Annotated in this window: 54 protein-coding genes and 1 riboswitch (1 of these 55 only partly in view); of the genes, 20 read left to right on the top strand and 34 right to left on the bottom strand. The window is 67.1% G+C overall.

The features are described from left to right. Positions 1–47: 47 nt before the first annotated feature. Positions 48–560: an ArsR/SmtB family transcription factor gene (locus tag IEY07_RS04500; RefSeq protein ID WP_229669713.1), complete on the bottom strand. Its 513-nt coding sequence runs from the start codon at positions 558–560 to the stop codon at positions 48–50. A gap of 46 nt (positions 561–606) precedes the next feature. On the opposite strand from IEY07_RS04500, the gene IEY07_RS04495 reads away from it, so the two are divergent. Then, positions 607–1,461 carry a S41 family peptidase gene (locus IEY07_RS04495; protein WP_229669712.1) on the top strand — a complete coding sequence of 285 codons (855 nt, stop codon included), beginning with the start codon at positions 607–609 and terminating at the stop codon, positions 1,459–1,461. 22 nt (positions 1,462–1,483) lie between these two features. Here the strand turns inward: IEY07_RS04495 and IEY07_RS04490 are convergent, their stop codons facing one another. From IEY07_RS04490 to IEY07_RS04480, 3 genes are read right to left on the bottom strand one after another with little or no spacing between them, the layout of a single operon-like run. Then, positions 1,484–2,290 carry a putative protein N(5)-glutamine methyltransferase gene (locus tag IEY07_RS04490; protein WP_188893985.1) on the bottom strand — a complete coding sequence of 269 codons (807 nt, stop codon included), beginning with the start codon at positions 2,288–2,290 and terminating at the stop codon, positions 1,484–1,486. Continuing rightward, on the bottom strand, positions 2,283–2,648 hold the full coding sequence (locus IEY07_RS04485) for a transcriptional regulator (RefSeq protein ID WP_188893984.1): 366 nt from the start codon (positions 2,646–2,648) through the stop codon (positions 2,283–2,285). The genes IEY07_RS04490 and IEY07_RS04485 overlap by 8 nt, the downstream gene beginning before the upstream one ends. Then, complete coding sequence (locus IEY07_RS04480) at positions 2,641–3,021, bottom strand: hypothetical protein (protein WP_188893983.1); 381 nt, start codon at positions 3,019–3,021, stop codon at positions 2,641–2,643. The genes IEY07_RS04485 and IEY07_RS04480 overlap by 8 nt, the downstream gene beginning before the upstream one ends. An 86-nt stretch (positions 3,022–3,107) precedes the next feature. Here IEY07_RS04480 and IEY07_RS04475 point away from each other — a divergent pair, with 86 nt between their 5' ends. Beyond that, a complete protein-coding gene (locus IEY07_RS04475) occupies positions 3,108–3,305 on the top strand; it encodes a hypothetical protein (protein ID WP_188893982.1) in 198 nt (65 codons plus the stop codon). A 58-nt stretch (positions 3,306–3,363) separates the two neighbouring features. Beyond that, a complete protein-coding gene (locus IEY07_RS04470; RefSeq protein ID WP_229669711.1) occupies positions 3,364–4,743 on the top strand; it encodes an LssY C-terminal domain-containing protein in 1,380 nt (459 codons plus the stop codon). An 85-nt stretch (positions 4,744–4,828) separates the two neighbouring features. Here the strand turns inward: IEY07_RS04470 and mraY are convergent, their stop codons facing one another. Continuing rightward, on the bottom strand, positions 4,829–5,920 hold the full coding sequence (mraY, locus tag IEY07_RS04465; protein WP_188893981.1) for a phospho-N-acetylmuramoyl-pentapeptide-transferase: 1,092 nt from the start codon (positions 5,918–5,920) through the stop codon (positions 4,829–4,831). A 201-nt stretch (positions 5,921–6,121) separates the two neighbouring features. Here mraY and IEY07_RS04460 point away from each other — a divergent pair, with 201 nt between their 5' ends. Beyond that, positions 6,122–6,637, top strand: coding sequence for a cupin domain-containing protein (locus tag IEY07_RS04460; RefSeq protein ID WP_229669710.1), 516 nt, complete (start codon positions 6,122–6,124; stop codon positions 6,635–6,637). A gap of 16 nt (positions 6,638–6,653) precedes the next feature. Here IEY07_RS04460 and IEY07_RS04455 read toward each other — a convergent pair whose 3' ends face one another. Further along, positions 6,654–7,430: a phosphotransferase family protein gene (locus IEY07_RS04455; protein WP_188893980.1), complete on the bottom strand. Its 777-nt coding sequence runs from the start codon at positions 7,428–7,430 to the stop codon at positions 6,654–6,656. 54 nt (positions 7,431–7,484) lie between these two features. On the opposite strand from IEY07_RS04455, the gene IEY07_RS04450 reads away from it, so the two are divergent. Genes IEY07_RS04450 through IEY07_RS04440 form a run of 3 tightly spaced genes read left to right on the top strand, consistent with a single transcriptional unit; the run spans position 7,485 to position 9,016 of the window. Next, complete coding sequence (locus IEY07_RS04450; protein WP_188893979.1) at positions 7,485–7,886, top strand: hypothetical protein; 402 nt, start codon at positions 7,485–7,487, stop codon at positions 7,884–7,886. Between the two features lie 9 nt (positions 7,887–7,895). Further along, positions 7,896–8,423, top strand: a complete 528-nt coding sequence (locus IEY07_RS04445; RefSeq protein ID WP_188893978.1) for a P-loop nucleotide/nucleoside kinase family protein — start codon at positions 7,896–7,898, stop codon at positions 8,421–8,423. 5 nt (positions 8,424–8,428) lie between these two features. Beyond that, complete coding sequence (locus IEY07_RS04440) at positions 8,429–9,016, top strand: alpha/beta hydrolase (protein WP_188893977.1); 588 nt, start codon at positions 8,429–8,431, stop codon at positions 9,014–9,016. A gap of 131 nt (positions 9,017–9,147) precedes the next feature. Here IEY07_RS04440 and IEY07_RS04435 read toward each other — a convergent pair whose 3' ends face one another. After that, positions 9,148–9,768, bottom strand: coding sequence for an L-threonylcarbamoyladenylate synthase (locus tag IEY07_RS04435; protein ID WP_188893976.1), 621 nt, complete (start codon positions 9,766–9,768; stop codon positions 9,148–9,150). Positions 9,769–9,777: 9 nt separating this feature from the next. Beyond that, entirely contained in the window at positions 9,778–10,581 is an 804-nt protein-coding gene (locus IEY07_RS04430; RefSeq protein WP_188893975.1) for an SDR family NAD(P)-dependent oxidoreductase, read from the bottom strand. Between the two features lie 201 nt (positions 10,582–10,782). On the opposite strand from IEY07_RS04430, the gene metG reads away from it, so the two are divergent. The 3 genes from metG to IEY07_RS04415 are packed head-to-tail and all read left to right on the top strand — an operon-like array spanning position 10,783 to position 14,063. Continuing rightward, a complete protein-coding gene (metG, locus tag IEY07_RS04425) occupies positions 10,783–12,342 on the top strand; it encodes a methionine--tRNA ligase (protein WP_188893974.1) in 1,560 nt (519 codons plus the stop codon). 31 nt (positions 12,343–12,373) lie between these two features. Further along, the gene (gene soxR / locus IEY07_RS04420; RefSeq protein WP_188893973.1) at positions 12,374–12,841 is read left to right on the top strand and encodes a redox-sensitive transcriptional activator SoxR; all 468 of its coding nucleotides are present in this window, start codon (positions 12,374–12,376) and stop codon (positions 12,839–12,841) included. 31 nt (positions 12,842–12,872) lie between these two features. After that, positions 12,873–14,063: a pyrophosphate--fructose-6-phosphate 1-phosphotransferase gene (locus IEY07_RS04415; RefSeq protein ID WP_188893972.1), complete on the top strand. Its 1,191-nt coding sequence runs from the start codon at positions 12,873–12,875 to the stop codon at positions 14,061–14,063. A gap of 7 nt (positions 14,064–14,070) precedes the next feature. Here IEY07_RS04415 and IEY07_RS04410 read toward each other — a convergent pair whose 3' ends face one another. Next, positions 14,071–15,225, bottom strand: a complete 1,155-nt coding sequence (locus tag IEY07_RS04410; RefSeq protein ID WP_188893971.1) for a YhjD/YihY/BrkB family envelope integrity protein — start codon at positions 15,223–15,225, stop codon at positions 14,071–14,073. A 4-nt stretch (positions 15,226–15,229) separates the two neighbouring features. Then, complete coding sequence (locus IEY07_RS04405; protein ID WP_229669709.1) at positions 15,230–16,294, bottom strand: ArsB/NhaD family transporter; 1,065 nt, start codon at positions 16,292–16,294, stop codon at positions 15,230–15,232. A gap of 13 nt (positions 16,295–16,307) precedes the next feature. Here IEY07_RS04405 and IEY07_RS04400 point away from each other — a divergent pair, with 13 nt between their 5' ends. From IEY07_RS04400 to IEY07_RS04370, 7 genes are all read left to right on the top strand, one after another. Beyond that, on the top strand, positions 16,308–16,706 hold the full coding sequence (locus IEY07_RS04400; protein ID WP_229669708.1) for a 4a-hydroxytetrahydrobiopterin dehydratase: 399 nt from the start codon (positions 16,308–16,310) through the stop codon (positions 16,704–16,706). A gap of 232 nt (positions 16,707–16,938) precedes the next feature. Continuing rightward, entirely contained in the window at positions 16,939–19,086 is a 2,148-nt protein-coding gene (locus tag IEY07_RS04395; protein ID WP_188893969.1) for an ABC transporter substrate-binding protein, read from the top strand. Positions 19,087–19,123: 37 nt separating this feature from the next. Further along, positions 19,124–20,110, top strand: coding sequence for an ABC transporter permease (locus IEY07_RS04390; RefSeq protein WP_188893968.1), 987 nt, complete (start codon positions 19,124–19,126; stop codon positions 20,108–20,110). 10 nt (positions 20,111–20,120) lie between these two features. Continuing rightward, the gene (locus IEY07_RS04385; RefSeq protein ID WP_229669707.1) at positions 20,121–21,254 is read left to right on the top strand and encodes an ABC transporter permease; all 1,134 of its coding nucleotides are present in this window, start codon (positions 20,121–20,123) and stop codon (positions 21,252–21,254) included. A gap of 64 nt (positions 21,255–21,318) precedes the next feature. Next, a complete protein-coding gene (locus IEY07_RS04380) occupies positions 21,319–22,500 on the top strand; it encodes an ABC transporter ATP-binding protein (RefSeq protein WP_188893967.1) in 1,182 nt (393 codons plus the stop codon). A gap of 14 nt (positions 22,501–22,514) precedes the next feature. Then, positions 22,515–23,672: an ABC transporter ATP-binding protein gene (locus IEY07_RS04375; RefSeq protein ID WP_188893966.1), complete on the top strand. Its 1,158-nt coding sequence runs from the start codon at positions 22,515–22,517 to the stop codon at positions 23,670–23,672. Beyond that, positions 23,669–24,214: a hypothetical protein gene (locus tag IEY07_RS04370; RefSeq protein WP_188893965.1), complete on the top strand. Its 546-nt coding sequence runs from the start codon at positions 23,669–23,671 to the stop codon at positions 24,212–24,214. Before IEY07_RS04375 ends, IEY07_RS04370 begins: the two co-directional genes overlap by 4 nt. Positions 24,215–24,232: 18 nt before the next feature. Here the strand turns inward: IEY07_RS04370 and gcvP are convergent, their stop codons facing one another. Both gcvP and IEY07_RS04360 read right to left on the bottom strand, forming a co-directional pair. Next, complete coding sequence (gcvP, locus tag IEY07_RS04365; protein ID WP_188893964.1) at positions 24,233–27,133, bottom strand: aminomethyl-transferring glycine dehydrogenase; 2,901 nt, start codon at positions 27,131–27,133, stop codon at positions 24,233–24,235. 95 nt (positions 27,134–27,228) lie between these two features. Beyond that, positions 27,229–27,320: riboswitch (glycine riboswitch) on the bottom strand. Positions 27,321–27,390: 70 nt separating this feature from the next. Continuing rightward, a complete protein-coding gene (locus IEY07_RS04360; RefSeq protein WP_188894414.1) occupies positions 27,391–27,954 on the bottom strand; it encodes a MerR family transcriptional regulator in 564 nt (187 codons plus the stop codon). A 554-nt stretch (positions 27,955–28,508) separates the two neighbouring features. On the opposite strand from IEY07_RS04360, the gene IEY07_RS04355 reads away from it, so the two are divergent. Then, positions 28,509–29,297, top strand: a complete 789-nt coding sequence (locus tag IEY07_RS04355) for a putative endonuclease domain-containing protein (RefSeq protein ID WP_188893963.1) — start codon at positions 28,509–28,511, stop codon at positions 29,295–29,297. Between the two features lie 115 nt (positions 29,298–29,412). On the opposite strand, the gene IEY07_RS04350 is transcribed toward IEY07_RS04355, so the two are convergent. The 18 genes from IEY07_RS04350 to IEY07_RS04265 all read right to left on the bottom strand — a co-directional run bounded on the left by IEY07_RS04350 (position 29,413) and on the right by IEY07_RS04265 (position 46,545). Next, the gene (locus IEY07_RS04350; protein WP_188893962.1) at positions 29,413–29,925 is read right to left on the bottom strand and encodes a bifunctional nuclease family protein; all 513 of its coding nucleotides are present in this window, start codon (positions 29,923–29,925) and stop codon (positions 29,413–29,415) included. 93 nt (positions 29,926–30,018) lie between these two features. Beyond that, a complete protein-coding gene (gene ftsR / locus IEY07_RS04345) occupies positions 30,019–30,858 on the bottom strand; it encodes a transcriptional regulator FtsR (RefSeq protein ID WP_188893961.1) in 840 nt (279 codons plus the stop codon). A 100-nt stretch (positions 30,859–30,958) separates the two neighbouring features. Next, positions 30,959–31,453, bottom strand: coding sequence for an FHA domain-containing protein (locus IEY07_RS04340; protein ID WP_188893960.1), 495 nt, complete (start codon positions 31,451–31,453; stop codon positions 30,959–30,961). Positions 31,454–31,477: 24 nt separating this feature from the next. Beyond that, positions 31,478–31,864 carry a glycine cleavage system protein GcvH gene (gene gcvH / locus IEY07_RS04335; RefSeq protein WP_188893959.1) on the bottom strand — a complete coding sequence of 129 codons (387 nt, stop codon included), beginning with the start codon at positions 31,862–31,864 and terminating at the stop codon, positions 31,478–31,480. A 43-nt stretch (positions 31,865–31,907) separates the two neighbouring features. Beyond that, complete coding sequence (locus IEY07_RS04330) at positions 31,908–32,744, bottom strand: DUF881 domain-containing protein (RefSeq protein WP_188893958.1); 837 nt, start codon at positions 32,742–32,744, stop codon at positions 31,908–31,910. Continuing rightward, on the bottom strand, positions 32,737–33,069 hold the full coding sequence (locus tag IEY07_RS04325) for a small basic family protein (RefSeq protein WP_188893957.1): 333 nt from the start codon (positions 33,067–33,069) through the stop codon (positions 32,737–32,739). Before IEY07_RS04325 ends, IEY07_RS04330 begins: the two co-directional genes overlap by 8 nt. Further along, the gene (locus IEY07_RS04320) at positions 33,066–33,902 is read right to left on the bottom strand and encodes a DUF881 domain-containing protein (RefSeq protein ID WP_188893956.1); all 837 of its coding nucleotides are present in this window, start codon (positions 33,900–33,902) and stop codon (positions 33,066–33,068) included. Before IEY07_RS04320 ends, IEY07_RS04325 begins: the two co-directional genes overlap by 4 nt. A gap of 10 nt (positions 33,903–33,912) precedes the next feature. Beyond that, positions 33,913–35,220, bottom strand: a complete 1,308-nt coding sequence (locus IEY07_RS04315; RefSeq protein ID WP_188893955.1) for a glycosyltransferase family 4 protein — start codon at positions 35,218–35,220, stop codon at positions 33,913–33,915. Next, complete coding sequence (locus IEY07_RS04310) at positions 35,217–36,137, bottom strand: phosphatidylinositol mannoside acyltransferase (protein WP_188893954.1); 921 nt, start codon at positions 36,135–36,137, stop codon at positions 35,217–35,219. The genes IEY07_RS04315 and IEY07_RS04310 overlap by 4 nt, the downstream gene beginning before the upstream one ends. Beyond that, positions 36,124–36,777 carry a phosphatidylinositol phosphate synthase gene (gene pgsA / locus IEY07_RS04305; RefSeq protein ID WP_188893953.1) on the bottom strand — a complete coding sequence of 218 codons (654 nt, stop codon included), beginning with the start codon at positions 36,775–36,777 and terminating at the stop codon, positions 36,124–36,126. Before pgsA ends, IEY07_RS04310 begins: the two co-directional genes overlap by 14 nt. Before the next feature lie 2 nt (positions 36,778–36,779). Next, positions 36,780–37,370 (bottom strand): HIT family protein, encoded by a 591-nt coding sequence (locus IEY07_RS04300; RefSeq protein ID WP_188893952.1) that lies wholly within the window; start codon positions 37,368–37,370, stop codon positions 36,780–36,782. Between the two features lie 36 nt (positions 37,371–37,406). Further along, positions 37,407–38,150, bottom strand: coding sequence for a phosphonatase-like hydrolase (locus IEY07_RS04295; protein ID WP_188893951.1), 744 nt, complete (start codon positions 38,148–38,150; stop codon positions 37,407–37,409). A gap of 107 nt (positions 38,151–38,257) precedes the next feature. Further along, on the bottom strand, positions 38,258–40,273 hold the full coding sequence (gene thrS / locus IEY07_RS04290; RefSeq protein ID WP_373288803.1) for a threonine--tRNA ligase: 2,016 nt from the start codon (positions 40,271–40,273) through the stop codon (positions 38,258–38,260). Positions 40,274–40,388: 115 nt separating this feature from the next. Further along, entirely contained in the window at positions 40,389–41,567 is a 1,179-nt protein-coding gene (locus IEY07_RS04285) for a glycosyltransferase family 4 protein (RefSeq protein ID WP_188893950.1), read from the bottom strand. A gap of 8 nt (positions 41,568–41,575) precedes the next feature. Next, positions 41,576–42,832, bottom strand: coding sequence for a nucleotide sugar dehydrogenase (locus IEY07_RS04280; RefSeq protein WP_188893949.1), 1,257 nt, complete (start codon positions 42,830–42,832; stop codon positions 41,576–41,578). Between the two features lie 229 nt (positions 42,833–43,061). Beyond that, positions 43,062–43,592: a hypothetical protein gene (locus IEY07_RS04275; protein WP_188893948.1), complete on the bottom strand. Its 531-nt coding sequence runs from the start codon at positions 43,590–43,592 to the stop codon at positions 43,062–43,064. Further along, positions 43,589–45,784, bottom strand: coding sequence for a glycosyltransferase (locus IEY07_RS04270; RefSeq protein WP_188893947.1), 2,196 nt, complete (start codon positions 45,782–45,784; stop codon positions 43,589–43,591). Before IEY07_RS04270 ends, IEY07_RS04275 begins: the two co-directional genes overlap by 4 nt. Then, on the bottom strand, positions 45,781–46,545 hold the full coding sequence (locus IEY07_RS04265; protein WP_188893946.1) for a class I SAM-dependent methyltransferase: 765 nt from the start codon (positions 46,543–46,545) through the stop codon (positions 45,781–45,783). Before IEY07_RS04265 ends, IEY07_RS04270 begins: the two co-directional genes overlap by 4 nt. A gap of 288 nt (positions 46,546–46,833) precedes the next feature. Here IEY07_RS04265 and IEY07_RS04260 point away from each other — a divergent pair, with 288 nt between their 5' ends. After that, positions 46,834–47,727: a class I SAM-dependent methyltransferase gene (locus tag IEY07_RS04260; protein WP_188893945.1), complete on the top strand. Its 894-nt coding sequence runs from the start codon at positions 46,834–46,836 to the stop codon at positions 47,725–47,727. A gap of 79 nt (positions 47,728–47,806) precedes the next feature. Then, the gene (locus IEY07_RS04255) at positions 47,807–49,621 is read left to right on the top strand and encodes a glycosyltransferase (protein ID WP_188893944.1); all 1,815 of its coding nucleotides are present in this window, start codon (positions 47,807–47,809) and stop codon (positions 49,619–49,621) included. Between the two features lie 24 nt (positions 49,622–49,645). Here the strand turns inward: IEY07_RS04255 and IEY07_RS04250 are convergent, their stop codons facing one another. From IEY07_RS04250 to glf, 4 genes are all read right to left on the bottom strand, one after another. After that, positions 49,646–50,392 carry a hypothetical protein gene (locus IEY07_RS04250; RefSeq protein ID WP_188893943.1) on the bottom strand — a complete coding sequence of 249 codons (747 nt, stop codon included), beginning with the start codon at positions 50,390–50,392 and terminating at the stop codon, positions 49,646–49,648. Between the two features lie 10 nt (positions 50,393–50,402). Beyond that, on the bottom strand, positions 50,403–51,692 hold the full coding sequence (locus IEY07_RS04245) for a glycosyltransferase family protein (RefSeq protein WP_188893942.1): 1,290 nt from the start codon (positions 51,690–51,692) through the stop codon (positions 50,403–50,405). A gap of 10 nt (positions 51,693–51,702) precedes the next feature. Next, positions 51,703–56,466 carry a glycosyltransferase family 2 protein gene (locus IEY07_RS04240; RefSeq protein WP_188893941.1) on the bottom strand — a complete coding sequence of 1,588 codons (4,764 nt, stop codon included), beginning with the start codon at positions 56,464–56,466 and terminating at the stop codon, positions 51,703–51,705. Positions 56,467–56,546: 80 nt separating this feature from the next. Next, a protein-coding gene (gene glf / locus IEY07_RS04235; RefSeq protein WP_188893940.1) for a UDP-galactopyranose mutase crosses the window boundary here: on the bottom strand, positions 56,547–57,513 show its 3' portion. Its footprint extends 188 nt past the window's final position; 967 of the gene's 1,155 nt are visible here — the last part of the coding sequence; the start codon falls outside the window, past its right edge — the gene reads right to left on this strand; it ends in the stop codon at positions 56,547–56,549.

Below are 57,513 nucleotides of genomic sequence, written 5' to 3'. Positions count from 1 at the left end.
GACATGGTCTGGCGTACCGCCCGGCCCGGAATCGGGCCTTGTCGATCCTACGGCTCAGTCGGCGGCGGTAGCACATCGCGGTGACGGTAGACGCCGACCAGCACGCCGTAGCGCTCCTCGCGTTCGGGTGCCGGCGCCAGATGGTGCACCACGCTGTCCAGATGATCGGCCAGTGCGATGGCCTGGCGGGCAGTGAGCCGCAGCACCCGGTGGTTGAGCCGTGCTGATGCGTCGGCCAGGATCTGCGCCGTCAGGTTGTCGAGCATGGCCCGTGCCGGCTCGTCGCCGGTGACATCGAGTCGGGAGTGGGCACGCAGGTAGTACTGCTCGGTGCCACCGCGGACCGTACGCGTCGGGCCTTTGCGCACCAGGCCGGCGTCGACCAGGACGCCGAGGTGGTGAGCGACGTTGCCCTTGTTGATCGCCAACCGGTTGGTCAGTTGGCTGATCGTCGCCTGACCGTCTCCGAGGGCGGCCAGCAACCGGTGCCGGGTCGGGTGGCTCAGGGCGCGCATCGACGCCGGGTCGGACGTGTCGATCAGTGGAGGGATCTCGGTCACGAAATCAAGCGTCAAGAGCAGTCGTCGCTTTGTCAAGATCGCTGGTGTGCTGGTCGGCATGTCCGACCAACTCGTGCAGCTCCGCAAGCTGATCAATGACAACTACGTCTGTCCCGACGCCGCGAACACCATCACCGAGGGGCTCGTCGAGCTGATGATCCCGGACGATCCCGCCCGAGCCGCGGTGATCCTGACCGACCACCTGCAGCGGATCAATCACGACCGCCATCTGCGCGTACGCCGCCGCCCGCCCGGGGCGACGGTCCAGGACGACGATCTCGACGGTCGCTATGTCGTCCAGGCTCGGGAGAATGCCGGCGGGGTCCGGGCAGTCACCCGGCTGGACGCCGAGACCGGTCTGCTGACGATTGCGCCGTACCTGTCGCCGGTGCACCTCGCCGAGCCGTACCTCGTGGCCGCCTTCGGGCTGCTGACCGGTGTCACCCGGTTGATCATCGATCTGAGGGCCGGTCTGGGCGGCACACCCGAGACAGTCGCCTTCGTCTGCGGCTATCTGCTGGGCGACGAACCCGTGTACCTGCAGGACGTCGTCGACCGCGATGGACGGGCGCGGCAGTTCTGGAGCGTGCCGGCCGCGAATCGTCTCGCCGATGACGCCCGGATCGTGGTGCTGACCAGTTCGCGCACCTTCTCCGGCTGTGAGGAGCTTGCCTACAACCTGCAGGCACTGGGCCGGGCCACGATCATCGGCGAGACCACCGGTGGCGGCGCTCACCCGTGCGAGGTGTTCGGGCTCACCGACGACCTCGAGGTGACGATCCCGGTCGCCCGGTCCCGGAACGCCGTCACCGGCAACAACTGGGAGCAGGTCGGTGTGGTGCCCGATATCGCCTGCCCGGCGGAGCGTGCGCTCGAGGTGGCACGGCAGACAGACCGCTGATTTCGTGCTTGCCGATGCAGTTTCACGCCTCTGTCGGGACGGATCCGCGATCCGCAACGACGTTCTTCGCGTTCCTGCCGAACACGACCGTCCCGTCGATGTCGTCGTCGGTGATCACCGAGGGGGCCAGACCTGCCGCAGCCAGCAGCACGAGATCGGTCTCGACCTGCTCGCGCCCGGTCTCGATCAGCAGCGCGCCGCCCGAGGCCAGCCAGGAGGGCGCCTCGGCGATGATCCTGCGATGCACGTCGAGGCCGTCCGGACCGCCGTCCAGGGTGACCGGATCCTCGTGATCACGCGCCTCCGTCGGCATGAAGGCGATCTCCGCGGTCGGCACGTAGGGCGCGTTCGCGGTGATCACCCGGACCCGCCCGCGAAGATCATCGGGCAGCGGGCAGAAGAGGTCACCTTCGAGCACTCCCGCCCGGTCGCCGAGGTTGCGGCGGGCGCAGTCGGCGGCGATCGGATCAAGCTCGGTCGCGTACGCCTGGAGGCCGCCGACCCGCGCACAAACCGCTGCCGCGACCGCGCCGATCCCACTGCACAGATCGACCACGATGTCGCCGGGTGAGCAGCGGCGTACGGCCTCGGCGACCAGCAGGCCGGTCCGCGTCCGCGGCACGAAGACCCCCGGCGCGACCGCCAGCCGCAGGCCGCAGAACCCGGCCCAGCCGAGGATCTGTTCCAGCGGCTCCCCCGCCACCCGCCGGCGGATCGCCCGTTCGAGATCATCCGGACCGGCAGTCTCCTTGATCAACAACGCCGCCTCGTCCTCGGCGAAGACGCATCCGGCGGACCGCAACCGCGCGACCACACGGTCCTCAGCCATCGGCGGCCCGCGCAGCGTCGATGATCAACTGGAGTGCTCGGACGTGGGCCTCGAAGGCCTCCCGACCGGCCGCGGTCGCCGAGTACCAGCGGGTCCTCCGTTTGCCGGTGTAGGTCTCGCGCGCCGCCACGTACCCGACCGCACTCAGCACGGCCAGATGCGTGGCGAGATTCCCGTCGCTGAGGTTCAGTGCCTTGGCCAGTGCGGTGAACCGGATCGACCCGTCGCCCGGAAGCCCGTGCAGCGCGGCCTGGATGCGCAGCCGATTCGGATCGGACAGTGCCGCATCGAACGGCGTCCGCAACTGCTCGCCGATCGCCTCGTCCAGACCGGACCGGTCGACGCTCCGCTCAGACATGGCCGCCGCCGCGGAAGACCCGCTGGAGACCGAGCGCAAGGAGCGGAACACCTGCGGTGACGCCGAACCAGAGCGGCGGAGTCGTCGTGCCCAACGCCGCCTGTACACCGGCCATGACGATGCCGAAGCCCGAGACCACGGCGTAGACGATGTCCTTGGTGGCGATGGCGTACAGGCACATCGCCAGGCCGCCCAGGAACAGCACCCCGTGCTCGAACGATGCCGGTCCGGCCGCGGTGACCCCGAAGATCCAGGTGATTCCCCAGCCCACCATCGGAAAGCCGGTGGCGTTCGTGCGACTCGCGAGCCGGGTCCGCAAGGTCAGCTCACGGACCTCGCGCAGCGAGGTCTCCGCCTGCTCCTTCTGAGACACCCCGTGAGCGTAACAGCGACACACTGACCCCGAACCATATACTTCGTGGCGCAGAGTATCTTCGCCCCAAGCGAAGGGCGCGACCGATGGGCAAGAATTTCGCCAGCGGACTGACCGCTGGACCGACCGCCGCGGTGATCTGGACCTCGATCTGCCTGCTGGTCGGACTGGAGGCCCGGACCACCGGGCTGTGGGCATTGGTATTCCTGGTCGTCGGCACGATCGGGACGACGATCATCGCGGCCGTGATCTCCAGGAGCAAGGAAGCCGTCCAGCGCAGCTGATCCGCCCGGGTCCTGCCGGAAGGGCCACGAAACCGCACCGGCCCCGTACGATTCCGGCGTGGCTACACGGACGGATCCGCGGGGAATCACCCGCCGGCGGCCGGGACGGATGAAGATCCGGATCCCGGAGGCCGGGCCGCTGGACCAATTCTTCTTCATCATCGCCGGGGTCGCGGTGATCGGCATGACCATCTTCCTGCTGCGCGAAGGCTTCCGGTGGAGTTGGTCGAATTGGCTGTTCTTCATCCTCTTTTGGGGCATGGCGGCCTATCTGACGCTGCCCCGGCTGCACCGCATCCTGTCCGATATCTACGTGCCCAACTACTTCATCGGCCGGACCCGGACCAGTGACGGTCTGCTGGGTGATCCGATCAATCTCGCCACGATCGGTGAGGAGGCCCAGCTGCACCAGGTGATGCGCAAGGCCGGCTGGACCCTGGCCGACGAACTCACCCTCAAATCGGCCTGGCGGATCATCGTGTCCACGCTCGGTCGGGACAGCTATCCCGAGGCTCCGGTGTCGCCGCTGCTGCTGTTCGGCCGGCAGCAGGATTTCGCCTACCAGCAGGAGGTCAACGGCAGTCCGGGCAAACGCCACCACATCCGGTTCTGGAAGTGCCCGGACGACTGGCTGCTGCCCGGCGGGCACCGGGTGGACTGGCTGGCGGCGGCGACGTACGACCGGGCGGTCGGGTTGAGTCTCTTCACGCTGCAGATCACGCACAAGATCGATGCCGATATCGACGTCGAACGCGATCATGTGACCCGGACGCTGTCCGAGGCCGTGCCCGGGACCACGATCGAGATGCTGCGGGACTTCACCACCGGTTACCACTCGCGCAACGGCGGCGGCGACTCGATCCACACCGACGGCGACCTGCCGGTCCTCGACTTCCCGGAGGACGACGAGACGCCGATCGAGAGCGAACACCACCAGGAGCGGACGTTGAGCCGGCTGAGCCTGTCCAACGCGCTGGCCGAAACCCGCGAGTCACAGCGCCGCCCGCTGTCGATCCTGGGCAGCGCCGCGCTGGTGCTCGGCAGCGCGGCCGTGCTGATCGCCCTCGGCCTGCGGGATTGGATCAAGACCGGAGAGTTCCGGGTGCTGATCGATGCCGACCTGCCGTGGACCGGGATCGGATCCGTCGTCGCCCTGGTAGTGCTGCTGGTCGAAGTGGTGCTGATCGTGTTGACCCTGCGCGGCAGCCAGCCGGCCCGGCTGCTGCTGATGGCGCTGCTGGTGGTCACCATCACCGTCGGCGCGGTGGATCATTTCGGCTGGCTGCCGTGGTCGCTGGGGACCAACCTGCTCGCCGTCTGCCTGCAGATCGCCGGGTTGATGATGCTGTCCAGCCACTCGTCCCGGGAGTACGCCGTCGCCGCCCGCTTCGTACGCCGGCAGGCCACTGACCTCGCCGCGACCGCCGGCCTCACCTGACGCGGACCAACCCGCAACACCAACCCGCACCATCGAGGTTTGAGCTCGGGGCGATCCCAAGACCGAGCGCCGACCAGCCGGATGTCTAGCTGGACAGCCAACCGAAGTAGAACAGCCCGACCCCGATCACCATGAAGAGCCCGGCCAGGATCCAGAACCGGATGGTGATGGTGACCTGTTCCCAGCCCTTGAGTTCGAAGTGGTGATGGATCGGGCTCATCCGGAAGATCCGCCTGCCGTGAGTCACCTTGAAGTAGGCCCGCTGGATGATCACCGATCCGGTCTCGATGCAGTAGAGACCGCCGATCACGATCAACAGCAGCTCGGTGTGGGTGAGGATCGCCAACGCGCCCAGCGTGCCGCCGATGCCGAGCGAACCGGTGTCGCCCATGAATACCCGCGCGGGCGAGGCGTTCCACCACAGGAAGCCGACCAGACTTCCTGCCAGCGCCACCGAGACGATGGTCAGGTCGAGCGGGTCGCGGACAGTGAAACAGCCGCGCGCGGCGCCGACGTTGTGGCAGGCCTGCTTGAACTGGAAGAAGCCGATGAAGATATACGCCGACAGCGCCAGGATGGTCGCGCCGGTGGCGAGCCCGTCGAGACCGTCGGTCACGTTGACCGCGTTGGACACCGAGACGGTCAGCAGGTTGATCCAGATCAGGTACAACGCCACGCCCAGGACCGGACCCAGTCGCATCAGATCCAGCCAGTGCACATCCCGGATCGCCGAGATCGCGGCGGTCGCCGGTGTCAGGCCGCTGTCGCTGTCGCGGAACATCAGCGCCAGCACGGCGAAGACCGTGGCGACGATCACCTGTCCGCCGACTTTCTGCCAGCCGGTGAGACCGAGGCTCTGCTGCCGCCGGGTCTTGGTGAAGTCGTCGAGAAAGCCGACCGCCCCCGTTCCGACCATCATCAAGATGACCAGCAGCCCGCTGGCCGTGACCGGGGTGCCGGGCGCGATCGCGTGTCCCAGGAAATAGCCGCCGACCGCACCCAGCACGAAGACCAGGCCACCCATGGTGGGTGTACCACGCTTGATCTGGTGGGTGGTCGGACCGTCCACGCGGATCGGCTGCCCCCAGCCGAGCCGATGCACCAGCCTGATGTAGGCGGGCATCAGCAGCAGCGTGAACGCCAGAGCGAACGCGCCCGCAACGAGGAGCGCGATCAACGGTCGCTCCTCCTGCCGGGGACGGCAGCGGAGCGGACGGGGGACGGGTGGTGCTCGATCATCGCGGGACAGCGTACGGGGCTGTGGTCAGGAAATCCGAAGCACCCGCTGGGCGCGTCGGCACCGTTACGTGTTCGAGTCCGGGCGGCTGCGATGATGGCAGCGGACGGTGGCAGCAGGCACGCAACCGAGGAGGCTCAGGTGACTGACGAGACGACGACGGACTCCGGTGACTACGACCACCGGCTGCATCACGTCGCCCACTCCGAGCTCAGTGAGCACACCACCCAGACGACCGGGATGCGGCGCCGGGAGGCCATCTCCGGCAAGTCCGTCGGATCCAGCGCGATCTGGATGGGCGAGACGATCGTGCCGCCGGCCACAGGCTCCGGCAATCATCACCACGGCGCTTCGGAGACGGGGATCTACGTCGTCTCCGGCAACCCCGAATTCGTGTTCCTGGACAGCGAGCACGGCAAGGACGAGGAGACCCGGCTGAAGGCATCTCCCGGCGATTTCGTCTACGTGCCGCCGTGGGTGCCGCACCGGGAGGAGAATCCCGACCCGGATGTCGAGGCGGTGGTGGTGATCGCCCGATCGACCCAGGAGGCGATCGTGGTCAACCTGGACGATCTCGTCTGGGTCGGTCCCGTCGCCGTGGGCAGGGCCGAGGACCAGCCGACCTGGCACGAGTACGAACAGTCGCAGCGGCGCTGAATCCGGGAAGCCGCCGTCATCCGAAGAGGTCGAGCAATCGCAACGACTGGTCACGGAGCTCGGCGGTCCGCGGTGGGCGGACGCCGGTCGGGTCGGGCAGCAGCTTGATCAGCCAGAAAACAGCCAGCAGCCGTCGGAAGAGCAGATACCGCCGCGGGTCGTGGTCGACGAGACCGACGACCCGGTCCAGTCCGGCCAGGCGGGTGCCCAGGTGCTCGGCGAGGTTGGCGAGCTCGAAGCACAGGTCCCCGGCTCCGGCATCCTCGAAATCCACCAACCGGATCTGCTCCCCGTCGTAGAGCAGGTTTCCGGGCTGTGGATCGCCATGGCCGAGCACGTCGAAGCGACCGTCGAGCAGGCGGGCGACGTCGGGACCGGCGACCCATCCGGTCGCGATGTCGTACGCCTGCATCGCGATACCGGAGGTCGGCCGGTCGGAGCCGGCGACCAGGTCACGCCAGTAGCCGGGCTGGTACATGTCCAGCGGCGGCAGCCCGTCGTAGGGCGTGCTCCACAGCCGGTTCATCGCCTCAGCGAGCAGGCGGACCTGCTCGTCGCTCCAACGCCCGGAGATCGCGGCGCCGGGAATCGCCGTCATGGTGATCGACGGCGGCTCCGCCTCCAAGTCGGCGCGGACGGGCTCCGGTGCCAGCCCGGGCCGGCGGGTCGCCAGCCGCTCGAGGACGGCCCATTCGCGGCGATGTTCGTCGCGGGACCAGGACCGGTAGGTCTTGGTGATCAACTCCCCGTCCCGGCGCAGCCGGTGAGTCTGTCGGGGGCGTTGCTCAGCCATGGAACCCGAACCTACACAGGTGCCGACAGGCGGACCTCGTGACATGCTGGCGCCATGGCGACGCTGGCGGACGTGTACGAGATCGTCGGCCGGTTGCCCGGCACCCGGGCCGAACCGCCGGAGCCCCCGGACCAGCCGATCGGGACGCAACAGCCGACCGGGGTCGAGTTCGTGGTCGTCACCGGCTCGAAGCCGAAGAAATTCCTGTACAGCTGGCGTAAACGGGTCGATCCACGCAAACCGAAGGTTCCGCAGCCCGACGTGCTGGTCGTCTGGGTACCGGAACTGGCAGACAAAGAAGCGCTGCTGGCATCCGAGCCCGACAAGTACTTCACCGAGCCGCACTACGACGGTTACAAGGCCGTGCTAGCCCGGATCGAGGCGTTCAACAGGGCCGAGCTGGAAGAGTTGATCATCGACGCCTGGCGGCTGGCCGGTGGCCTGGGTGACGTCTAGGGTCGTCGGGTGATCATCTGGCTGAACGGGCCGCACGGCATCGGCAAGACCACGACTGCGGGCCTGCTGGCCGAGCGGATCCCCGGTGCCCGGATCTTCGATCCCGAACACGTCGGCGTCATCCTGCGGCCCACGCTTTCCGCGGTCTGCCCAGTGCCGGACTTCCGCGACTGGCGGCCGTGGCGGGCGATGGTCGCCCGGGCCGCGACTTCGATCCACGCCGTCCTGGACGGTGTCTTGATCATGCCGCAGACCGTGCCGGAGCAGCAGTACTGGCACGAGATCCGCGACGAGATCCTGGCTTCCGATATCGAGCTTGTGCATGTGACCTTGATCGCCGAGATCGACGAGCATCAGCGCCGGATCGCCAACGACACCGTCGAATCCCCGGAGGTCGCCACCGGACGGGCGTCCAAGATCACGATGTTCCGGCGATCCCTGGACTGGCTGCGCGAAGAGTCGACGGTGATCACGACCGATGGGATGACCCCGGCCGAGGTCGCGGACCAGGTCTGCCGGACGGCCGGACTAACCTGACGATCATGGACTTCTCGACCAGCGTCCTGGACGGTGACGACCGGCACGCAGTGCTGCTCCCCGGCGGCGGCTACCCGGCGACCGCTCCCCTGCTCTGGTACACAGCCGCTGCGCTGTCCTACCAAGGTTGGACGGTTCATCTGGTGACCTGGCCGGTCAAGCCGGCCGCAGGACCGGGCAGTTCTCTGTCCGAACTGGCACGCGATCTCGTACGACCCGTGGCAGAGGAGATCATCGAATCGCTCGTTCGCCCGTCGCGCGTTCTCGTCGCGGGCAAGTCGCTGGGCAGCCTGGCGATGCCGCTGGCCGTCGAACGAGGTCTGCCGGGCATCTGGCTCACGCCGGTCCTCACTGAGCCGAAGATCGCCGATACCGCCCGCAGGCTCGGCCAAGATCATCTGCTGATCGGCGGTACGGCGGATCCGCTCTGGGATTCCACGATCGCCGCCGCCAGCGGGGCGAGCCGACTCGAGGTCCCTGACGCCGATCATTCGCTGCAGGTCGAAGCTGACTTGCAGGCGACCCTCGCTGCGATCGTCGCGGCAGCACACGCCGTCGACGACTTCGCACGCGCCCTCCAGCCGACGGCCTGATCTCAAGCGAATCCGGCTCGGCCACATCCTCGCTTCTCCGCCATGCGCTCGCTTCCCGGGCACCGGAAGCGAGCGCATCGACGGGAGGCGAGCACGGAATTCGGTGAAGCGAGGGTCGGGGAGGTCGGTGATCACTCGAAGAGTGACGGATCACCAGCCCCGACGCGTACGACCTCGGGCACCGGCTCGCGGAAGTCGATCACCGTAGTCGGCTCCGGCCCGCATTCGCCGGAATCGATCACCGCATCGATCTGGTTGTCGAGCGCTTCCTTGATCTCCCAGCCCTGGGTCAGCGGCTCGTCGTAGCCCGGTAGCAGCAGCGTCGAGGACAACAGCGGCTCGCCGAGTTCGGCGAGGATCGCCTGGGCCACCGGATGGTCAGGGATCCGGGCGCCGACGGTCCGCTTCTTGGGATGCATCAGCCGGCGCGGTACCTCCTTGGTCGCCGGGAGGATGAACGTGTAGCTGCCGGGCGTCGCCGCCTTGATCTGCCGGAAGATCGAATTGTCGATCTGGACGAACTGCCCGAGCTGGGAGAAGTCCTTGCAGACAAGGGTGAAATGGTGCTTGTCGTCCAGCTCACGGATGGTCCGGATCCGATCCAAGCCGTCCTTGTTACCCAGCTGGCAGCCGAGCGCGTAGCAGGAGTCGGTCGGGTAGGCGATCAGACCGTCGTCGCGGATCAGGTCCACGACCTGGGCGATCGTCCGCCGTTGGGGATCCTTCGGATGAACGTCGTAGTAACGCGCCATCGTCCGACCCTAATCGCTATCGGCCGGATCCCTCAACGGACCGACGGCCAACTCGTCGACGGTCAGCATCCGATGCAGCGGCCCGGCGAGCACACCTCCGTCGACCGGCAGAGTGATGCCGGTGATCCACGCAGCGTCAGCCGAGGCCAGGAAGGCGATCGCCGCGGCGATGTCCTCGGGCTCGCCGACCCGGCCCAGCGGGTAGAGCCGGCGCATCCGCTCCAGATTGGCCGCCCGGGCACCGCCCCAGGCCCGGGTCCGGATCGTGCCGGGAGCCACCACATTGAAGCGGATGCTGTCCCCGCCGTAGCGCACCGCCAGATTCATCGCCAGGTTGCTCAGCCCGGCCTTGGCTGCTGCGTACGGCTCCTCGCCGAATGCAGCGACCCCGTTCACCGAGGACACCATCACGACAGCCGCACGTTCGCTGGACCGCAGCAACGGCAGCGCCGCGCGGATGCACCGTACTGTGCCGGTCAGGTTGAGATCGAGAAGCCCGGTCCACAGGTCGTCCGGCGACTCCTCGATGGCAGGCATCGGCGCCGACCCGCCCGCGACCGCGATCAACTGGTCCAGCCGACCGTATGAATCCCGTACGACGTCGAACGCCGCGTCCACCGACGCGCGGTCGCGGATGTCGCACTGGACGGCGAGCGACCGATCACCAAGATCATCCGCGAGCGACCGGCCGGCATCGGCCTCCCGATCGGCGAGCACCACCGTCGCACCCTCGCCGTGCAGCCGCCGCGCGGTCGCGGCGCCGATCCCGTTGGCCGCACCCGTGATGAAGACGACCTGCTCGTCGAAGCGCACGGCGGCAGCCTAATTCCGCCGGGTGAATTCGGTGGACGCGGGCAGGTCGGACGCGGACAATAGGGCCCATGTCATTCGTGATCACCATGATGCGCACCGGTTCGAGGTAACCGCTGCGCTGATCCGAATGCCCGCGTTTCCTCCCGGACCGAGGAGACGCACCCGGCTCCTCGCGTGAATCACCCGCCATCAGGAGCCGTCATGATCAGCTATCTCACCACCTCCATCCCCTACGTCAATGCCCGCCCACACCTGGGGCACGCGCTGGAATTCGTCCAGGCCGATGTGCTGGCGCGGCACCGCCGCTTGCGCGGCCACCAGGTCCGGCTGCTCACCGGCACCGACGACAACGCGCTGAAGAACGTCACCGCGGCACGCGCCGCAGGCGTACCGGTCGCCGACTTCGTCCGGGCCAACGGCGACGCCTTCGTACGGCTGGTCGACCGGCTCGGCGTCGGCTACGACGACGCCATCAGGACCGGGTCCGATCCCCGTCATCGGCCGGGCGTCGAGGCGCTGTGGCGCCGCGTTCGCGCCGAACTCTACCGTCGCAGCTACACCGGGCTGTACTGCGCCGGCTGCGAGCAGTTCTACGCCGCCGCGGATCTGGTCGACGGGCACTGTCCCGAACACGGCACGCGCCCCGAGGAGGTGACCGAGCAGAACTGGTTCTTCGCGCTGTCCCGCTACCAGGAACAGATCGAGTCGGCCATCGCCGAGGACCGCGTCCGGATCCGTCCCGACCACCGCCGGGCCGAGGTGCTGGCATTCGTACGCTCCGGGCTGGCCGATTTCAGCGTGTCGCGCCCGGCGGAACGGACCGGCGATTGGGGCATCCCGGTGCCCGGTGACCCGAGCCAGACGATCTACGTCTGGTGGGATGCACTGGCCAACTACATCACCGCCCTCGGCTACCCGCAGCAGCCCGCGTACCGGAGCTGGTGGGCCGGCGCGGACGAACGGATCCATCTGATCGGCAAGGGCATCATCCGCTTCCACGCCGTCTACTGGCTCGGCACTCTGCTGGCCGCCGGCATCCCGTTGCCGACCGAGATCCTGGTGCACGAATACCTGCAGCTGGCTGGCCGCAAGATCAGCAAATCCGATCCGGACGCCCGGTCCGAGACACCGGAAACCGTCCTGGACACCTACGGCCGGGACGCACTCCGCTGGTGGCTGACCAGTGACGTCAACCGGGTCGGCGACACCGATTTCTCGATCGACCGGCTGCGCCGCCGCTACACCGAGGATCTGGTCAACACCGTGGGAAACCTGGTCAACCGGGTCTCGGTGGTCACTCAGCGCGCGTTCGGTGGCGTACTGCGACCGCAGACGGCGACCGATCCCGAGCTGGCAAGCCTGCGCGCGGCCGCGGTCCGGTTGCCCGGGACCGTCGACGATCATCTCGAACAGTTCGATCTGAGACGGGCCACGGCGGCGATCGTTGCGGTCGCTGCGCTGGCCAACCAGGCCGTCGAGGCGACCCGGCCGTGGCAGCTGGCGAGATCGACCAGAGCTGCCGATCGCGACCGGTTGGCGCTGGTCTGCGCCGGACTCATCGGGGCGTGCCGGACAATCGCGGCCGAATTGGCCCCCTTCATCCCCGACGGCGCCGCGCGTCTCGCCGCCGCCCTCACCCCCACGCCCACCGCCGAGGAGTCACTTGTTCACGAATATTCGCGGCGCGTCGCCTTTTCACCTCTCCCGGTGCCGACGCCACACCGCGAGATTGAGGAACAAGTGACCCCTCACGGAAGCTGAAGCTTCCTTGAACTATATGTATGCTGCCCGGATGCAGACCAACGACCTGCTCAGCATCGGTGATGTCGCTGCGCGCTCCGGACTTGCACCGTCGGCGATCCGCTTCTATGAGACGCACGGGCTGGTGACCTCGGTGCGTACGGCCGGCAATCAACGCAGATTCCGTCGCTCGACGCTGCGCCGACTGGCCTTCATCCGGTCGGCTCAACGCGTCGGGCTCTCCCTGGAGGAGATCACCGCCGCCCTGTCCACCCTGCCATCGGGCCGGACCCCGACCAGGACCGACTGGGCCCGGCTCTCGGAGAACTGGCGGCCACGGATCGACGAGCAGATCCAGCGCCTGGTCCGGCTGCGTGATCAACTGGACAGCTGCATCGGCTGTGGATGTCTGAGCCTGCAGCGGTGCGCACTGCAGAATCCGGAGGACAAGGCGGCAGCGTCGGGCACCGGAGCCCGTTATCTGGAACCTGCCAGCACCGGCACGCAGGCGGCGGGGTGAGGTCCCGGCGGGGCGCCGATAGGGTGGACGAGTGAAGATCGCATTACTTACCGCGGGCGGTTTCGCCCCGTGCTTGTCGTCGGCGGTCGGCGGATTGATCGAGCGCTACACCGAGGTCGCACCGGAGGTGGAGATCATCGCCTACCGGTACGGCTACCAGGGTCTGCTGGCCGGTGATTCACTGACCGTCACTGGGGAGGTTCGTGCCAAGGCCGGCTTGCTACACCACTTCGGCGGCTCGCCGATCGGCAACTCCCGGGTGAAACTGACCAACGCCGCCGACCTGGTCGAGCGTGGTCTGGTCGCCGAGGGCGTCGACCCGCTGCAGGCCGCGGCCGACCGCCTGACCGCGGACGGCGTCGACGTCCTGCACACCATCGGCGGCGACGACACCAACACCACCGCCGCCGATCTTGCCGCCTTCCTGGCCGAGCAGGGCCATGAGCTCACCGTGGTCGGGCTGCCCAAGACGATCGACAACGACGTCGTGCCGATCAAGCAGTCGCTGGGCGCTTGGACGGCGGCCGAGCAGGGTGCCCGGTTCGCCCAGAACATCGTCGCCGAGCACAACTCCGGTTCCCGGATGTTGATCGTGCACGAGGTGATGGGACGCAACTGCGGCTGGCTCACCGCCGCCACGGCTGCGGCGTATCGGAAGTGGCTCACCCAGCAGGAGTTCCTGCCAGAGATCGGATTGTCGCGAGAGGACTGGGACATTCACGGCGTGTACGTCCCGGAAGCTGATCTTGATCTGCAGGCCGAGGGCGCACGGCTCAAGAAGATCATGGATGAGATCGGCAACGTCAATCTCTTCATCTCCGAGGGTGCCGGGGTCGAGGCGATCGTCGCCGAGTTGGAGCGGACCGGCGCAGAGGTGCCGCGGGATCCCTTCGGTCACGTGAAACTCGACAAGATCAACCCCGGGGCCTGGTTCGCCGAGCAGTTCGCTGAAGTCCTGGGCGCCGGCAAGGTCCTGGTGCAGAAATCCGGCTACTTCTCTCGTTCGGCGGCGGCCAACGAGGAGGACCTGGCGCTGATCAAGCAGATGACCGACCTCGCTGTCGACTGTGCGCTGCGCGGCGAGGCCGGCGTGATCGGCCAGGACGAGGAGCGCGGTGACGAGCTGCGGGCGATCGAGTTTCCGCGGATCGCCGGTGGCAAGCCCTTCAACACGAAGGCGGACTGGTTCACCAGCCTGCTTTCGGAGATCGGGCAAGCCTGATCCTCGGTCAGCGCCGACCGCGGAGTCGGTTGATGGCCAGGGCGATGACGGCGCCGATGCCGATGCCGGTGGCGGCTCCGGTGACGTAACCGGTCCCGGTGCCGACCTGGACCGAGCGGGTCGCCACCTCGTGGGAGACGTACCCAGGCGTACGGGACCAATCCCCGCGCGGGTCGGCCGTTTTGTCGTCTTGCTCGTCGGCTCGGGTGCGACCATCGTCGGTCTGGCCGGCTACCTCGGCACCCTCTGCCTCTTCCTCGAGGCCGGCGTAGTCCAGTTCCGCGGCATGGGTCGCGGTGCCGATCCAGGCAGCGACGAAGAGCACCAGCCGGGCGAACAGATTCAGGAAGACCATCAGCGCAATCACCGGCCCGAACAGACTCGCCGTCGGGCTGTTGGTGAAACGGCCGATCAGGAAACTGGTCAGGTACTGCAGGACGCCGAGGCCGATCGCACCTATCAACGAACCGCGGCGTACGGCGCTCCACGGTTCGCGGGTCTCGGGCAGCACCAGGAACAGGTACATGAAGACCAGCCAGCCGGCGCCCACGGAGAAGATGATCGGGACGATCGCCAGCACCGGTTGCAGCCAGCCGACCTGATCGAGGCCGAGCCATCCGGTGATCGTCCCGCTCAGGGTGGTCGAGATCGACGCCAGTCCGAAGGTGATCGCGATCAACACCAGCAGCCCGAGCAAGATCAGGATGTTGTGCGCGTTCTTGATCAGGAAGTTCTCCTTCTTGATCCTGAGATCGAAGCTTTCCCGCCACTGCGCCCGGACCGCATCCTTGAGGTTGCCGATCCAGCCCGCGCCGGAATACAGCGCCGACAACAGTCCGACGATGCCGATCGCCTTGAAGTGGTCGAGGGCATTCTTGATCAACGCCATGATGCTGGCCCTGGTGCCGTTGTCCAGACCGCTCAGCGCCTTGCGGATCTCGTCCAGGAGCTCCTGCTTCAGGTCGGGCGCGATCGCCAGCACGAAGCCGAGCACCGAGAACGCGAACATGATGATCGGCACGATCGCCAGCACCGAGAAGTAGGTGATGGCGGCACCGAACTGGTTGCCCAGCCGGCCACCGAATCGCTGGTTCGCCCTCAACAGGTGCGCCACCATGGGTCGCCGGGTGACCTTTCCGACACGTTCCTTGACCGCGGACATGAGGCTAGTTTGTCAAGAAACGAGCCAGAACTGTGGCACCGGTGCAGCCCAACAGCAACAACGGCACCAGGATCAGCCCACGGCGGGCGAAACGACCCCACGGCACGCGGACGCCGGCAGCGCGGCAACGGGACGCCCACAGCAGGGTCGCCAGACTCCCCCACGGCAGGATCAGCGGACCGGCATTGACACCGATCAACAGCACCGCCATCCGGTGCACGGTGTCGGCCAACGGCTCCAAGGCCAGATAAGCAGGCAGGTTGTTGACAACATTCGACCCGACCACGGCCACTGCCCCCAGCCGCAACAGCGCCCATCCGGAGTCACCGTGTCCACCGATCACAGCGAGCAGCCGGCCGAGTCCGTGATCATGGGCGAACTGCACGACCAGGAACAGCGCCGACACCCCGAGCACCAGCTGCCAGGGCAGCAGTTTCCAGGCCAACATCCGGCGATTCCTTACCAGACAGGCGATCACCAACACCGCTGCGCCGACCCCGGCCCCCAGGGTGACATTGACGCCCAGCGCGAAGGCGGGACCCAGACCGGCACAGACGCCCGCCGCAACCACGAACAACACCCGATCCGCGACAGGGTGCCAGCCCGGCATCTCGTACGACCCCGGCAGCGAACGCCGGAAGATCACCGCCAGCGTACCGACGGTGATCAACAACGCGACGGCCGCGGAAGGCCACATCAGCCGGGCGAAGCCGCCGAACGTCCCGACATCGGACGATCCGAACTGATCACTGCGCAGCCAACTCATCGCCAGCAGGTTGGTCAGATTGGACACCGGCAGCAGCAACGAGGCGGTGTTGGCGAGCCAGACCGCGGTGTAGGCGAACAGACCAAGATCAAGATGCAACCGGCGCGCCAGCACCAGCACCACGGGTGTAATCAACACGGCGGTGGTGTCCAGAGACAGCAGCGACGCCGAAACCGCGGCGACCACGACCACCAGCAGCCACAGCACCAGGACCGATCCCCGAGCAAGCCGAGCGGCACCGTAGGCCAGCGCCCGGAAGATCCCGATCATGTCGGCCAGCTCGGCGATCACGGTGATGCACACCAGGAATCCCAGAATGGGTCCGACGCGCGCCGCGAACGCCTCGAGATCCACTCCTGAACCCTACGGCCTGCGTACCGATGGCCAGAAGTTCGCAACGCCCACGGCGCCAGCACTGTGGCAGGCTGGCCGCATGAGTCGGTTACTCGATGGCGAGGAGATCGCCCGGCAGCTGCAGGAGCTTCCAGACTGGAAGCAGGACGGCGATCAGATCGTCGCCGATCTCGAATTCGATGACTTCGGCGCTGCCATGGTTTTCGTCAACCGCACCGCAGAACAAGCTGAAGAGGCAAACCACCATCCCGATATCGATATTCGGTGGAACAAAGTTCACCTGGCGCTGACCAGTCACGACGCAGGCGGTCTGACCCAGCAGGACATCGAGCTGGCGCACCGGATCAGCGAGGGAACCTGAGAGGCAGCAGGGGCTCCCGCGGGAAAAGGCGAATCCCGCTGTGATCAGGCTGTTTCAGAGTGGCGAAGATCACGCTTGGGAACAAATTTGTTGAAGTTGAGGACAGGGCTGTGTTGTCAGGACAAACTAGGCCCTAAGATCGCCGTCACGCGATCAAGCCCCAAGGGGGTCACGCAGGCTCAGTGGCGAGGCCGTTCGGCACTGTCGCCTGCGAACGTCGGAAAGGAAAACGATGAAGTCTTCCCAGATCACCCGTCGTGGTTTTCTGTACAGCTCTGCCATGGTTGCTGGCGCCGCGGCGCTTGCTGCCTGCTCGTCCGGTGGTGGTAACACCACCAATCCCGGAAACAACGCTTCGAGTGGCGCCTCTGCCGGCGCCTCCAATGCGAAGGGTTCGGCTCTGAAGCCACTGCCGAAGCCGGCCAAATTCCAGCAAGCGCCGAACATCGACTCGAGCCTTCCGTCGGTCGAGCAGCGGCTGCCGGACAACCCGTACGTCATCCCGCACAACTGGGTCAAGCCGGGCAAGTACGGCGGCCGCCTCAACATGAACACCGTGTCCACCCAGGGGGCTGCGAAGGCCGACTCCGACCGGGAGTTCTACTACGGCAACGGCTGGCTCCGCTGGCTCAACGACGGCGAGGCGATCGGTCCCGGCCTGGTCGAGACCTGGGAGTCCAACGACGACGCATCGGAGTGGACGCTGAACTTTCGCAAGGGTGTCAAGTGGTCCGACGGGACGCCGCTGACCATGGACGACGTGATGTTCTGGTGGGAGGGCTTCATCCTGCCGGAGAAGATGGCCCAGACGCCGCCCGATGAGTGCCGCTCCGGCAAGGGTACGCTGGCCAAGCTCACCGCGGTCGACGACACCACGCTGAAGATGACCTTCGACGCACCGGCGCCGCTGACCGCCGACCGACTGGCCATGTGGGCCGGCGGCAACATCGGGAATAACGGCCCGATCCGGATCATGCCGAGCAAGTACCTCAAGCAGTTCTACCCTGCCGGCAAGATCGGGACCGGTAAGAACATCCCGTCCGACTGGGACAGCGTCGGCGGCCTGATGCAGGAGAAGGCCGACTGGCACCGCAACCCCGATTGCCCGACCCTGATCGGCTACAAGTGCAAGTCATTCGACAACAACAAGGGCGTCGTCCTGGAGCGGAATCCCTACTACTGGTGCGTCATGCCCAACGGCGACCAGCTGCCCTACATCGACGAGGTCCAGTTCAGCGTCGTAACCGACCCCGAGGCCGGCAAGCTGCAGGTCCAGCAGGGTGCTGTCGACTTCTGCCACGGCAACTTCAACAGCATCACCCTCAGTGACGTCCAGGGACTGCGGGACAGCGGTGCTAAGGCCAACACCCAGGTGGTGCTGTGGGACAGCGGCTCGGGCACAGGATCGATCTTCTTCTTCAACTACGACTACATCGACGACGACATCCGCGCCGTCATCCAAAATCCGAAGTTCCGTCAGGCTGTCTCGCACGCCTTCAATCGCGATGCCGTCCAGAAGGCGATCTACTTCAACACGGGCGAGAAGACGACCGGCACCCTGAGCCCGAAGGCCAAGGAGTACATCGTCAATGACACCGGTAAGGCGGCGTACAAGTCCTGGCGGGATTCCTACGTGGAATACAACCCGGACAAGGCCAAGCAGCTCCTCGACTCGATCGGGGTCAAGGCAGGATCGGACGGGGTCCGTACGCTGCCGAACGGCAAGCCGCTCAAGCTGCGACTGGACTACCAGGCCGACGAGGACGACGAGCACAAGGGCAAGGACAACCACCTGGTTGCCGACCTCAAGGCGATCGGCCTCAACATGATCATGAATCCGATCCCGCCGCAGAGCTACGACGACCAGTGGAAGTCGGGCAAGCTGATGTCGCACAGCGACTGGGAGGTCGGCGACGGCCCCAACCACCTCGTCTACCCGCAGTGGCTGGTGCCGCTGGAATACACCCGATGGGCTCCGCTGGAGGGCCAGTGGTACCAGCAGCTGGGCACCAAGACCAACAGCACCGAGACCAACGTCAATCCGTGGAAGCGCCATCCACCGCGGATGCTGCCGGACAAGAACGGTCCGATCCAGAAGCTCTGGGATCTCTACAACCAGTCCAAGGTCGAGCCGGACGAGATGAAGCGCGACCAGCTAGTCTGGGACATGATCAAGATCCATGTTTCCGACGGCCCGTTCTTCCAGGGCACGGTCGCCAACTACCCGCAGGTCGAGGTCGTCAAAAAGGACCTGAAGAACTTCCCACTCAAGGAAAACCTTCAGCAGGGCGGTTTCGTCAATCCCTGGACGCACCCCGTGCCTGCGGTCTACGACCCGGAGACGTGGTACTGGGACAACCCGGACCAGCACAACACGTAGAAGTCAGGCGTCTGTCTCGTTCGGATAGGACTTTCCAGTGCTGGTATTCATCATTCGCAGGTTGGCCTATGCCGTCCTGACGGTTGTCGCGGTCTCGTTCATCGCGTTCTTCATCATCGAGCTCGCTCCCGGATCCGCGTTGACCGAGGAGTTCGCTCGGCTGCGGGCCCAAGGTGCAGAGGTCAGTGGCGCCCAGATCGAGGCCATGGAAAAGCAATACGGGATCAACGACCCGTGGATCGTGAAGTACTGGAAGTGGGTGAGCGGCCTGGCCCATGGCAACATGGGCCAGTCGTTCCTTTACCACGAGCCAGTGAGTCAGCTGATCGGGAGCCGGCTGGCGCTCTCGGTCGCGCTGAGCTTCGGCGCGATCATCGTGGCCTGGGCGATCGCGATCCCGGTCGGGGTGTTCTCGGCCACCCACCGCTACACGATCCCCGACTACATCATCACCGTCATCCAGTTCGTTGGTGTGGCCATCCCGGAATTCCTGTTGGCCCTGGGCGTGATGGTGGCGGCGGTGAAGTGGTTCGGGCTTCAAGTGGGCGGCCTGTTCGACACGCAGTACCTCAACGCGCCCTGGAGTATGGCCAGATTCGGGGACATGGTGTCCCATCTGTGGATGCCACTGGCGGTGATCGCGGTCGGTAGTACGGCCTGGTTGACCCGCGTGATGCGGGCCAACCTCTTTGATGTGCTCGGCCAGCAGTACGTCCAGACCGCCCGTGCCAAAGGCGTACCGGAGCGTCGGGTGATCTGGAAACACGCCGTCCGCAACGCTCTGCACCCGTTGGTGATGACCTTCGGTACGACGCTCGGCGCGTTGATCTCGGGCGAGGCGATCGTCTCGATCGTCTTCGCCCTGCCGACAACCGGCCAGGCGCTGGTGCAGACCTTGATCAGCAAGGACACCTACGTCGCAGCGACGCTGCTGACGTTGCTGTCCGTGCTGCTCGTCGTCGGCAACCTGATCTCCGACATCGCGCTCGCCTGGATCGACCCGCGGGTCAAGGTCACGGACTAGGAGTCTGATCATGAGCCAACTCGCAGAGCTCGAAACCACGGACCTGATGCCCGACGATGACCGGGCCGCGCTCGCACCGGAACAGAGCGGGATCGGGGAGGTTTCCCAGACCCGCCTGATGATCCGCCGGTTCCGCAAGAGCAAGCTCGCGGTGATCAGCGGGATTATCCTGATCATCATGTATCTGGGGGCGGTCTTCGCGCCGTTTCTGTCCCCCAACGATCCGGCCCAGGTCGACGCGAACTACAAGTTCTCCAAGCCGAGTCACCTGACGCTCAACGGCGGTCCGGGGATCTGCCAGGTCAAGCAAGTGATCGATCCGGTCACGATCAGCAGCCACTACGTCACGGACTGCAACAACGCGATCCCACTGCGCTTCTTCGGCAGAGGCTTCGAATACAAGCTGTTCGGCCTGATTCCGACCGATCGGCACCTGGTGACCGTCGACAAGGGAAAACTGCTGCTCTTCGGCGCCGACAGCCAGGGCCGTGACATCGCCAGCCGGATGGTCTACGGATCCAGGGTGTCGATGACCATCGGCGTCCTGGGCGTGATCATCGCCACGATCCTAGGCTCGGTCATCGGTACCGTCTCCGGCTACGTCCGGGGTCCGACCGACACGGTGATCCAGCGGGTGATCGAGATCATCATGTCGATCCCGCAGCTGCCGCTGTGGGCGACAATGGCTGCGGTGATGCCGCCGAACATGTCGGTGACCGGCCGATATTTCCTGATGACGATCATCCTGTCATTGGTAACCTGGACCGGTCTGGCCAGACAGGTACGCGGCAAGGTGATGTCCTACGCGAACGCCGACTACGTGAATGCCGCCAAGTCCGCGGGATCGTCGGGCAGCCGGATCGTCCTGACCCACCTGGTGCCCAACGCGGCCAGCCACATCGTCGCGGTGTCGATGTTGGCGGTGCCGACTGCGATTCTCGCCGAGACCGCACTGTCCTTCCTCGGCATCGGCATGCTCGACCCGGCGATCAGCTGGGGCGTACTGCTCCAGGACGCGTCCAAGATCGACGTCCTACAGCAATACCCCTGGGTGCTGATCCCTGCGCTGGCCGTGATCTTGTGTGTCACCTGTTTCCAACTTCTCGGTGACGGTGTCCGCGATGCCGTCGACCCGTACAGCTGATCATGGGACACCACGTGCTGAAAGACATATGGATGGACGGTCGAACCAATGACGGGAGAAACTGATGACTGACGGCCCCACCGACACGATCGTTTCGGTGAAGGATCTCGAGGTCGAATTCCCGACCAGTCTGGGCGTCGTACGCGCTCTCAACGGCGTCAACTTCGACATCCCGCGAGGCAAGGTGATCGGGATCGTGGGCGAGAGCGGGTGCGGCAAGAGCGTGACAGCCCGGGCGATCATGCAGATCATCGAGCGTCCCGGCAGGATCACCGGAGGCTCGATCGAGTTCCATCGCAAGGGCAGCGAGGCCGCCGCCGACGAGTTGCTCAGCGAGCCGGAGGACAAGGACGCGGCCACCCGCTCCGGCGGGGTCGACATCGCCAAGCTGGATCCGAACAGCCGCGGTATGCGGGCGATCCGCGGTGCCGAGATCGCGATGATCTTCCAGGAGCCGATGACTTCGCTGAATCCTGTCTACACCGTCGGTTCGCAGATCGAGGAAGCGATCCTGCTGCACCAGACCGACGACAAGCAGCAGGCCAAGGCGCAGGCCGTTGACATGCTGCGGCAGGTCGGGATGCCGAATCCGGAGCGGATCGCCACCTCCTACCCGCACGAGTTGTCGGGCGGCATGCGGCAGCGGGCCATGATCGCGATGGCGCTGTCCTGCCACCCGGCGCTGCTGATCGCTGACGAGCCGACGACCGCGCTCGATGTCACCACCGAGGCACAGATCCTGTCCTTGATGCGGGATCTGAAGTCCGAGATCGGGATGTCGATCATGTTCATCACGCACAGCATGGGTGTGGTCGCCCAGCTGTGCGACGAGGTGATCGTAATGTATCTCGGCCGGGTGGTGGAGCGGGCCTCGGTCGACGAGATCTTCTACAACCCCAAGCATCCCTACACCCGCTCGCTGTTGCGGTCGATCCCCAGGATCGGCGCCCAGCGGCAGGAGAAGCTGGAGGTGATCAAGGGGTCGATCCCGGATCCCTACACCCGATTGCCCGGATGCACGTTCCACCCACGGTGCCCCGATTACATGGACGGTGTCTGCAACACGATCATCCCCGCCGAAACGCTGTTGGCCGGCCCGACGCTGCACACCGTGCGGTGCCATCTGTACTCCGACAACAACGAGGGCGAACCGGATCCCTTGGCCACCGAAGGAGCAAGCGCGGGCGGCCAGGCAACAGATCAGGCGGACAAGCAACCGGCGGCCGCGTCCGCGCTGAAGGCATGAGCGGGAGGCATGAGATGACCCAGACCACGACAGAACAGGCCACCGACATCTCCGACCAGGGGCAGGGCACGCCCGAATCGGCCGAGCACAAGCCGCTCCTGGAGGTCACGGATCTCAAGAAGCACTTTCCGATCCGGGGCGGACTGCTCCGCCGCGAGATCGGCACGGTGAAGGCCGTCGACGGTGTCAACCTGTCGGTCAACCGGGGCGAGACGCTGGCCATCGTCGGCGAGTCCGGCTGTGGCAAGAGCACCACCGGCCGGGCCATTCTGCGGCTGGAGGAGCCGACCGGCGGCGAGATCGTCTTCCATGATTCCGAGCTCGGGGCAGTCAACGTCGAGAGCGCAGATCGGCAGACCATGGCCAGGATCCGGCCGAAGATGCAGATCATCTTTCAGGACCCGTTCGCCTCGCTGGATTCGCGGATGACCGTCGGCCGGGTGATCGCCGAACCACTGGTGATCAACAAAGTCCTGCAGGGCAAGGCGTTGCGGGACCGCGTCGCCGAGCTGCTGGTCGAGGTCGGGCTCAGGCCCGAGCACGCCAGCCGGTATCCGCACGCCTTCTCCGGCGGCCAACGCCAGCGCATCGGCATTGCCCGGGCGATCGCGCTCAACCCCGATCTGATCGTCTGCGACGAGCCGGTGTCGGCACTCGACGTGTCGGTCCAGGCGCAGGTGATCAACCTGATGGAGGATCTCCAGTCACGGCTCGGCCTGACCTACATGTTCATCTCCCACGACCTGTCGGTGGTCGAGCACATCTCCGACCGGGTCGCGGTGATGTATGTCGGCCGGGTGGTCGAGATCGGCACCACCGCGGATCTCTTCTACAATCCCAAGCACCCCTACACCGAGGCGCTGTTGCAGGCGGTGCCGCAGCCCGATCCACGGAACCGGCTGGAGGTCGTACCCCTCAAGGGTGATGTGCCCAGTCCGGCGTCGCCACCCTCGGGATGCTATTTCCACACCCGGTGCCCCTACGCCCAGCCGATCTGCTCGGAGGAGACCCCGCCGCTGCGGGAGGTCAAGGTCGACGGCAAGGCGACCGGTCATCAGGCGGCCTGCCACTTCTCCGACGAGCTGAAGCTCAAGGGCGCCGTCGTATCGTCCATCGAGACCGTGCCGCAAACGGCATCGGCATCCCAAGCAGCAGGAGCACCAAGCGCGTGACCAGCGAACGTACCGAGCGACCGCGATTCACCGGGGTCAACACCTTCGGCGAGAAACTCGGCCGCTATGAGTTCAGATACCCGTCCGACTGGATCGTCGACGATCTCGAGGACGATCGCGACGGTGTGATCATGCGCCCGGTCGAGGAGGACCAGGACACTTACTTCGCCGTCTGGGTGAACGATCTCGAGGTGGCCGTCGTCGCCGAGGATCTGCCCGATCTGCGCGAGGGCTTCGAAGCCGGCCTCGAGCAGCTCAACGCCCGCGACATCGAGAAGGCCGACGACCAGAACTACAACAACATCGTCAAGCTCGAACGGACCTTCACCTTCGAGCAGGACGGGGCGCTGCGCAAGCGCCGGGTCTGGGCCCTGTACGCCGACCGCTGGCAGTATCTGGTCGTCTTCCAGGGCTCGTCGGTCGAGGAGTATCACTACTGGCTGCCGATGGGCAATTACTGCTTCACGGCCTTCAAGCTGCCGCAGGCTCTCTGGTTCGCCACCGACCCTGCGCTGAGCGGCGCTCCCGAGCAGAAAGGCTGACCGCCGCGAGCGGGGTGGTCAGTCTTCGAAGGCCTCGGGCGGGGGGCAGGAGCAGACCAGGTTCCGGTCGCCGTAGACGCCGTCGATCCGGCCCACAGGCGGCCAGTACTTGTCCTGGGCGCCGGAGGCGATCGGTCCCCGGTGTACGCCGAACGGGTAGGCGGCGGCGGTACGGCTGTACGGGTGCGTCCACTCGTCGGCCATCACCACGGCCGCGGTATGCGGCGCGTTGTGCAGCGGGTTGTCGTCGGCCGGCCACTCCCCGGCGCCGACCCTGTCCGCCTCCTGGCGGATCGCGATCATCGCGTCGATGAAGCGGTCGACCTCGTCCAGATCCTCGGACTCGGTCGGCTCGACCATCAGCGTGCCGGCGACCGGGAAGCTCATCGTCGGCGCGTGGAATCCGTAGTCGATGAGCCGCTTCGCGACGTCGTCGACGGTGACGCCGGTCTGCCTGGTCAGCGGCCGCAGATCGAGGATGCATTCGTGCGCGACCAGGCCGCCGTGGCCGGTGTAGAGCACGGGGTAGTGCTCCCCCAGCCGGGCCGCGATGTAGTTGGCCGACAGCACGGCCTGCACAGTCGCCCGGGTCAGTCCCTCAGCGCCCATCATGGCGATGTAGGCGGCACTGATCGCCAGGATCCCGGCCGAGCCGTACGGCGCAGCGGACACCGACTTCGGGATGAACGGCACCAGGTGCTCGGCGACGCCGATCGGCCCGACCCCGGGACCGCCGCCGCCGTGCGGGATGCAGAAGGTCTTGTGCAGATTGAGGTGACTGACATCGCCACCGAACCGGCCGTACTGCGCCAGGCCGAGCAGCGCGTTGAAGTTCGCGCCGTCGATGTAGACCTGACCGCCGGCATCGTGCACGTCAGCACAGATCTGGGAGATTCCGTCCTCGTAGGCCCCGTGGGTCGACGGGTAGGTGATCATGATCCCGGCCAGCTGATCGCGGTTCGCGTCGATCTTGGCGGCAAGATCATCGCGGGAGATCGAGCCATCCGGATTCGCCTTCACCACAAGGACTTTCAGCCCCGCCATGGCGGCCGAGGCAGCATTCGTGCCGTGCGCCGATGACGGGATCAACATCACCCGGCGCTGATCATCGCCACGGCTCCGGTGGTAGGCATGAATGGCCAGCAGTCCGGCGAATTCGCCCTGGCTGCCGGCATTCGGCTGGACCGACACCTTCGCATAACCGGTCGCCTCGGCAAGCCAGCTCTCCAGGGTGGAGATCAACTCGAGGTAGCCCTGGGCATCGTCGTCGGGCGCGAAGGGATGCAGGTTGGCGAAGCCGTCGTAGGAGATCGGCTCCATCTCCGCGGTCGCATTCAGCTTCATCGTGCACGAGCCGAGCGGGATCATGCCCCGGTCCAGCGCGTAGTCGCGATCGGACAGCGCCCGCAGGTAGCGCAGCATCGACGTCTCGTTGTGGTGGCTGGTGAAGACCGGGTGGGTCAGGAAGTCACTGCTCCGCTCGGATCCCGCCAGGTCGCCCCAGTGCTCACCCGAGAGCTCGCCGCCCCCGAACGCCGCGCGAACCGCCCGCAGATCATCACCGGTGGTGTCCTCACCGACCGCGATCCCGACATGATCATCGTCGATCAGCCGCAAGTGCACACCGCGTTCCCGGGCGGCTGCGACGATCGTCCTGCCCCGGCCCGGCGCCGTCACCTGCACGGTGTCGAAGAACGACTGGTGATCGACCTCGACTCCGTCCAGCGACCGCAGGTCGGCGGCCAGTGCGGTGGCGTCGCCGTGGATCCTACGGGCGATCGCCCGCAGGCCGTAGGGGCCGTGGTAGGTCGCGTACATCGCCGCGACCACGGCCAGCAGCACCTGTGCCGTACAGATGTTGGAAGTCGCTTTCTCGCGGCGGATGTGCTGCTCACGGGTCTGCAGGGCAAGCCGGAAGGCCGGCGCACCCTGCGAGTCCACCGAGGCGCCGACCAGCCGACCGGGCAGCGAACGCTCGAGCCCGGAGCGGACGGACATGAAGCCCGCATGCGGGCCACCGTAGAAGAGCGGCACACCGAAGCGCTGGCTTGACCCGACCGCGACATCGGCGCCCCACTCCCCTGGCGGGGTCGTCAGGGTCAGCGCCATCAGGTCGCAGGCCGCGATCACCAACCCACCCTTGGCGTGGGTGGCGTCGGCGATCTCCCGCAGTGCCGCGGTGCCGAGCAGAGCGCCGCTGGTCCCCGGGGTCTGCACGACAACGCCGAAAAGATCATGGTCGGCGATCGCATCCAGCAGCGGCCCGTCGGCGACGACCACCTCGATCCCCAGGCCCTCGGCGCGGGTCCGGGTGACCGCGACCGTCTGGGGCAGAATGTCGGCGTCCATGACCAGGACCGAGCCGTGTTTGGTATTCCGGCGTGCCAGCGCGGCGGCCTCGGCGACCGCGGTCGCCTCGTCCAGCAGGCTGGCGCCGGCGATCGGCAGCGCGGTCAGGTCTTCGATCATGGTCTGGAAATTGATCAGCGCCTCCAGCCGGCCCTGGCTGATCTCCGGCTGGTAGGGCGTGTATGCGGTGTACCAGGCCGGGTCCTCCAACACGTTGCGGCGGATCACCGGCGGCGTGACGGTGCCGTGGTAGCCGAGTCCGATCATCGCGCGGCGCGGTTTGTTCCGGGCGGCGAGATCACGCAGCCAGGCCAGGGCCTCGGTCTCGGTCAGCGCCGGCGGAAGCCTGAGGTCGCCTTGCAGCCGGATACCGCCCGGGATCGCGCGCTCGACCAGCTCCTCGGTCGTCGACAGGCCGAGCGTCTTGAGCATGACCGCGGTCTGGTCGGTGTCCGGGCCGATATGGCGATCGACGAACGCGGCGGATCCGAGCGCGGCGGCCGGGGTGGCGTCGACTTCCGATCCGGAAGCCGATCGAGTGGCTGCTTGAGGTGCCGATTCAACTGTCATGGGAGCCGGTGATCCTTCGTGACGAGTCGGTGGATGGCGGCACACCTGATCGGTAGGCCGTCTCCCCTCTGTCACCTCAGGAGGCTCCAGATCGCCCGTCGTCCGCGGTCCTTGGTGCCTGAGAGGTTCCGGGGAGGTTGCCCCTTCGGCGCCATCCACCGGGGATGGACTCTCGCGCGTCGACGTCCAGCGCGCTCAGCTTACCCGACGGACCACCGGATCCACGGCAGCAGGCCGGCGGCCCCGATCGATGAGACTCAGCCGGCGGCGCGGGCGCGGCGACGCCGGGACAACTCGTCGTCGGCCGCCTTCAGCGCCGCCTCGGTCTCGTCGTCGTGCTCGGCCACCTCGGCACGCTCCACCGGCAGCGTCGCCAGCGAGCCCTCGATGTCCTTCCAGACCCCGCCAAGGGCGATCCCGAAGACACCCTGGCCGCCGCGGAGCAGATCGATCACCTCGTCGTCGGAGGTGCATTCGAAGACCGAGACGCCGTCGCTCATCAGCGTCACCTCGGAGAGATCGTTGACGCCACGGGCACGCAGGTGCTCGATGGCCGTACGGATCTGGTTCAGTGAGATACCGGCGTCGATCAGTCGCTTGATCACCTTGAGGATCAAGATGTCGCGGAAGCTGTAGAGCCGCTGGCTGCCCGAGCCGCTGGCACCGCGGATCTCGGGAGTGACCAGGCCGGTACGCGCCCAGTAGTCCAGCTGCCGGTAGGTGATGCCGACGACACTGCAGGCCACCGGCCCGCGAAAGCCGCGGTCGCTCGGAAGCGGTGCGAAATCACCCTCGAAGAGCAGGTCCTGGGCCTCGCCCATCGGCAGGGTGGGTTGATCAGCCGACTCGGCCGTACGTCCCTTGCTTGTCACCGGTGCCTCCCAGGCAGGACTCTCATCGAGGTAATTCCATGCTGTGGATTACCTCTAAGAACCTACGACCAGCCGTCGCCGAGGGTCAACGACACGCCGGGACGGTGCCCGGACGGCCGCTGTCCCTCAACCTCAACTTGAGGGCCGCCGCACAAGGCGAGCATATGGATCTTCGGGGGGCTCGGAGCATCCACACGCTCGCCCTGTGCCGGCCGAACCGCTGTGGATGACCCGGCGCTGTACCTCCCAGGGTCGCTGAGAATGACGAGATGTCTGCGTGGAAGGAACAACTGGCACGCGCTGTCCGTCCGGAGTCGTATGCGACCCTCCTGTCGAGGGATATCAATCAAAGTGCCTTGCGATCCACCCGCTGGCGGCGCGTCAGCCGCGGATATTACGTCCCGGCGACTGCAGGTCTGACCACAGTCGCCTCCGACGACCCGGATCGTCCGGACTCAGTGCGGCTGTCAACCGCGCAACGCATCCTCGACGTGACATCACTGATGCCTGAGGGCTCCGCCGTGGGCACGTGGGCGGCGGCATACCTCTTCGGCGTCGATTGGCTTGACGGGCTGGACCCGCACACCATGGCCGAGCAGGAGCTGGTGCTCATTTCCCCGGAAGTACGCCGCCGTTCCACTGCAGGCATCAGCTATCGCCGGTCCCAACTGACCGGCCAGGACACCGTCGTCCGCGACGACGTCCGAATCACCTCGCCGGCTCGCACGGCATTCGACGGCACCCGCCGGGCCACCTCGCTGGAGGAGGCAGTCGTGTTCCTGGACTCGATGCTCGCGTTCGGCTGCGTCTCAGTTCCGCAACTGCTGGCCTACGCAGTCACCCATCGGACCTGGACAGGAGTCGAGCAGGCTGAACGTGCGACCGCACTCGCACGCAGAGGCGTACGCAGCGGTTGGGAAACCCGGGCGCGGATGTCCTGGAGATTCGATGCCGGTCTCCCGGACCCACTGGTCAACATGCCGATCTTCGGGCCGTCGGAGGAACTTCTGGGCATCGCAGACCTGTTCGACCCTCAATCCGGGCTGGTCGGAGAATTCGACGGCGGGCAGCATCGCACGGCCGAGCAGCACCGAAAGGACAATATCCGCGAGGAGAAACTCGAGTCAGCGAACCTGGTCGTTGTCCGATGTGACAAGACCGACATCCGGCGACACCGGAACCAGCTCATCCGTCGATGGCAGGACGGCTACCGGCGCGGACAACGCCGGAACCGCGCTCTGGACACCTGGACCCTCGAGCAGCCCTCTTGGTGGCGACGGCACCACTGGTAATAGAAGGCGAGCGTATGGATCTTGGCGAGGCTCTGAACATCCACACGCTCGCCCTCTGTGGCGGCGTTCCCTATGAACCTGGGGATCAGGACCTCAGGGATCAGGGCCCCAGCGATCAAGGGTGGTCCGGGCCACCGGTGACGAAGTCGTCCGGGTTGACCTGGTCGAGGAACTCCCGGAATTTCGCCACCTCGGTATCGGAGTCCAGCGTCTCCTCCGGTTCGTCGGTGCCGTCCTCCTCGGGCATCAGCACACCGGCCTCGTCGAGGACGTCCTCGGCACAGTAGATCTCGCAACCGGCCCGCAGGGCGATGGCGATCGCGTCCGAGGAGCGGGAGCTGATCTCGACGCCGTCGATCACCAGCACCGCATAAAAGGTGCCGCCGGAGAGTTCGGTGATGTGAACCTCCGACAGCGTGTGTCCGAGGCCGGACAGCAAGTCGACGATCAGGTCATGGGTCAGCGGGCGCGGCGGCACGACGCCCTCCTGGGCGTTGGCGATCGCCGAGGCCTCACCGGCGCCGATCCAGATCGGCAGGTATCGGGCCCCGCCGACCTCTCGCAGCAGGACCATGGGCGAGTTCGACGGCATTTCCACTCGCACACCGACCACATCGAGTTCTGGCATACGACCACAGTACGTCGCCGACGCCCGGTGCGAACACGGCCCCAGCCGAGTTTGATGATCACGTAACAACCCCATCCGGCCACTGCAGGGCCGTTACCGCTCCATGCCCGTACGGATCAGTGCAGCGTGCACGCCGATCACCAGCTGGGTCACCTCAGCCGCCACGTCGCCCTGGCCGTCCTTCACCCGCGCGCGGGTGTGCGGGGCGATCGCCTGCTCGACCAGTCCGATCTCCCGGTCCGCCGCGAGTTTGAAGGCCCGCAGATGCCGGCTGTCGATCCCGTAGACGGCCAGCCTTCGGGCGGCCACTGCGATGGCCAGCGCCTCCCGGCCGTAGTACTGGGTGCCACGGCGCGGGACGATCACCTGGATCGACTCCAACTCCGTCAGCGCCGCCTCGGTCAGGCCGCTAGCCTCCAGCAGGTCGGCGCGGGACAGCCGGAGCTGCCGCGGCGGCTGCCGGGCGCGATCCGCACCGGGCGGTGCGGTGGCGGGTGAGGCGTCTCGCAAGGCGGCCGGCGGTACGCCGGCCGAGGTCGCCTGGGGACCGGTCGGACCCTGCCCTTTCGTCGTCGCACTCCGCGGACCGTTCGGCACCGCGGACACCGCGGGCGGCGCAACCAGCGGCGCCTGCACCGCCTCGGGCGCGCCGCCGTCACGGCGCACACTCGGGTCGAGTCCACGGTCCAGCTGCTCGAGGTGGTCGCGGATCACTTTCAACGGCAGGTACTGCGTCTTCTGTACGCGCAGGATGTAGCGGAGGCGCTCGACATCGGACGGCCGATAGCGGCGATATCCGGACGGCGCTCGCTCCGGGGCCAGCAACCCGACGCTTTCCAGAAAACGGATCTTGGAGATCGAGATGTCGGGAAACTCGGATTTCAACGAGGCGAGCACCTGACCGATACTCCGCAGCGTCGAATTCGCAGCCATACGGTGGTCGGCGCCCCCTCCGGTCGATGTGCGGTCCGGTCGATGTGCAGTCGGGCCCCCAGCCTAACCGGGCGATCCGTCCGACGCCGTCAGCGACCCCTCAGGATCGTGCCGCGTAATAGACCAGGCGGAACTTGCCGATCTGCACCTCGTCGCCGGCCTGCAGCAACTGCTCGTCGACCATCTGCCGATTCACGTAGGTGCCGTTCAGGCTGCCGATGTCCTTGACCACGACGCCGTCGTCGGTGAGGGTGAAGACCGCGTGCCGGCGGGAGACCGAGATGTCGTCCAGCAGGATGTCGGCCTCCTGACTGCGGCCGACGGTCGTGTGCTCGGTGTCCAGCAGGAACCGGCTGCCGGCGTCGGCACCGCGACGCACGATCAGCAGCGCTGAACCCTTCGGCAGTGCGCTCACCGCGGCCTCGTCGTCGGAGCTCAGCGCATCGTCGTCAGGCTCCGGCACCGCCGCCATCGTGCGGGTGGTGTCCAGGGATTCCGGGGCAGGCTTCTCCGGCCTCTGCAGCTGGGTGCCGCACTGGCTGCAGAAGTTGCTGGCCTCCGGGTTGGCATGGCCGCAGTTGGTGCAGTAAATCATCCGACAAACATCCGATCGACGTGTTCAGCTGTCCACGTGTTCAGCGTAGGCGTCCGCATCCAACAGGTCATCCAGATCGGTGCCGGCGGCAGTCTCCACCTCGAACAGCCAGCCGTCGCCGTACGGGTCGGTGTTGACCTGCTCGGGGCTGTCCTCCAGTGCCTGGTTGATCGCGGTGACGGTCCCCGAGACCGGGGAGAACACGTCGGAGACCGATTTGGTTGATTCCAGCTCTCCGCACGAGTCGCCGGCGGTCACCTCGTCCCCGACGGCCGGCAGCGAGACGAAGACGATGTCACCGAGCTGCTCGGCGGCGTACTCGGTGATCCCGATCCGCACGCCGGCCTCGTTGCCCTGACGGACCCACTCGTGCTCAGCGGTGTACTTCAGATCCTCGGGGTATTCGGGCACGAACTTGGCTCCTCGGTGTGTGCGCCTGCTGGTCGGTCACTGGTCATCGCTTCGCCGACGGCGACGATGCTGGGCGAGCGTACTGATTCTTCTTCTGGGTGTGCAAGGAGTCGATGTCGATCGTGGACTTGCGAACGATCTCGACCTGCCCTTGGGTGCTTCCGGTGACCTGGTCGGCGAAACCACCGCGGAAATCCGCGCCGGAGGCCAGACTGTCGCTGTCCCCGATCGCTTCAATCACCACGGGGCTGCCGATGGGTTGCCCGTCGACCGTCACGTTACCGGCAGTGCCCGCGAAGTAGGTAGTGGCCACCACTCGGTAGCTGTTGTCGATCTCGATCGCCTCCGCACCGGCGTCGCGGAGTTCCTCGATTCCCTCCAGCATCAGCTCCGGCGTCAGCTTTTGGTGCGGGTCGGTGACGGTGATCCGTACGCCCGGCCCCTCGGCCTTCTCGGTGCCGGCCAGAATGCCCAGATCGCCGATCCGCAGCCGGGTCTCGCTCCGGGCCACCTGCTGCCGGTTGGCGCCGGAACGGAGGTTGTCCCGGGTCTTCTGCAAATCCTCGATCTCGCCCTGCAGCCGGCGCGACTCGCTGTTCAGTCCGTCGAGGATCTGGACCAGATCGTCCTGCCGGGCATTGGCGTAGGTGTCGTCGGTGCGATTGCTCCGCACCTGCAATACGCCGCCGAACGCGACCAGGAACAACATCAGCGCAGCGATCAGCTGACCCTTGCCGGGCCGGGTGAAGGCACGCCGGATCCGGCGCCACGGGCCGGAACTCCCCTCGGTCCCTGAGCTTGTCGAAGGTCTGTCGTCCGCCCCTTCGACAAGCTCAGGGGTCTTGACGTCGGGCTCAGGGGTCTGCGCGTCGTCAGGCATGGAACAAGGCCCTCCGGATGGCTGCGGCGTTGGTGAAGATCCGGATGCCCAGCACCACCACGACGCCGGTGGACAGCTGGGACCCGACGCCGATCTGATCGCCTACGTAGACGATCGCGGCGGCGATCAGAACGTTGGAGATGAAGGACACCACGAAGACCCGGTCGGTGAAGGTCCCCTCCAGATAGGCGCGGAAGGCACCGAACAGGGCGTCCATGGCGGCCACGATGGCGATCGGCAGGTACGGCTGGAGGAAGTCCGGGACTCCCGGCTGGAGGACCAGGCCGAGGATGATGCCGGCGATCAGGCCGAGGATCGGGATCATCGCGTCCTTCCGCTCCGTACGGTCAGCCCGGGCACCGCCGCCAGGTGCAACTCCGAGCTGGTGGACACGTCGTAGCGCATGCCCTGTTCGTCCTTCAGCGAATTCCACCAGGGTCCGGCCGACGTCTCCAGCAACCGTGCCTGCAGCGTATCCGGATCACCGATCGCATCCACCTCGTACGGTCCCGTCAGCGACCGGTAGTTGACGGTGATCGCCTGGCCGGCCTCACGGATCGCACTGAGCGCGGTGAGCCGCTGCCCGTTGATCTGGATCGCCTCGGCTCCTGCCTGCCACAGGCCGTTGACCAGCACCTGCAGGTCCACGTCCAGCACCTGATTGTCACCGGCAGCCCCGGTGCCGTCGTCGACGACGATCTTCAGGCCCGGGCCGGTCACGGCACCGGCGCCGGTCACCGACTCCAGGCCGGCCAGCTGTTGACGCAGCTGCTGGTCCTCCGCGTCGTCGCCGAGCCCGTTGCTGCGCAGTCGGGCATTCTCTGCGGCCAGCGAGTCGGCCTGCTGACGCATCGCGTCACGACTGGTCTGGGCCGACTTGATCCGGGCGACGAGTTGGTCGCGCTCCTTCGCCGCCGCCGGCCTCGACCGGGTCGTCTGCAGGGCGGCGACGGTGAACAGGACGCCGATCACCACGATGATCACCGCGAACGCCAATCGCGACCGGTTGGTGTCCCGCTTGCGCCGGTCAGGTTGCCGCGCCGCGACCGCGGCGTAGTCAGGATCGACGGGCTGCTCGATGATCTGTTTGAGCAGATCCATGCTCGCGTCCGGGGCGTGCCTGGCCCGCCGACCGTCCGCCGAGGCATGAGCATCCACGCCGGTGACCTTAACGATTCCGCCGCCGGTTCGGGAATAGAGCATCCCGCCGGAAGGTCCCGGCTGTCGGGTCATCGGTCGGGTCATCGGTCGGGTCGTCGCTCGCCGTCCCGGTGGCTCGACCGTACAGCGTCCGGATCCGGGGGCCGACGACCGACCAGTCGTAGCGGCCCACCGCACGCCGAGCCCGAAGGTTGAGCAGCGTACGGTCCGAATCCAGCGCCCGGGTCACCGTACGGGCCAGAGCGGCGGGGTCCCCGGCCGGGAAGACGTAGCCGAGCGGATCGCCGCCGGCATCGCCGAGCAGATCGGTGAAGGCCGGCAGGTCGGAGGCAACCACAGTGGCGCCGGCAGCCATCGCCTCGATCAACACGATGCCGAAACTCTCCCGTTCCCGGTGCGGCGCGACGAAGACGTCGGCACCGCGCAGCAATGCGGTCCGCGTGCTGTCGTCGACCTGACCGGTGAGCACCCGGTCCACCGGTACGCCGCTGCGGCGGATGATCTTGTCCATCCGTGCCTGGCTGCCACTGCCGGCGATCACCACCTCGAGGTCGGGGCGGCGCTGTTTGATCATCGGCAGCGCGTCGAGCAGCACCTGCAGCCCCTTGCGCGGCTCCTGCAGCCGGCCGAGGAAGACCAGCCGCGGATGATCGCCGGCACGCCACGGGCCGGTCGCCGGACCGCCACCCTCATGATCAACACCGGCATGATCGAATTCGGCGAGCCGGAAACCGTTGGGGACCACGTCCGGATCGCGGTCCAGATGGCTCGTGACGACACCGCGGGCCGGTTCGGACACCGCGACCCCGATAGTGATCTTGTCGATCACCGGGCCGAGGACGAGACCGGCCATCCGCATCAGCGCCGACCTCGGAGTCGCGGTGTGATACGTCGCGACGACCGGTGCCCGGCTGGCCACCAGGGCGGCCAGGGACGCGCCCGGAGCGAGCGGTTCGTGGATGTGCACCAGATCGGGACGGACCAGACCGAGCCAGCGCCGTACCCGGACCTCGATGGCCGGCCCGAGACCGACCCGCGCGACCGAGCCGTTGTACGGCACCGGCACCGAACCGCCGGCCGAGGTGATCACCGCGGGGTCGACGCCGTACTGCCGGGCACGCCGCGGATCAAGATCACCGGGCGCCAGGATGTGGACCCGGTCACCAGCCGCCGTCAGGTAGCCGGCGAGCCCGAGAACATGGTTCTGTACGCCGCCGGGCACCGACAGTGAGTACGGGCAGACCAGGCCGACGGTCAACGGCTGCCGGGCATCTGGGAGATCTTCCGACAGACCGGCAGGAAGCAGTTCAGTCACGCTGATGCCCCGGCCGGGCCGCGGGTGAAGAAGGGCTGCATCAGATGCCAGTCCTGCGGGCGCCGGGCGATCCGGTCCGCGAAATAGTCAGCCTCGTCCTGGATCATCGCCACCAGGCCGGCCCGGCCCGGCCGGTGGGCGATCCGCGGGCCGATGTCGAGCCGCAGCCCGTCGTTGGTGAACCAGGTGACCATCGGGAACAGCGCCGCCCCGGTGCGCCGGGCAACCAGCGCCGGCCCGGCAGGCATGGTGACCGGGTGACCGTTCCAGGTCACCGGCACCCCGCTGCCCACCAGATCCCGGTCGGCGACCAGACAGATCAACCGGCCGCGGCGTACGGCCGCCATCAGCTCCGACAGCGCAGCCGGATCCCGGTGCCCGATCACCTGCATGCCCAGACCCTCGCGGAAGGCCAGGAACTCCTCGTACTCCGGTCCGGAAAGCTCCTCGGCGACCGTGCTGACCGGCATCCCGGTCAGGCAGGCCCAGGCGCCGGCGAGGTCCCAATTGCCGCTGTGCGGCAGGGCGATCACAGCGCCCTGATCGGCCATCGCCCGGCGCAGATCACCCTCGCCCGAAGTGCTCACCCGGGCGATGATCTTGGACCGACTCCAGCCCGGCAGCGAGAACATCTCCAGGAAATTCCGCAGATAGGAAGCGATCCCGGCCCGCAGCAGCTCCTGATCGGGCTCGCGACCGGTGGCGTATCGCAGGTTCTCGGCGTATTGGTCGATAGGGCGGCCGCCGCGGTCGACTGCGATCGCCGCGCCGGCGGAGATGACCATCTCCTGCAGCACCGCGGGGATGCGCGGGCCGACCCGCCAACCGAGCTGGTAGAGAAGCCGCAGCAGGACCGCCTGCGCCCCCTGCGGGCCGCTCGGACGCCGGCGCGGTGCCGGCTGATCAGGCACCTGCACCCCGGGCGTCCTGCTCGGTCGCCTGGTTGCGGACCTTGAGGATCCGCTGGAAGACGGTGAACGTGCTCATCACAGCCAGAGCGCTGACGGCGAGTTCCAGCACATACGGGATGCCGAGGCCTGCGAGCCAGGCCCCCATCAGGACGATCAGCAACCGGTCGGCGCGAGCAGCCAGTCCCCCGTCGGCGTGGTAGCCGAGGCTCTCGGCCCTGGCCTTGACGTAGGAAGTCAACTGCCCCATCACCAGCGCCCAGAGGGTGACCGCCGCCCAGATCGTCGTCCAGCCGAAGGCCGGAGTGCGGCCGGCGACCGAGTAACCGTAGACGAAGTAGAGCGTGATCCCGCCGAAGACCGCACCGTCGCCGACCCGGTCGAGGCTGGAGTCCAGGAAGGCACCCCACTTGCTGCTGCGGCCGGTGCTACGGGCCATCTGCCCGTCGACCATGTCGGAGAAGACGAAGATGAAGATCACCACAGTGCCCTGCCAGAGCCAACCTTGCGGGTAGCAGATGATCGCCCCGAGCATGACGCCGATCGTGCCGATGATCGTGATCACGTCCGGCGACACGTTGTGCCGGACGAAGAAGGCGGCGATCGGAGAGATCACCTTCGTCCAGGCTGCGCGGAATCGTTCGAGCATGATCAGCTCACTCCCTGTTCGGTGAGGGGATGGCCGGGATCGGTCCGGTCCGCGACCTGGGGCCAGGCCTTGTGCAGGAGTCTCCAGGTGTCGCCGAGGAGCTGCGGGATCGCCTTGGTCTGACCGATCACCGGCAGGAAGTTGCCGTCGCCGGCCCAGCGCGGGACCACGTGCTGGTGCAGATGCGCGGCGATCCCGGCACCGGCGACCGCGCCCTGGTTGATCCCGAGATTGAAGCCGTGAGGAGCGCTGACCTGGCGCAGCACGGACATCGACTGCGCGGTCAGCCGGCCGACCGCGATCCGTTCGTCCTCGGTCAGGTCGGTGTAGTCGGCTACGTGGCGATAGGGACAGACCAAGACGTGGCCCGGCGAGTACGGGTAGAGGTTGAGGACGACGAAAGCGAGTTCGTCGCGGTGCACCAGCAGCCCGGTCTCGTCGTCGTTGGTCGGGATCCGGCAGAACGGGCACGTTTCCGGGGTGCCGTCCGGCGGCTTGTTCTCGCCCTCGATGTAGACCATCCGGTGCGGGGTCCACAGCCGTTCGAACCCATCGGGTTCGCCGGCGAAGTCCGCTGCGCTCTCGTCGCTCATGTCGGATCCAAGCATGTCGGATCCAAGCATGCCGGATCAGGACGGCAGGTCCACAACGCCCCGCCCGGCCGTCGGGCAAACAGGCTGCTCGGAGCCCGCGCCGATCAATTGCGGGACATCGGCGACCGAGCCCAGGAGGTGGGTGTGCCGCTCGACGCCGAGTTCGGCGACGGTCCCGGCGCCGGACAGGACGCCGACGACATAGCCGGCACCGGCATTGATGCCGGCCTGCAGGTCACGCGGCGTGTCGCCGGCCACCAGCACCCGGGACCGAGCCGTCACACCGGCCAGCTCCATCGCCCGGAAGATCATGTACGGCGCCGGCCGGCCCTGCGCGACCTCGGAGCCGCAGACCACGCCGTCGACCACCGCGTCGCCGTCCCAGCCGAGCGCGGCGAGCAGCGTCGTGACGATCTCGCGGTCGAAGCCGGTGTTCAGGATCACTCGCACGCCCGCCTGCCGGAGCCGGCCGAGCGTCTCGACGACGCCGGGCAGCGGGACCGGTGGATGATCGGCGTAAGCAGCCCGCAGTCTGGTCCGGAAGTCCTCGACCACCGTGGCCAGCTGCTCAGGCCCGGGCCCGACACCGGACGACTCGGTCAGCAGCGCCTTCAGAGCCTCGTGCTTGGCCGCTCCGTGCCAGCGGGCGATGTCGGCATCACTGGGCGTTGCGCCGTGGGCCCGTGCGGTCTGGGCCAGGACCTTGTAGACCTGCTGGCCGTCGTCGACAGTGGTACCGGCGATGTCGAGCACCGCAAGATCGATGTCTGGCTGGGTCATCCGGGACCTCCTTCTGGACGCGACTGGACCGGAAACCGGTGTGAGGTCGCACCGATCTGCTACCCATTGCCATCCGCGGCCGTTCCACGCGCTGTCCGGAGCTGCGCCTACACCTGGACGCGGTCGGCGATCGCCCGGGTGATCTCGGCGATCGCCTCGTCCACCGGCACGCCGTTGCGCTGGGTGCCGTCGCGGAACCGGAACGACACCGCTCCGGCGTCGACATCCTGGCCGCCGGCGATCAACTGGTAGGGCACCTTCTGCTTGGTCCAGTTCCGGATCTTCTTCTGCATCCGGTCGTCACTGGTGTCCACCTCGACCCGAACGCCCGCCCGCCGCAGCTTGTCCGCGATGTCGACCAGATACCCGTCGAACTCCGCCGCGACCGGGATCCCGACGACCTGGACCGGGGCCAGCCAGGGCGGGAAGGCACCGGCGTAATGCTCGGTGAGCACACCGATGAACCGCTCGATCGAACCGAACTTGGCCGAGTGGATCATCACCGGCTGCTGCCGGGTGCCATCGGCCGCCTGATACTCCAGGCCGAATCGCGCCGGCTGGTTGAAGTCGTACTGGATGGTCGACATCTGCCAACTGCGGCCGATGGCATCCCGGGTCTGCACCGAGATCTTCGGGCCGTAGAAGGCGGCGCCGCCCGGGTCCGGGACCAGCTCGAGACCAGACTCGACGCCGACCTGCTCCAGAATGCTGGTGGCGGTCTCCCACTCCTCGTCGGTGCCGATGAACTTGTCCGACGCCGGGTCCCGGGTGGACAGCTCCAGGTAGTAGTCGTCCAGCCCGAAGTCGCGCAGCAGCCCGAGGATGAAATTCAGCAGGTGCTTGATCTCGGCCGGCGCCTGTTCCGGGGTGACGTAGGAGTGCGAGTCGTCCTGAGTCATCCCCCGGACCCGGGTCAGACCGTGCACGACGCCTGACTTCTCGTACCGGTAGACCGAGCCGAATTCGAAGAATCGCAGCGGCAGTTCGCGGTAGGACCGTCCGCGCGAACGGAAGATCAGGTTGTGCATCGGGCAGTTCATCGGCTTGACCCGGTACTGCGCGCCCTCCAACTCCATCGGCGGGAACATCGTCTCGGAGTAATACGGCAGATGGCCGGAGGTGTAGAAGAGGTTGTCCTTGGTCAGGTGCGGCGTACCGACGTAGGAGAAGCCCTCCTCGATGTGCCGGCGCCGGACGTAGTCCTCCATCTCCCGCTTCAGCACGCCGCCCTTCGGATGGAAGACCGCCAGCCCGGAGCCCAGCTCGTCAGGGAAACTGAAGAGATCGAGCTCCACACCGAGCTTGCGGTGATCACGTTTGGCCGCCTCAGCCATCCGGTGCTGGTAGTCGGCCAGCGCCTCCCGGCTCGGCCAGGCGGTGCCGTACACCCGCTGCAGCTGCTGGTTGTTCTGATCCCCCAGCCAGTACGCCGCCGAGCTGCGGGTGATCGCATACGCCGGGATGTAACCGGTGTGCGGCACATGCGGGCCGCGGCAGAGATCCTTCCACGCAACGGATCCGTCCCGCCGGACGTTGTCGTAGATGGTCAGCTGGCCGGCCCCGACCTCGACGCTCGCACCCTCTTCGTCAGCCGTCCCGTCACTGTTCAGCGCAGCCTTCTTGCCGATCAGTTCGATCTTGAACGGCTCGTCGGCCAACTCGTCCCGGCCCTCATCGTCGGTGATCTCGCGGCGGACGAATCGCTGCCGCTCCTTGATGATCTTGGTCATCTGCTTCTCGACGGCCTTGAGGTCGTCCGGGGTGAAAGGCTCGGAGACCTCGAAGTCGTAGTAGAAGCCGTCGGTGATCGGCGGACCGATGCCCAGCTTCGCCTCGGCGTACAGGGTCTGGACCGCCTGGGCGGCGACGTGCGCGGCCGAATGCCGCAGCACGTTGAGCCCGTCCTGGCTCTCGATCGAGACCGGCCGCACTTCGATCCCTGAGCTGGTCGAAGGCTCGGTGCCGTCCAGGATCGCGCGCGCCAGGTCGCGCAGTTCGCCGTTGATCTTGACCGCGACGACCGTACGATCCTCGCCGAACAGGTCAAGACCCGTCGTCTCGTCCGTGACCTCCTGCTCGGCGGCAGCGTTGTCACGCACAACGGTGATCTTGAACGACCCCACGGCTTCTCCTCACGGCTCCTGTCCCGCGCCACGGGTGCCGGCGCCGGAAATGCACAGCAAGCTTAGTGGTCCTCGGCGGGAGCCCGGTCGAGGGCGGCTGTGGTCGGCGCCCCGGTCAGCCGGCTGCGCCGACCAGCGTCCTGGACCGCCGGGCGGCAACCGATTCCAACTCGTCGGCGAAGATCTGCGACCAGTACGCCCAGTCGTATTCCGCCATGGCGAAGTCGTGGCCGCGCCGCCCCATCTGCTGCGCCAGACCGGGCCGGCCGGCCAGCTCGAGGACGGCGTCCACGACCGAATCCGGGCTGTCCCAGCCGACGACGACTCCCGACCCGCTCCGCCGGACGAGGTCGACAGCTGTCGGCAGGGGCGTCGTGACGAAGGGCACCCCGTAGGCGCAGTATTCGAGCAGCTTGGTCGGGATGCTGTGCCGATAGTTCGGAGAGTCCCGCAGCAGGGACAGCCCGGCGAGCGCACCACGGACCCGCTCGAGGGCCTGGGTCGCCGGCAAGAACCCGGTCCAGACCAGATCCTGCTCGGCCTGAGCCTGGAGCAGCAGATCCCGGGTGCGGTCGTCGTGGGTCGGCCCGATGACCTCCAGCCCGATCCGGCCGTCGGACCGTTCGCGCAGCAGTCGGCCGATCGTGGGCAGCAGGTGACTGCCGCGGGCAGCGGTCAGTGACCCGAGATAGATGACCCGGTCCTGGCCGGCCGGCACCAGATCCGGCGGCACGATCACCGCGTTGGGCACCACCCGATGTGGCCGGCTGAACCGCTCCTGGTAGGCCGTCTCGGCCAGCAGCAGGGTGAACTGCTGCTCGGCCCACTGTTCGGCGGACCGGACGAGCCGGGCGGTCGGGCCATGGACGGCGTCGGGCAGCCACTGTTTGGTGCCCAGCGATGCGGCGAGGTCCTCGTGCACATCCCAGACCAGCTGTGGCAGGTGCAGTCCGACGGTGGACGCCAAGAGCTCCGGGTCGTGGATCACGATCACGTCGTACCGGTCGCTGTGCCGTGCCAGCAGCTGCCGTACGGCGAGCAGCGCCCGGAGCCGGGACCGATTCCGGGACCGAGGAAGGGTCACCCGCCGCAGTCGGCTGCAGGCCTCGGGGCTGAGGTGCTCGGTGCCGAGTCCGACGTCGGGGGAGAACGCGGCCGCGTAGGTGACCTGCCAGCCCCGCTCCAGCAGGGCGGCGATCTGCCGGAACCAGATCCTGGAATCGCGGGGATCGTGCACGACCGTGATGACCAGTGCCCGACGTGGAGACTTCGACAACATCAGCGGTGATCCCATCCGGCCGGTCAGAGCCGCTCGACAGTCGTACCGGTTGTGACACCCCGCGTGTCGAGCAGCCGGCGGGCCGCCCCGGCGACCGCCTCGAGGTCGTAGGCCCGGTGCGGCTGCAGCAGCACACAGATGTCTGCCTCCCCGATCGCCGCCGGTAGGTCGGCCACCGAGTGCAAGCTCTCGCCGTCGAGGTCCCATCGGGTGACGAAGGGATCGTGATAGGACACCTCCGCTCCCAGCGTCCGCAGGATCCGGATCAGGGGTGCGGCCGGGGTCTCCCGGGTGTCGGCGACATCGGCCTTGTAGGTGATACCGAGCAGCAGCACCTTCGCATCGGCGAGGTCGATGCCGTCGGCACCGAGCCGGCCGCCGATCCGTTCGGCGACGTAGGCGGGCATCGAGTCGTTGATCTCCTGAGCCAACTCGACAAACCGGAAGGGCTGGCCCAGCCGGGCGCGTACGTTGTGGGAAAGATAGCGCGGATCGATCGGGATGCAGTGTCCGCCCACCCCGGGACCCGGCCGGAACGCCTGGAAGCCGAAGGGCTTGGTCGCGGCGGCATCGATCACGTCCCAGAGGTCGATCCCCACCTCCCGGCAGAACCGGACCATGTCGTTGACCAGTGCGATGTTGACATGCCGATAGGTGTTCTCCAGCAGTTTGGCCATCTCGGCCTCCCGGGTGCCGCGGACCCGGACGACGTCGGAGACCAGCTTCTGGTAGAACATCGCCGCCCGGTCACCGCAGGCGGGCGTGTGACCGCCGACGATCTTGGGGATGTTGCCGACGCCGAACAGGGTGTTACCGGGGTCGATCCGCTCCGGGGAGAACGCGAGGTTGAAGTCGACTCCCGCGACCAGCCCGTTCGCCTCCAGCAGCGGCCGGACGACCTCGTCGGTGGTCCCGGGGTAGGTGGTCGACTCGACGACCACGAGCATCCCCGGACGCAGCTGCGCGGCAACCTCGCGGGCGGCCCTCCGCAACGGGCGAAGGTCAGGCTCACCGTCATCGGTCAGCGGGGTGGGCACACAGATCACCACGTCGCCGGCATCGGCGATCTCGGCGAAGTCGGCCGTTGCCCGGTAGCCGTCGGTCACCATCGCGGCGATGTCGGAATCGGAGAGATCGTCGACATGGCTGCGGCCCGCATTGAGCCCGGCCACCCGTTCGGCATCCAGGTCGACACCGATGACGTCGAGTCCGGCCTTGATCGCCTCGCGGGCCAGCGGCAGTCCCACATAACCCTGCCCAACGATCGCGACTCGACTCATCACGTTAACCTGCTATTCATCGAAAGGAAATTCTGAATATGTCCGGTCTCGAGTCCCGATGGGCTATGGAAACGGTGATATTCAGTGGCGACAACAGCACGACGCATCACGTTAACCCGATATTCATTGACCACCGACCTCGAATCCTCTGCGGCCCTTCGAGCAACCACTGACATGCAATGGAATACGTACGTGATGCTACCAAAATCGTCCGCTCAATTCTCGTCACTCACCCATCTTGTGACAGTGAAAACAAGAACACGCGCTCATCAGGAGTTAGCCCCTCGGCGCCGACGGTGCATCGCAGCGCGGTGCCGTAGGTGCGGCGCAGGCGTTTCCAGTACGCGATCCGATCGACCTCGGTCGGCGACCGGGGCACCAACTCGGGTGGGTAGCCGTATTTGCGGGCGACGGCGAATGCGGGCGCGTCCAGCAACAGCACCGGCCGGAAGGCCGCGGTGATCAACTGGATCTCCGCGAGTTCGTCGACCACCGTCTCCAGCCCGTCGGCGGGCACCCGGGTGAGATCGACCAGCAGGACCGGCAAAGTGTCACGACCGACGCCACCCAGCAGCTTCCCAGCGGTCAGATCGGCGCCGCGGCCATCGGCACCGACCTCCGTCATCCAGAGCCTGCGAGCAAGCCGGCGGAGCAGGTCGTTGTCGCGGAGCCACGGGATGACCATCCGCCGCGCGGCCGGGACACCGGGCACCTTGCGCCCGGCGCGGGCCAGACCGGCCACCAGATCGCGGCTGCTCATGTCCTACCCCGGTGCAGATCGGTGAGCAGCCGCGCCGCATCGACGGCTCCGTTGCCGGGGTCCATCGCCGTGACCTTGGCGATCATCTCGTCGCCGTGCTCGAGCAGTTCGGCCAGCATCGGGACGGTTCCTGACTCCGACACCCGGGGGGCGCAGAGCGACCAGCCCTGATCGGCGGCCCACCGCGCCCGCCGGCCCTGGTCGTCCAGCGCGCTGTTGCGCTTGGGGATGAACAGCGTCGGGGTCCCGAAACGCAACAACTCGTGGAACGAGTTGTAGCCGGCAGCCGAGATCGCGACATCGAATGCGCGCTGATAGGTCGCCAGCGGAATCGGATTGATGACATGCACATCGTCGGGCAGCGCGACATCCGGAGCGACCACCGACTGCGTGACGCAGATCTCCAGGCCCACCCGACGGCAGGCGGCGATCGCCGCCGCGGTATCACTGGTCACGTCCTCGACCGCTCCCCCGCTGAAGGCGACCAGCGCGATCCGGCCGCCGGTCGGCAGGCCGAGTTCCCGCCGGGCCGCATGCCTGGTCAGCAGCTCGTCCTCGTCAAGCAGTGTCACCGGCGGGATCCGCACAGCCGGTGCCGAGGCAGTGGCCCCGATGTCACCCGCCGAGGCGAAGTCTCCGGGCTCGATCACCGCGTCGAACCAGGCCGCCTTCTTCAGCTGGTCCCGGCTGCGACCGGGCTGCCACATGCCCCGGCGCGACCAGACCCACAGCGGATCGGGATGGGTCGAGCGGAGCTCCTCGATCCCGTTGTAGGGCCAGGTGCCGTCGAAGACGACGACCGCCGGCCGGACCCGGCGCAGGACCGCGCCGATCCGGTCGGTGAAGATCGGCTGCCAACTGCTCGGATCCATGCCGAGCCCGGCTGCCGAGGGGACGTACTCGTACGACATCCCCAGCCTGCCGACCGCCGCGACTCCCTGCGACAGCGACACCACGTGCGGCTGGAAGTGCGTGGCCCGTCGCGCGTACGCCATCAGTCGCATCAGGTGCCCCATGCCGGTGCCGTTGCTGCTGACCAACAGCAGCTTCGGACGCTCGTCGGCGGCCCGCGTCGCCGGCGTTCCTCGCAGTCGCGAAGCGGAGTGCCCGCTCTGCTCGCCACCAGCCTGAGGAGTGCGGGCCTCCAGCCCGCTCAGTGCCTGGATCCGGTCCACGTGCACCTGACGGGAGAACCGCCGGCGCGCCGTCGCGCGGGCATGCTCGGAGATCCGAAGCCACAGGTTGGTGTCCCGGTGCAACGACCGTACGACCTCCTGGATCCCGGCCGGTTCGGCGTACAAGGCAGCGTCTGCGAAGATCGTTTCGAACACCGGCGGCAGGACCACCGGGACTCCGGCGGCCATGGCCTCCAGCACGTTCCGGCCGAACGCCTCGATCCAGCGCGGATCGGTGTAGTACACGTAGGTATCGATGCCCTGCAGGAATTCGCGCGGTTCGCGGGTGCCGAATTCCCAGACCCGCCAGGAGTCCGGCAGCTGAGAGCCCAGCACGGCGCGCGCGGACCGGGCGCCGCCGAGGACCCGGACCTCGACCGAGCCGTCCTCCGGGTAGGCCGCCAGCAGCTCAGCCCGCTCCCGCGGCCACTTCGCCGCGACATCACGGCTGTGCCGGCCGATCACCGGACGGTCACCGGCCGGGGCGTCGTGCTCGACGTGCCAGCTCCGCGCATCGATCACGTTGACCCAGTCGTCAGCGATCAGCCGCAGGTCCCCGCCCGCGGCCAGCAGCTGGCCGCGGATCCGGGACGACAGCGGCGCCCACAGCGGATCGAGTCCGAACCGCTGGCGAACCAGCCGGTTGATGCGGGCCGGGTCGAATTCTCGCGCGCCATCCGGGGCGATCATCGTGGAGTTGACGATCACGACCACCTGCTCGGTGGTGATCGGCGGCAGCTGGTCGGATGCCTGGTCAAGGACCGTCGGGTGCCGGATCAGGGTGATCGCTGCCCGGACCGGGTCGTGACCGATGAGCAACCGGGCCGAACCGTCGGCGAGCTGTTCGGTGATCCGCGGATTGAATCCGGTGACGCGGGCGACCAGCGGCCCGTTCAGGTGGATCAGCCCGGTGGTCCAGCCGGCGCCGGCCTGGGCCGCGATCTCCTCGGCGATGCTGGCAGCGGTGCCGCCGGCGAAGCGGAAGTCGGAGATGTCCAGGACGTCGACGACCCTCATCGCGGCTTGCCGGCGATGATCATGAAGTTCTTGGGATATCCGGTCCGGGTGTACTTCCACTCCTGGTCCAGTCGGTAGAACAGGCCCGCCAAGAGCAACCCCAGCCCTCGGGCGGCGCCCAGCAACACCCTGGCGCGCCCGGCCCGCCACCTGCCCAGGCCGGAGGGAACCGTTCTGGGCAGGTGCCGGTGCATACCCTCGAACTGGTAGCCAACCGTCCCGAAGTAGCCCTCCATCCACTCCATCGTCTGCACCGAGAAGCCCGCATCGGAGAAGAGCTTTCGCAGCCCGAACTGGGTGTACCGGAAGAAGTCGTACGGCTTCTGGTGCTCCTCGTAGAACAGCGGAACAGTACAGATGAGCTCTCCCCCGGGCTTGGTCACGCGATACAGCTCCCGCAGGGCCGAGGCCGGGTCAGGCAGATGCTCCAAAACCTGATTGAGAAGAACGCGGTCATACCGGCCGTCCTCCACCGGGATGTCGGTCAGATCGCAGATATAGGTCTGGTCCGCCTGCAGCAACTTGAAGTCAGCGGACTCGTACGTCGCATGCTTGAAGAAGCCGCGATATGGCGCCCTTCCGGCACCGGCGTCCAGGACGAGCATGCCCGGCTTCGTGGCCTTGGCGAATGTCCGGTTGTAGCGGGCCAGATACTGGCGGGAGGAATTTCGGAACCAGCGCTTCTTCCATTCCGGTAACTGCCGTCGTGGTGTCGCCACGGGACGACTCAGTCGCCGGGTCAGATCTGAGCGAACGGTCATGACACCTTTTCGTCGGCCGAATTTCGATCTCACGCGCTCGGGGTGAACGCGGGCTCATCGTAACTTGCCCATGCCCGGCCGGACCCCTCGGATGAGCCTTGTCGATCGAATCTCTGGTTCGTCGAATTTCGTTTCCATACCGTTCATATCGGCGTTGCTGAATCGGCACTTTCTGGCCGCCGACAATGCGCTCTGTGATCGCGGTATTCCGTACGAGCACTGCTACGGTTTTGATGTCCGAAAGCGTGCGTCGTCGTCAAAGCTATCGCCGGAAGAGAGAACAGAATCGTGCCTGAAGACAATGCCAAGGTGGCACGGGTGCTGGACCAGCTTCGCAAGGAGTTGGCCAATGCCCGCAGGATCCCCACGGGCGGGATCGCCTCCCACCGACGGCCGGCAACGAACGGGTCGGCGGAGGACTCGCCCGTCGAGCAGCCGGACGGCTCGGCTTCGGCTGACCAGCGGTTCGACGCCATCCAGGGCAGGCTGGACAAGTCCCTTCGGCTCTTGGAGCAGATCCGCAAAGAGCTGAACATCGCCCGCAACATCCCCTCGACCGGCATCACCCTGCGGCAGCGGTCTGTCGAAGAGGGCGTCGACCTGATCAACTCGGACCGGCGGTTCGACACCATGCAGGTCACCCTCGACAACTCCCGGACCATCGCCGCCGGCCTGCAAGCGGTGACGCTGACCGGCCAGGTCGCAGAATTCGGCGTCTACAGGGGCACATCGTTGACCCAGATCGCCAAATTCTTCAAGGACCTGACCGTCCACGGCTTCGACAGCTTCGTCGGCCTTCCCGAGGCATGGGGTGGCACGGCCAATGTCGCCGGCTCCTTCGACATCGGCGCTCAACCGCCCACGATCCCGGTCTCGAATGTGGAGTTCCACGTCGGCTGGTTCGACGACACCGTGCCCGTCTACGGCGACCGCTTCGACGGCCCGTTCGCCTTCTGTCATCTCGACGCCGACCTGTACAGCTCGACGAAGACCGTCTTCGACAAGCTGGAGCGATGGTTCGTGCCGGGCACGGTCGTCGTCTTCGACGAGTACTTCGGCTACTACGGCTGGCAGCAGCACGAGCACAAGGCCTTCACCGAATTCCTCGACCGCACCGGTCTGAGCTTCGAGGCGATCAGCCTCGGCCACATGAATCTGGCCGTACGCCTCACCGACGGCTGAGCGCGCCGTCCCCGCACTTCCACTCTGCACTTCCACTCTGCACTTCCACCCAGCAGGCAGATTTCTCCGAGGGGTATCCGTGGTTGACGGATCGAAGGTCCTGACGGTCGGCGTACCAGTCTTCAACGGCCGGGACCTGCTGCGCAGCTGTCTGAAGTCGATCTCCGGCTCGACGCTGGCGCATGATCGCTACGAGATCGTCATCGTCGATGACGGGAGCACGGCGCCGGAGACGCTGGAGATCCTCGCCGACTTCGAGCGAGAACATGCACAGACGCCGGGATTCGTACGCGTCATCCACTCCGCCGAGAACTCCGGCGGCGCGGCACGGCCCCGTAACCGGATCCTGGACGAGGCGAGCGGTGACTACATCTTCTTCGTCGACGCCGACGACACGATCGGGACCGAGGCGCTGGCTCGGATCGCCGGCTACCTCGCTCACGAGAGGATCGACTGGATCTCGGTCAACCAGGTAGCGGTCAACGGCCGGACAAGCGTCTTCACGTTCGCCCAGCCGTACGCCGAGAAGCCCCGGATGCGGGCGCTGTCCACGCTCACCTGCCACAAGGTGTTCCGGCGCGCCGAGATCGAGCGTCAGGGGCTGAGATTCTCCGAAGCGCTGCCCTCCGGGCAGGATGTTGCGTTCGCCTTCGCCTTCATCCTCCGGGCATCCCGGTTCGTCTATCTCGGCAGTTACGACTACTACTTCCTGACCCAGCACGCCGACGACCCGACCGAGCCAGCGCACTTGTCGCGAAGGGCCAACGCTCCGGCGGCCAACATCGAGAAGAGCTATCGGATCCTCGAAGCGATGATCGAGGCACTGCGCGAGAGCGAGCTCGAGGATTCCGAACGGCGTGCGATCGTTTCCACGAGAGTGCTTCCCCGGATCCTGATGCGGCACCGCTACCTCGCGTCGATGCTCGCCCTCGGGAAGCCGGCGGGCCCGGTCGAGCTACGGCGACTTGCAGACCTGTTGCGCGACCCGGTGCTCGCCGGCGCGGATCCGGCGGGGGCCGAAGGCCTGACCGGGACGCTGTTGGCCGGCGTGCTGCGCTCGGACTGGGATGGCGTCGTCGCGCAATTGAGCGGTAAGCCGAACGCTGCGCCGGCCGCCAAGGCGAGCACCGGGCCGACCACGGAGACGAGCACCGGGCCGACCACGGAGACGAGCACCCAGGCACTGCTGGCCGCCGTCGTCGAGGAACTGGCAGCACTGCGCAGGACCGTCGACAAGATCGCCGCCGACCAGCAGCGGCTCGAGACCAACCTGCGAGCGGAGTTCCAGTTGCGGGACATGGTCGCTCCCCGATCCGATGATCAGTCGCCCGGCATGGTGACACCGATCAATGCCGGCTGGCAACTGTCTCCGCAGGGACTCCACGAGGTCGTCCGGCGGGTCCTGATCGACAAGCCGCGCTTGGTTGTCGAGTGCGGCAGCGGCGCATCGACGCTGTGGATCGCACGGGCCTTGCGGCAGGTTGGCGGAGGACGGCTCGTCTCGTTGGAGAATTCCGCAGAGTGGGTCGAGGCCGTGACGACGATGGTCCGCCGCGAGGGCCTGGACAATGTCGAGGTCCGCCACGCTCCGATCGAGCAGACCCCGGTCGGAGCGGAGTTGCGCCCCTGGTACGCGGTCGAGGCGATCGCCGATCTGACCGGGATCGATCTGCTCCTGGTCGATGGCCCCGTCGGCAAGACCCATCCGCTGGCTCGCTACCCCGCAGTTCCGCTACTGCGGTCGAAACTGAGCGACGGCGCAACCGTCCTGCTGGACGACTACAACCGTCGCCAGGAGCGCGAGACGGTCAACCGCTGGCTCGTGGAGTATCCCGAGCTGGAGCCCGGCCGGCGGGTCGACCATCTGGCTGTCCTCACCGTCCCGTCGGCCTGACCCGCCACGGGTGCCCGATACTGCTCACTGATCGGCCGCAACCCCTGGGTACCCCTGCGGAATCCACTGCTGACGCAGCTCGTCGTAGCGGCGGAAGTAGCGCTTCAGCTTCTCGTCGGTCTTCTGGCCGCCGTGATTGTAGAAGTACGGACCCTTCACCCAGGACCGGTCCAAGGGCGTCAGCGAGAAAGGCGACATCGCCAACCAGTACGACACCATCGACTGGTCGTAGACCGGCCACCGCACGTCGAGCCGGTCCCGATCCCACGATTTGCCCTTGTCGATCTGGATGTCGTCGACGCTCAGGACTCCGCGCAGATACTGGCGGAAGTCACGGGACAACAGCAGGATGGCGCCGTTCACGTAGTTGGTGCGATACCGGTCCGGGTCGGGGAATTCCCTGCCCAGCCAGCCGTCCTCGAGCAATGTGCCGTCTCGCTGGTGCATCTGGCGGATTCCCGCAATGGTCGCGTCGGAGTGCTCCTGGAAGATGTCGGGCGCTTCGGGCGAGATGAGGATGTCGGTGTCCAGGTAGAGGATCTGGTCATAGTCATCGAACCGCTCGTCAAGGAGTTGGAAGCGCTCCATCGCCGGGCCGCCGTGATAGCCGCGGCCCCACCATCGGGGATGGGCTCCCAGCTCGTATTCCACGCCGTGCTTCATGGCATAGAACGCGACCGTCTCCACCGACGCCATCGCCATCCGCTTGCGATGCACCCCGTCGTACGGCCGCTTGGTGTCGACGTGGAACTGCCAGATGAGATTGCGCATGACGTCCCTGTCAGAGCCCGGCCGCGGGCCGGCCGAACGGTTGCCTGGACTGTTCTTCGGCGGACAGCCGTAGCTCGGCAACCGCGACCTCCTCGGCCACCTCGTCCCGGTAGCGGGCGTACACCTCGGACTTCGACCTGCCGGTCAGGATCGCGTCCAGCACGACCCGAGCGATCCCGGAAACCCGTGCGGCCATCTCGTCCATCGGCTCGGCCGTCGGGCCGGCAAGTCCCTCGAACCGCCGATCGTTGGGATCTCTCGGACGCCAGTCGACGCTGAGCCCACACGACAGTGCCGGGAGCAGGGTGTGCAACCGCGACGTCACGATCCGGGAGTATCGGCTGCGGTAGGCGTACTGCCGCCGCACCGCCCTGCCGAGGGACTCGGCGAGTGGCAGTTCACGCAGGGCATTGTCCAGGCTGCGCAGGGCGACCACGCCTGCGGCGTCCTGCGGCGGCTCGACATCGACGTAGGCCACCGGCTTTGTCCGATCAGGATGGACCGGCGGGAACAAGGATCCGATCGTCGTGGTGACACAGCCCGAGAAATAGGCCGGGATCCCCCGGCCTCGAAGGATCCGCACCGTTGGCCAGTCCCGGCAGCCGATCGGCGCGTGCTCGCGCAGGTAGTCGTACGCCTTGTCCGACAGCTGGTCGCCGCGGCTGATGTGGAAGGACAGGAAGATCGGAATGATCCGCGGGTTCAGCCAGAACTCCGGGTGCCGACCGAACGGCAGCTTGAAGTACCACCCGAAGACGAAGGCCCAGGTCGGTTCAGGCAGCGAGTCGTACCAGGACGCGTCGCGGTTGACCTCCACCAACCGGAGCGTCCCGGACGGACCGTCGATCCGGCTGCCGGCGGGCATCCTCGATCGCAGCCGGTTGAACAGGCCCGCGACCTCGTCGTCTCCGGTGAACCGGACGTCGGGCCGGCGGATGACGTGGGACATCATTGCGATCGTCTGCACCCAGTCGCCGATGTTCCGCGATGCCGCTTCGTAGTCCGGTGTGCGGTAACCGAGGACGGCGAACGGGATCTCGCCGGACCGCAACCGTGGCACGGGAGCGGGCTCGGCGAGCTGTCTGGCCCACGGCACCAGCCGGTCAAGCCGGACCCGTTGGGCTCGGCTTAAATCCTGGCGGATCGTCAATCGCTCGGCCAGCTGTCCGCTCAGCGGGCTGCGCACCGCGACCAGATTCGACAGCGCGCTGACCCAGGCGTCGGCGGCTCGTACCGAGACACCCGACGCGGTCCTGTGCTGCCCGGTCGTGGGCTGCCCGGTCGTGGGCTGTGCTGGCATGGGCGCCTCCTCAGGCGGGAACGGAGATCGTCGTCGGCGTGTTCTGGTCGACCCGGACCACGCCGTCGGGCTGCAGCGGCTGCTGACCGTCCGCGGACTGGGCCGCCTCCTCGAACACCGCCTGGATGAAGCGCTCGCCCCGTTGGACGTAGGTCTCCCGCAGCGAAGCCGGGATACGGTCCTTCGCCCAGTCCAGCAGGTCGACCGCGAAGCGGATCCACTCCTCGCGGACATTCGGATAGGACGGCAGCTCGCAGATCCGCTCGTAGGTGCCGCGGAGCGCCTCGACCACGACCATGCGGCGTTCGTCGACGATGTTGGTGACCTGGGTACGGCTGTCGAATTTGCGATGGATGCAGACCTCGGCGTCCAGGAAGCTGATGGTCCGCGCGCTCAGGGTCCCGTGCCAGTGGAAGACCATGTCGTTATGCACCACGGTCGGCCCGAAGAAGATGCCGGCGTCGTGCAGGAGCGAGGTCCGGATCAGCCGGTTCCACGGGTAGTTGATCAGGCCGACGATGAGCCGCTGGCGTTCGGCGGCGTCGTCGCACTCGAGGATCCGGTTCCAGATCTCGGTGTCGGCGTTGAACATCCCGCGTGAGCGGCCCTCGTCGAAGTACTCGATCCGGTATTTCAGGAAGACCAGGTCGGCAGCTTCACTGTCGGCGTGCGCAACCGCCCGGGCCAGTGCGCCGGCGTCGACGACGTCGTCGGCATCGAGGAAGTACGTGTACCGACCGGTGACCAGCGGGATCACCGAATTCCGCGCCCTGCCGGCCCCTCGGTTCCGCTGGGTGAAGACGTGCACGTGGTCGTAGATGTCCTCGTACTCCCGGATGACCGTCAGCGAGGAGTCGGTCGAGCCGTCGTCGACGAGCAACACGTTGTAGCTCAAGCCGAGGCCGGTGAGCCGCAACACCGAGTCCAGGGTGTCGCGGATCAGATCCTCGCTGTCGAACACCGGAATCACGACGGTCAGATCCAGATCTGGATAGGCGTCCCGGAACTCTTCGAAGTGCCGGCGGATCTCGGCCCTGACCGGGGCTCCTGGCGCTGCCGCGATCGCCTTCTCGTATGCTCCGGCGAAGCGGCGCTTCATCAGCGCCGCCGCCGCGGGCTGCGTCTGGCGTCTGACGGTCCAGTTCTGTCGGCGCAGGTATTGGATGAAGGCCTCGAACAACGGACCCCGCCGGTCGTCGCGGACCTCGTCCAAGGCGTTCACGATCGCATTGGCGTGGCTGGCGATCGCGCCGAACTTGTAGAGGTCGGCAGCCATCGTCTGACCTTCGCGCTGCATCCGGTGATAGGCGACGATCTCGTCCGAGGCGACGACTCGTTCGGCCCGCGACAGGACCAGCCAGTGCAGCACATTGTCCTCATAGAAGAGGTCGCCCTCGGGAAAGCGGATCCGATGGGCCTGGACGAAATCCCGGCGGTAGAGCTTGCGCCAGGGCACCGGCGACAGCCTCAGCAGCGCAGGATGGCTGACCGCCGAGATCACCTCGTCGACCGGAAGGTCGAGCCAGGCCGCGCTGTCCAGCGGCGGGTCGAGCTGCCGGTCGTCGTCGTTGAAGAGCTGGAAGTCGCCGATGGCGATCTCGGCGTCGTGTCGCTCGGCGAGCACCACCAGCTGGTTGAGACCGGTCTTGCTCACCCAGTCGTCGCTGTCGACGAAGGCGATGTATTTGCCGCGCGCCGCACGGATGCCGAGATTGCTCGGGATCCCCGCTCCGCCCAGTGTGTTGTGATCCAGCTCGATGACCCTGATCCGCGGGTCGAGCTCCCGGTGCATCTCCATGATCCGGCGGCCGTTGTCCGACGAGGCGTCGTCGATGATGATCAACTCGAGATCGTCGAAGTCCTGGGTCAGCACCGATCTGATCGCGGTGTCCAGATACGGCCCGACGTTGTAGACCGGCATGATCACCGACAGGCCCGGGACCCGATCCGACTGCGGGTCGACTCGTTGCGGAACGACTTGGACGACGCCTCTTTCGGCGAGCACCCGCACCCGGTAGCGGTCGCTGTTCTCCACCGCAGTGTCGGCAGTGACCCGGATCGGCATCTCCACCAGGCCGACCGGTGTCTGGAACAGACCGTAGATCTGCCACCGCACGTCGGCGATGGACGCCACTGAATGCCGAGCTCGGACCTGACCGTCGGTGGCCGGCTCGAGGATGAAGTCACGCCGGCGGATCCGCCCGTTGACGATCCGCAGCGCGGACAGCGCGACCAGTCCGGCGACGTTGCGACCCGCGACCGTCACGCCGACGAGGTTCCGGAACACTTTCACCAGCGACACCTCGGCATCCAGGTAGCGCTGGTAGAAGTCGGCCGCCCCGCTGGCGTCCGCCCCGCTGGCGTCCGGGCCGGGAGTGTCGGACAGCATCCGGAGGCCGCCGCTGTCCCCCGTGCTGACCAGCAATCTTCGGCCGGGGACCGTCAGTACCGACCTCGGCGGGACCTGGCAGGTCTGTACTGCGGGCGGTCCCCCGTCGATCTGGCGCACGACGGCGATGGAGAGCTCACCGGCCGGCAACTCGTCGACGGGCCCGGCAGCGAGCCGGAACCTCCCGCCGGCGTCCTCCCCGGGCGTCAGCTCGAGGTCGACGAAAGCATCGGGCCTCCCGATCCTGACCGCAGAGATGCTCGCCAGATCAGGCGACTGCAGCCGCACCAGGACCATGTCCCGATCGACGACGACCGACTTGATGTTCGGCTTGGACGGCGTCGGCCGCACCGGGATCCAGCGCGGCTGCACGCCGAACCAGGCGGACACAGTCGCGCAGACGTCCGGCCGGGCCACGGTGCCGCCCCGCTCATCGCCACCGGACGGGTCCTCGACGACCACCACCCGCGTGGCGGTGATCGGCCGCCGGCGGGCCGGATGTCCCTGCGCCGCGCCGGCATGCCGCACGACGACGACCGTGGCCTCGACCGGATCCTGGTCGAAGACCTGCAGCAGCCGGCCGGAGTCGATCAGGGATTGCAGGGCGTACGGCAGCGGTGCCCCGGACAGCATGCCGGTCGCCGACTCCGAGTGCAGCAACGCGACCCGAAGGCCCGCCGACAGAGCTGTCCGGATCTCGTCCACGACGACGTCGATGAACTTCTCCCGCCACGACGGCTTCCGACCGTCGACCACGAGCAGCAGATCCACCGGTCTCGGGATCGGCTCGGTGCCGAGCAGGCGGGGCGGCGCAGCGATCATCCGCTCGCCCTGCGCCGGCGGAAGCTGGGGCGCCTGTCGCCCGGCCAGGATCTGCTCATGGAATCGATGGACCGAGCTGTGGTAGGCCATCAGCTCCTGCTCGGACCAGGTCGCGGTGCCGTCCTGTACGGGTGCGGACCCGGACTCGGTCCGGACGAATACCAGCGGGACCTCGGTCGCGATCGCGTGCACCGGCATCCGCGTCACGGTCTCGAGCCGGCGGCGGAATTCGAGCTCGGCACCACCGTGCGCCGAGTCGAAGTATCCGATGGCGTCGACAACCGCGTCCCGGCGGAACAGGATCGATGACTGGACCTCGACCAGATCCGCACCGCACGGTGTGAAGAGCGAGAACTCGTCGGTCGCCCTGGCCCCGGTGATCAGATTCGCCAGCCGCGTCGGCACAGCCAGCAGGTCGCGTACCTGCAGCTCGATCCGCCGGGGATGCGACCAGCCGTCCGGATCCTGCATGGTCACCAGCTCACCGCGCGCGAGCTGGATGGCCTCGTTGCGTCGGGCGTACGGGCCGATCCCGGGGCCCCCACCGGTCTCGCCGCGGATCACGCGGATACGCGGGTCGAACGTGGCGACGGCGTCCAGGACCGGCCGATACTCCTCCGGCGAGTCGTCTTCGACCACGATCAGTTCCCAGTCCTGGTAGGACTGAGCGACGATCGAGCGCACCGCCGTCTGCAGTTCCGGCCCCGGACGATGCGAGGTGATGATCACGGTCACCAGCGGTCCGCCGACCGCTGCCGGGGTGGCCGCCGCGGCGGCGAGCCGTTCGAACGGCGTCTCGGCGGCGCCGTCCAGTCGCAGGCGTTCGAGCCCGAGGCGGTAGTACGCCTCGTTCAGCCGCGCCAGCGTGGCGTCCAGGCTCCCGCCGAACCGCGGGTGCCGCAGCTCCGCGGCGATCGCGTACCGGCGCCAGGTCTGGGTCGAGAGTCCGGGGAAGAGCGCCCCGGCCTCCGCACCGAGCCCGGCACCCAGCAGACGCGTGAGGAAGGTCTCCAGGTCGGTCGTCTCCAGCTCGCCGCCGCGGAGCATCCGGAGCGCGATGAACCGCAGCAGTGCGCGCTCCGTCTCGAGATCGAACGCCCCGTCGTGCAGGACCCGGGCGAGGCTGTACAGGTCTTCCAGCGCGATCGGGTCGAGAGTCGGTTCGAAGGCCTCGGGCGCCTCGTCGCAGAGCAGCACCGTCGCGCGCAGGCTGGACCAGTCGTGCCGGTCCCCGGTCAGCCGGCCGGCGAGCGCGTCCAGCGCCCAGACCGACTTGTTCCGCGCCCCGAAGCTGGTCAGCTGCGCCGTCGTCAGCGCCGGGGAGCGGAGCAGCGCGTGGTGCTCGTACAGGTCCGGGTCGGCCGGCAGCCCTGTCAGGAAGGCAGCCGCAGACCGCGTCGCGAACGACGATGTCGTAGGAACATCCAGCCGGCCCGCGACGGCGGGGGTGGCATAGTGCCCGGGTGTCGGATCGTCGTCGGGACGCTCGCCGCGCGCAATCCGAACAAGAAAGTCACCGGAATGCCATCGCTGGAGTGGCGAGTTATTGTGCGGCATCGGCATGTCAGGTGAGCTTACTGGACGAAACAGCACGCAATTACCTTCGCTCGGTGCTCTGAAATGGATGTCGAATGACCGATGAATTACTTTTGGGTGAACAGATTTCCGGACATCGTTAACGCCGAGGCAATCGCCATGTGCATGTCTAGATATTGGTAGGTGCCGAGCCGGCCGCCGAAATGGACTTCGGGCTCGTCGGCGGCCCGCTTGCGGTAGGCCAGCAGCCGGGCCCGGTCGGTGGGCGTGTTGACCGGATAGTAGGGCTCGTCAGTAGCCTGCGGCCCGGTCTCGGCGAAGCGTGAATACTCTCGCATGATCACCGTGCGGTTCGCCGGGTAGCGGTCGGCCCGCTCGGGATGGAAGTGCTTGAACTCGTGGATCCGGGTGTACGGCACCTCGAGATCGGCGTAGTTCATCACCGGAGTGCCCTGGAAGTCGGCGACGTCGAGGACCTGCTGCTCGAAGTCGAGGGTCCGCCAGCCGAGCGCCCCCTCGGCATAGCCGAAATACCGGTCCACCGGGCCGGTGTAGACGACCGGCAGCTGTCCGACGACCGCGTCCTTGTTGAGCGGCTGGGTGTGGTCGAAGAAGTCGGTTTCCAGCCGCACCTCGATGTTCGGATGATCGGCCATCCGCTCCAGCCAGGCGGTGTAGCCGTCGACCGGCAGCCCCTCCCAGGTGTCAGTGAAGTAGCGGTTGTCGTAGGTGTAGCGAACCGGGAGCCGGCTGATCACCTCGGCCGGCAGCTCCCGCGGGTCGGTCTGCCACTGCTTGGCCGTGTAGTCGCGGATGAACGCCTCGTACAGCGGTCGTCCGATCAGGCCGATCCCGCGCTCCTCGAGATTGCGGGCGTGCTGGGGATCAGATTCAGCAGCCTGCCGGGCGATCAGCTCCCGCGCCCGGGCGGGCGAGTGGGCCGCGGCGAAGAACTGGTTGATGGTGCCCAGCGAGATCGGCAGCGGATAGACCACGCCGCGGTGGGTGGTGTAGACCCGGTGGACGTAGTCGGTGAACGCGGTGAAGCGGTTGACGTATTGCCATACCTGGGCG

The organism is Microlunatus endophyticus (assembly GCF_014646195.1).
Taxonomy (GTDB): domain Bacteria; phylum Actinomycetota; class Actinomycetes; order Propionibacteriales; family Propionibacteriaceae; genus Microlunatus; species Microlunatus endophyticus.
The sequence above is the reverse complement of the archived record's forward strand: the minus strand, read 5'-3'. Positions and strand labels throughout refer to the sequence as shown.

What these genes read in the sequence shown, in the direction of transcription:
- IEY07_RS04490 (WP_188893985.1), bottom strand. Translation starts at nt 2,290, where the DNA reads ATGGCTGAGGACCGTGTGGTCGCGCGGTTGCGGTCCGCCGGATGCGTC.
- IEY07_RS04485 (WP_188893984.1), bottom strand. Translation starts at nt 2,648, where the DNA reads ATGTCTGAGCGGAGCGTCGACCGGTCCGGTCTGGACGAGGCGATCGGC.
- IEY07_RS04475 (WP_188893982.1), top strand. Translation starts at nt 3,108, where the DNA reads ATGGGCAAGAATTTCGCCAGCGGACTGACCGCTGGACCGACCGCCGCG.
- IEY07_RS04455 (WP_188893980.1), bottom strand. Translation starts at nt 7,430, where the DNA reads ATGGCTGAGCAACGCCCCCGACAGACTCACCGGCTGCGCCGGGACGGG.
- IEY07_RS04450 (WP_188893979.1), top strand. Translation starts at nt 7,485, where the DNA reads ATGGCGACGCTGGCGGACGTGTACGAGATCGTCGGCCGGTTGCCCGGC.
- IEY07_RS04440 (WP_188893977.1), top strand. Translation starts at nt 8,429, where the DNA reads ATGGACTTCTCGACCAGCGTCCTGGACGGTGACGACCGGCACGCAGTG.
- IEY07_RS04435 (WP_188893976.1), bottom strand. Translation starts at nt 9,768, where the DNA reads ATGGCGCGTTACTACGACGTTCATCCGAAGGATCCCCAACGGCGGACG.
- metG (WP_188893974.1), top strand. Translation starts at nt 10,783, where the DNA reads ATGATCAGCTATCTCACCACCTCCATCCCCTACGTCAATGCCCGCCCA.
- soxR (WP_188893973.1), top strand. Translation starts at nt 12,374, where the DNA reads ATGCAGACCAACGACCTGCTCAGCATCGGTGATGTCGCTGCGCGCTCC.
- IEY07_RS04410 (WP_188893971.1), bottom strand. Translation starts at nt 15,225, where the DNA reads ATGTCCGCGGTCAAGGAACGTGTCGGAAAGGTCACCCGGCGACCCATG.
- IEY07_RS04400 (WP_229669708.1), top strand. Translation starts at nt 16,308, where the DNA reads ATGGGTCCGACGCGCGCCGCGAACGCCTCGAGATCCACTCCTGAACCC.
- IEY07_RS04395 (WP_188893969.1), top strand. Translation starts at nt 16,939, where the DNA reads ATGAAGTCTTCCCAGATCACCCGTCGTGGTTTTCTGTACAGCTCTGCC.
- IEY07_RS04385 (WP_229669707.1), top strand. Translation starts at nt 20,121, where the DNA reads ATGAGCCAACTCGCAGAGCTCGAAACCACGGACCTGATGCCCGACGAT.
- IEY07_RS04380 (WP_188893967.1), top strand. Translation starts at nt 21,319, where the DNA reads ATGACTGACGGCCCCACCGACACGATCGTTTCGGTGAAGGATCTCGAG.
- IEY07_RS04375 (WP_188893966.1), top strand. Translation starts at nt 22,515, where the DNA reads ATGACCCAGACCACGACAGAACAGGCCACCGACATCTCCGACCAGGGG.
- gcvP (WP_188893964.1), bottom strand. Translation starts at nt 27,133, where the DNA reads ATGACAGTTGAATCGGCACCTCAAGCAGCCACTCGATCGGCTTCCGGA.
- IEY07_RS04360 (WP_188894414.1), bottom strand. Translation starts at nt 27,954, where the DNA reads ATGGGCGAGGCCCAGGACCTGCTCTTCGAGGGTGATTTCGCACCGCTT.
- IEY07_RS04355 (WP_188893963.1), top strand. Translation starts at nt 28,509, where the DNA reads ATGCCTGAGGGCTCCGCCGTGGGCACGTGGGCGGCGGCATACCTCTTC.
- IEY07_RS04350 (WP_188893962.1), bottom strand. Translation starts at nt 29,925, where the DNA reads ATGCCAGAACTCGATGTGGTCGGTGTGCGAGTGGAAATGCCGTCGAAC.
- ftsR (WP_188893961.1), bottom strand. Translation starts at nt 30,858, where the DNA reads ATGGCTGCGAATTCGACGCTGCGGAGTATCGGTCAGGTGCTCGCCTCG.
- IEY07_RS04340 (WP_188893960.1), bottom strand. Translation starts at nt 31,453, where the DNA reads ATGATTTACTGCACCAACTGCGGCCATGCCAACCCGGAGGCCAGCAAC.
- IEY07_RS04330 (WP_188893958.1), bottom strand. Translation starts at nt 32,744, where the DNA reads ATGCCTGACGACGCGCAGACCCCTGAGCCCGACGTCAAGACCCCTGAG.
- IEY07_RS04325 (WP_188893957.1), bottom strand. Translation starts at nt 33,069, where the DNA reads ATGATCCCGATCCTCGGCCTGATCGCCGGCATCATCCTCGGCCTGGTC.
- pgsA (WP_188893953.1), bottom strand. Translation starts at nt 36,777, where the DNA reads ATGCTCGAACGATTCCGCGCAGCCTGGACGAAGGTGATCTCTCCGATC.
- IEY07_RS04300 (WP_188893952.1), bottom strand. Translation starts at nt 37,370, where the DNA reads ATGAGCGACGAGAGCGCAGCGGACTTCGCCGGCGAACCCGATGGGTTC.
- IEY07_RS04295 (WP_188893951.1), bottom strand. Translation starts at nt 38,150, where the DNA reads ATGACCCAGCCAGACATCGATCTTGCGGTGCTCGACATCGCCGGTACC.
- IEY07_RS04285 (WP_188893950.1), bottom strand. Translation starts at nt 41,567, where the DNA reads ATGGGATCACCGCTGATGTTGTCGAAGTCTCCACGTCGGGCACTGGTC.
- IEY07_RS04280 (WP_188893949.1), bottom strand. Translation starts at nt 42,832, where the DNA reads ATGAGTCGAGTCGCGATCGTTGGGCAGGGTTATGTGGGACTGCCGCTG.
- IEY07_RS04275 (WP_188893948.1), bottom strand. Translation starts at nt 43,592, where the DNA reads ATGAGCAGCCGCGATCTGGTGGCCGGTCTGGCCCGCGCCGGGCGCAAG.
- IEY07_RS04270 (WP_188893947.1), bottom strand. Translation starts at nt 45,784, where the DNA reads ATGAGGGTCGTCGACGTCCTGGACATCTCCGACTTCCGCTTCGCCGGC.
- IEY07_RS04265 (WP_188893946.1), bottom strand. Translation starts at nt 46,545, where the DNA reads ATGACCGTTCGCTCAGATCTGACCCGGCGACTGAGTCGTCCCGTGGCG.
- IEY07_RS04250 (WP_188893943.1), bottom strand. Translation starts at nt 50,392, where the DNA reads ATGCGCAATCTCATCTGGCAGTTCCACGTCGACACCAAGCGGCCGTAC.
- IEY07_RS04245 (WP_188893942.1), bottom strand. Translation starts at nt 51,692, where the DNA reads ATGCCAGCACAGCCCACGACCGGGCAGCCCACGACCGGGCAGCACAGG.
- IEY07_RS04240 (WP_188893941.1), bottom strand. Translation starts at nt 56,466, where the DNA reads ATGCCGATGCCGCACAATAACTCGCCACTCCAGCGATGGCATTCCGGT.